Origin of the sequence: Frigoribacterium sp. Leaf415 (assembly GCF_001424645.1) — a bacterium.
In the GTDB taxonomy this organism is placed as follows: domain Bacteria; phylum Actinomycetota; class Actinomycetes; order Actinomycetales; family Microbacteriaceae; genus Frigoribacterium.
This window is the reverse complement of the sequence record NZ_LMQR01000003.1, coordinates 1-57,303: the sequence shown is the minus strand read 5'-3', so window position 1 is coordinate 57,303 and position 57,303 is coordinate 1. Positions and strand designations below refer to the sequence as shown.

The window sequence follows — 57,303 nt, the reverse complement described above, 5'->3', positions numbered from 1 at the left end:
CGTCGTCGGTCAGGATGTCGCCCGTCTCGAGGTAGCGCGCCGCACCGAGCGAGAAGGTCGTGACCTCGAACGTCGCGTCGTCGCCGGCCGCGACCTCGAGCACCTTGAGGGCCTCCGCGACCACCTCGGGGCCGATGCCGTCTCCGGGGATGGCGGCGAGTCTGACGGTGCGGGGCATGGTTCTCCTGGCGTCTCGGGGGGGCTCGCCACACTTTACCCGTGGGCAGGTGGGCCGCGCGGGCGCTGCGGCCGGCTCGGGCCACCCGTGCCGGGGTGGCCCGGACGGCCCGGGGCCTCAGTCGGCCGAGGAGGCGCGGCGGAGGGTCGTGAGGGCGACCACCACCGCGGCGACCATCACCAGTGCCCCGACCCCGGCCGTGGCGACGAGACCGTGGTCGAAGGCGTCGGTGGCGGCGTGCAGCAGGGGGCCCGCGAGCGACTCGGGCAGCCCGTCGGAGACCGCCACCGCGCCTCCCAGGGTCTCGCGGGCCGCCTCGCCCGCCTCGGTGGGCACGCCGGCGGGCACGACCAGGGCACCCCGGTAGATGGCCGTCAACATGCTGCCGAGCACGGCGGTTCCGAGGACGGCACCGACCTCGTAGGCGGTCTCGGACACCGCCGAGGCAGCCCCGGCCCGGTTCGCGGGCACGGCCGCGATGATCAGGTCGTTCGAGATCGTCTCGGCCGCGCCGACGCCCAGGCCGACGAAGGCGAAGGCCACGACGAACACGACCACGGGGGCCCCGGCGCCGGTGGCGAAGACCGCCGCGTAGGCGAGCGCGGCCGAGGCGAGGCCGATCGCGACGATGGTGCGCGGGCGGAGCCACCGGACGACCCGCACGACGCCGAGGCCCGCCAGGATCATCACCGCGAGACCGGGCACCAGCGTCAGCGCGGCCTGCAAGGGCCGCAGCCCCACGACGAGTTGCAGGTGCTGGGTCGTGAAGAACAGGAAGGCCACGAGCGCCACGACGGCGAGCAGGTTGACCAGGACCGATCCGGCGAACACCGGGTTCGTGAAGAGCCGCACGTCGAGCAGCGGACGCGGGCGGGCGAGCTGACGCCGGACGAACAGCCAGCCCGAGCCCACGCCGACCACCGCCAGGGCGGCGACGGGCCAGACGAAGCCGTCGGTCGCGAGCAGCTTGATCGCCGCGACGACCGGCGCCATGGCCGCGAGCGACAGCAGCACCGAGAACGGGTCGGCCGGCCCCGGCGCGGGATCGCGGCTCTCGGTGAGCAGCAGCGGGCCGGCGATCAGCAGGGGGACGAGCACGGGCACCGCGACGAGGAACACCGAGCCCCAGGCGAAGTGCTCGAGGAGCACGCCGCCGACGATCGGGCCCAGGGCCGATCCGGCGGCGAAGCCCGAGGCCCAGACGGCGATCGCGAGCCGGCGCTGCTCACGGTCGAGGAAGGTGCTGCGCAGCAGCGAGAGGGTCGCCGGCATGATCATCGCGCCGAAGAAGCCCAGCACGGCTCGTGCCGTGATGAGCTGCTCGGCGCTCGTGGAGAACGCGGCGAGCACCGAGACCACGGCGAATCCGCTCGCACCGGTGAGCAGCAGCTTGCGGCGGCCGAACCGGTCGCCCATCGACCCCATGGCCACGAGCAGGCCGGCGAGGACGAGCGAGTAGACGTCGACGATCCAGAGTTGGCCCGCGGCGCTCGGCTGCAGTGCGGTCGAGATCTCGGGCAGGGCGAAGCTCAGCACCGTGTTGTCGACCGAGACGAGCAGCACCGGCAGCATGAGCACGACCAACGCGGCCCACTGTCGTCGGCCGGCACGCGGCGGGACGCCGGTCGGGGTCGTGGCGGTGACGGTGGCGGGGCGGGTCATGGCGTTCTCTCGCGGTCGGTGGAGTGGTGGGTCGATCGACGGTGCGCGCACCGCCTAGCGGCGGCGGCCCGACGAGGGCAGGAGGCGCGGTGCCGACCGTCCGGACGGTACAGTTACACCGTCCAGACGGTACAGTAACAGAATGAGCCCTCGACCGTCAGCCCGGGAATCGATGCTCGACACGTTCGAGACGCTCGTCGTCGACGACGGCGAACGCGCCGCGACCTTCGATGCCGTGGCCGCCGCGGCCGGGGTCTCGAAAGGCGGCCTGCTCTACCACTTCCCCACGCGCGAGGCGCTGGTCGACGCCCTCGTCGACCGCCTCACCGCGCTGCTCGACGACGACGTCGCGGCGATGACCAGCGCGCCGGAGGGCGTCGTGGACTACTTCGTCCGCACCTCGTCACCCGCGGCCATCCCGGCCGACGACCCGCTCGACCGCTGCATCACCGCCGTCTCGAACCTCGCGTCGAGCGGACGCCACCCCCGGGCACTCGAGGCCCTCACCGCCATGCAGTCCCGCTGGCACCAGGTCGTCCTCGACGCCGTGGGCGACCCCGCGGTCGCCCGGGTGGTGTCGCTCGTCTCCGACGGGCTCTACTTCACGCCGCGGCCCTTCTCACCGGTGGACTCGGGCGGCGACCCGCGCCACGACACGTCGATCGACGACGTCATCGCCGTGCTGCAGCGGCTCGTGCCGCGACGCTGACCCGCGCCTCCTGCGGTCCGGTCAGACGGCGACGATGCAGGCGGGGCTGCCGAGGGTGAACAGGTCGACGGGGGCCCCGGGCAGACCGGTGGCCTCGTCGACGGGCAGCACCGAGACGGTGTCGGAACCCTGGTTGGCGCAATAGAGCAGGCCGTCGGCGATGGTGAAATGCCGCGGCCACTCGCCGCCGCACGGCACCTGACCGACCAGGCGGAGCCGCGAGGGCTCGCCGCCGTCGGACCCGCCCTCGGCGTCGACCGAGGTCTCGAGCACGCTGATCGTGTCGCGGCCGCGCGTGGCGACGTAGACCCTCGAGCCGTGGACGGCCAGGTGCGACGGGAGGTCTCCCCGCTCGTCCGGCTCGCCCTCGACGACCGCCACCGAGTACGGGATGACGAGGTCGTCACCCTGCCTCCGGACGACGTACAGACGGGCGTCGAGCTCGCCCACGACGAGCAGGTCGTCGCCGAGGAAGGCGAGGTGCCGCGGGCCCGAGCCGGCGGGCATCGGGTGCACGCCGACGATCGACGGTTCGAGCGTGACGACGTCGACGGCGACCTCGACCAGCCGGTCGGTGCCGAGGTCGCTGACCAGGTGGGTGCCCCACGGGGTCGCGACGATCTGGTGGGCGTGCGGCCCGCCCTGGCGGTCGGCGACCGGGCCGGAACCCGACGGGAGCGCGACGGTCGCCGTCACGCGTGCCGGGTCGGTCGCCTCGGAGCTGAGCACGCCGAAGGTGCCGCCGACGTAGTTCGCGACGAGCAGGGCGTTCGAGGCCGGGTCGTGGGCGATGTGGCAGGGCGAGGCACCGCCGGACGCCGCGACGCCGGCCTCGACCAGGCGGCCCGCGGCAATCGTGTACGACAGCACGCGGCCCTCGTTGGTCTCGGCGACCGCGTGCAGGGCTCCTTCGGTGACGACGAGGAACGACGGGTCGTCGGCCTCGACGACCTGCCCGGCCTGCCAGCGACCGTCGGCCCTCGACCGCTCGAGGACGGTGATGCCGAGGCCGTGGCCACCGCTGACCGCGGTGTACGAACCGACGTAGAGACGCTGGGGGCCGGACGGGCCGAGGTCGCTCATGCGCGGCCGGCGGTGGGGTCGTCGCCGGCGGCGATGCGCTCGTGGTGGTGGATCACCTCGGCGACGATGAAGTTCAGGAAGGACTCGGCGAAGGCCGGGTCGAGCCGGGCCTCTTCTGCCAGGCGACGCAGGCGCTGGATCTGCACGCGCTCACGTTCGGGATCGCTCGCCGGCATGCCCGCCGCCGCCTTGAGCAGGCCGACGGACTGCGTGTACTTGAACCGTTCGGCGAGCATGTGGACGAGGGCGGCGTCGATGTTGTCGATGCTCTGGCGGATGCCCGCGAGTTCGTCGATCGCGCCCTGGTCGGCCGAGCTGAGGGGGCTGTCCGCCCCGAGAGGACTGTCGAGTGCCATGCACCGACCCTATCGGCGAGCCCGACGACGGGGCCGCCGACGGACCGCCACGGACGAAGGAGGCGCGTCCCGCTCGCGCAGGACGCGCCTCCTTCACGGCCGGGTCGGCCCGGCCGGGATCAGTCGACCAGCGTCAGCGTGACCTCGACGTTGCCACGCGTGGCGTTCGAGTACGGGCACACGTGGTGGGCCGCATCGGCCAGCTCTTGACGACGCTCGGGCTCGACGTTCGGCGTGTAGATGTCGAGCTCGACCGCGAGGCCGAATCCGCCCTCGCCGTTTCCGCCGATGCCGACGCTCGCCGAGACCTCGGCGTCCTTCGTGTCGACGCCGAGCTTCTTGCCGGCGCCGTGCATGGCGCTGAGGAAGCAGGCCGCGAAGCCCGCCGCGAACAGCTGCTCGGGGTTGGTGCCCTCGCCGGAGCCACCGAGTTCTTTGGGGGGCCGCGTGTCGAAGTCGAGTCGGTCGTCTTCGCTGCGGACGTGGCCGTCACGACCCCCACCGGTGGCGTGGGCGATGGCGGTGTAGGCGATGTCGAGTGTCATGAGGAGAAGACCATACCTAGATTCTGGGAGTTGGCTCGGTGGCGGGTGAGTGTGGTAGCGCGGCTCAGCCGAGCAGGTCGTGCCGCTGCACGATGGCGTCACGGCCCGGGCCCACGCCGATCGCCGAGATGCGGGCGCCGCTCATCGCCTCGACGGCGAGCACGTAGTCCTGCGCGGCCTTCGGCAGGTCGTCGAAGTCGCGCGCCCCCGTGATGTCTTCGCTCCACCCCGGGAACTCTTCGTAGATCGGCGTCGCGTGGTGGAAGTCGCTCTGCGAGACGGGGACCTCGTCGTGCCGGACGCCGTCGACGTCGTAGGCCACGCAGACCGGGATCGTCTCGAGGCCGGTGAGCACGTCGAGCTTGGTCAGCACGAAGTCGGTCACGCCGTTGATCCGCGCCGTGTAGCGCGCGATCGGGGCGTCGTACCAGCCGCAGCGGCGAGGACGGCCGGTGGTCGTGCCGAACTCGAAGCCGTTTGCCCGGAGGAACTCGCCCGAGGCGTCGAAGAGCTCGGTCGGGAACGGCCCGGCGCCGACGCGGGTCGTGTACGCCTTGACGATGCCGATGACGCGCTCGATGCGGCCCGGCCCGATGCCCGAGCCGGTCGAGGCGCCTCCTGCGGTGGCGGACGACGAGGTGACGAACGGGTAGGTGCCGTGGTCGACGTCGAGCATGGTCGCCTGGCCCGCCTCGAAGAGGACGGTCTTGTCGGCCTCGAGCGCCTGGTGGATCTCGAGCGCCGTGTCGGCGACCATCGGCTTGAGCCGCTCGGCGTACGAGAGCAGCGACTCGACGACCTCGTCGACCTCGATCGCACGACGGTTGTAGATCTTGACGAGCAGGTGGTTCTTCTGGTCGAGGGCCGCCTCGACCTTCTGCCGCAGGATGCCCTCGTCGAAGATGTCCTGCACGCGGATGCCGACGCGGTTGATCTTGTCGGCGTAGGTCGGGCCGATGCCTCGACCGGTGGTGCCGATCTGGCGCTTGCCGAGGAAGCGCTCCGTCACCTTGTCGAGGGTGCGGTGGTAGTGCGTGATGACGTGCGCGTTGGCGCTGACCCGCAACCGGGAGACGTCGATGCCACGCGCGATCAGCGCGTCGAGCTCGTCGAAGAGCACCTCGATGTCGACGACGACGCCGTTGCCGATGACGGGCGTCACGCCGGGCGAGAGGATGCCCGAGGGCAGCAGGTGCAACGCGTACTTCTGGTCGCCGATCACCACGGTGTGGCCGGCGTTGTTGCCGCCGTTGAACTTGACGACGTAGTCGATGCGGCTCGACAACAGGTCGGTGGCCTTGCCCTTGCCCTCGTCGCCCCACTGGGCTCCGATGATCACCACTGCTGGCATGGGTTTCTCCTCACGTCGGGGGAACGCACCGGGTGAGGTGCACTTGAGTCTACCGACAGGCTCGTCCGGGCCGCCCGGACGGCCCGGGACCCGTCGCGGAGGCGCGGCGCGCGACCCGCGGGACACCGCCGGTGGCCATTTGTGGTCACGTACGACAAACTGTGCCCATGAGTCTCGTCGCCGGGGTCGACTCATCGACCCAGAGTTGCAAAGTCGTCGTCCGTGATCTCTCGACGGGCGAACTCGTCCGGCAGGGGTCGGCCGGGCATCCCCAGGGCACCGAGGTGCCCCCGGCGGCCTGGTGGGAGGCGCTGCTCGCGGCGATCGCGGACGCCGGCGGCCTCGACGACGTCGCCGCGCTCTCGGTCGCCGGTCAGCAGCACGGCCTCGTCGCCCTCGACGCCGAGGGACGCGTCGTCCGCGACGCCCTGCTCTGGAACGACACCCGCAGCGCCCCGGCCGCCCGCGACCTGATCGACGAGCTCGGGGCCGAGCAGTGGGCCCGACGCACGGGCTCCGTCCCCGTCGCGTCGTTCACCGCGACCAAGCTGCGCTGGCTGCGCGACGCCGAGCCCGAGAACGCCGCGCGGGTCGCCGCGGTGGCCCTGCCGCACGACTGGCTCACCTGGCGCCTCCTCGGTTTCGGTCCCGCCGACGAGAGCCCGCTCGGGCCGGACCTCGACGCCCTCGTCACCGACCGCTCGGACGCCAGCGGCACCTCGTACTGGAGCCCCACCGACGAGGCGTACGACCTCGAGCTGTTCGAGCACGCCTTCGGTCGCGGGGCACGCGAGGCCACCGGCTCCCCCGCGGACGACGCCGGGCGCGTCGTGCTGCCGCGGGTGCTGCAGGCCGACCAGGCGGCCGGGACGACGGTCGCGGACGGCCCGATCCCGGCCGGCATCGTGGTCGGCGCCGGCGCGGGCGACAACGCCGGGGCGGCCCTCGGCCTCGACGCCACGGTCGGCGACCTCGTCATCAGCATCGGCACGAGCGGGACGGCCTTCGCCGTCACCGACCGGCCCGTGACCGACCCCGGCGGCACGGTGGCCGGCTTCGCGGACGCCGCGGGTGGCTACCTCCCCCTGGTCGCCACGCTGAACGCGGCGCGGGTGCTGTCGTCGGTCGGCGGACTGCTCGGCGTCGACCACGACGAACTGGCCCGTCTGGCCCTCGCGGCCGAGCCCGGCGCCGGCGGGGTCACGCTGGTGCCCTACTTCGAGGGCGAACGCACCCCCGACCTGCCCGACGCCACGGCGACGCTCTCGGGCCTGACCCTGGCGAACTCCACCCGCGAGAACCTGGCCCGCGCCGCCGTCGAGGGCATGCTGTCGGCACTGTCCGACGGTGCCGCCGCCGTCCGCCGACAGGGCGTCCAGGCCACCCGCGTCCTCCTCATCGGCGGGGCCGCGCTCAACCCGGCCGTCCAGGCCGTCGCCCGCCAGGTGTTCGACCTGCCCGTCGTCGTGCCCGAGCCGGGCGAGTACGTCGCCGACGGCGCGGCACGACAGGCGGGCTGGGCCCTCTCGGGGACGCGACCGACCTGGACCCCGGCGACCAGCGCCTCCTTCGAGGCCGACCTGCGACCCGCCGTCGGCGAGCGCTACCGGGCCGCGCAGGGGCTGGGGTCGTTGCCCCGCCCGTGACCCCGGTGCGCCGGGCGCGGACGACAGCAGGAGGCGCGGGTGGCGCCGCCTAGGATCGGACCATGCCCAGCGACCCGGCCAGCACGCGCACCACCATGGCCGAGGACTACCTCAAGGTCATCTGGAAGGCCGAGGAGTGGGCCGAGGCAGGAGTCGGCGCCGGCATCTCGACCAACGAGATCGCCGCGACGCTCGGCGTGAGCGCGTCGACCGTCTCGGGCAACCTCCGCAAACTCGACCGCGACGGCTACCTCGACTACGAGCCCTACCGGCGCATCGCCCTGAGCGACGCGGGCCGTGCGATCGCCGTGTCGATGGTCCGGCGCCACCGGCTGATCGAGACGTACCTGGTCGAACGCCTGGGTTACGGCTGGGACGAGGTGCACGACGAGGCCGAGGTGCTCGAGCACGCCGTCAGCGATCGGCTGCTCGACCGGTTCGACGTCGAGCTCGGACACCCGACGGCCGACCCGCACGGCGACCCGATCCCCGCGGCCGACGGCACGGTCGTGCGGCCTGCCGCCCATCCGCTGGGCGACTTCGTCGAGGGCGAGTGCGGCTTCGTCGTGCGCGTCTCGGACGACGAACCCGAGCTGCTGCGCTACCTCAGCTCGCTCGACCTGCGGGTCGGCGCCCACGTGCGCGTCGGCGAGCGTCGCGACTACGCCGGCTCGCTGCAGGTCGTGCTGACCGACGCGCACGACCGGGCGGTCGGCAGCGTCGAACTGGCCGGCGTCGCCGCGGCGTCGGTGTGGGCGAACTCCGAGCCGCACACGCACGCCTGACGCGGGGGCGGGCGGCCCTGCGTGCCCGCCTGCCCGCCTGCCCGCCCGCCCGTCTGCCCGCTTGCCCGCTTGCCCGCCACGAGGTAAGCAACCCGCCACCCGATTGCGTGGCGGGTCGTTCACTTCGTGGCGGGTCGAACGCCGCGAGGACGACGTCAGGAGGCGCGGGTCACGGACGCAGGGTCGGCCAAGACGGCGGCGAAGGCCAGTTCGGCCGCTCCGATCGTCAGCCGGTCCACGCCGAGGGCGGCACGGGTGATCCGCACGTCGTCGCGGGCGCCGGGCAGGGACTGACCGCGGACCCGCTCGGCCAGGCGGCCGGGGTCGGCCGCGTGCAGCGATCCGAGGAAGCCGCCGAGCACGATCAGCGCCGGGTTGAACGAGTTCACGACGCCTCGCAGGGCCACGGCCAGGAAGTCGATCTGACGCCGCACCTCGACGGCCACGGGCGACCCGGGCTCGGCGCCGGCGAGCGCCGCGTCCAGCTGGTCGGCCTGACCCCGCTCCAGTCCGGTGACGGCGAGCAACCGGGCCTGACCGACCTCGGTCTCGAGGCACCCCACGGCGCCGCAGTGGCAGAGCTCGCCGACGGAGTTGACGAGGGTGTGCCCGATCTCGCCGGCAAAACCCCCCACGCCGGTCACCGGACTGCCACCGATGAGGACTCCCCCGCCGACACCACTCGCACCGCCGTTCAGGAACACGAGGTCGTCGACGCCCCGCCCGGCCCCGAAGCGGCCCTCGGCGATCGCACCGAGCGACGCGTCGTTGGCCGCGCGGGTCGGCAGGCCGGTCGCGGACGCCACGACGGCCGCGAACGGCTCGTCGATCCACCCGAGGTGCGGGGCGAGCCGCACGACTCCCCCGTCGGACCCGACCAGCCCGGGGACCGCGAGACCCACCCCGAGCACCCGCACGTCGGGAGACAGCGCGGTGGCCCGCAGCTCGGCGATCACCCGGGCGGCTAGCGCCGCCGCCTGGGGCGCGCTGGGCACGCCGTCGGTCTCGCGACGGACGCGGTGCTGCACGACGCCGTCGAGCCCGACCACCCCGACCGTGACGGCGTCGATCTCGGGGTTGACCGCGACGGCGACGACACGGGGGCTCGGCGCCACGACCGGGCTGGGACGCCCGACCCGGTTGGTCCCGACCGGGTCGGTCTCGACGACGAGCCCCAGGTCGACGAGTTCGCCCACGAGCGCCGCGATCGTCGAGCGGTTGAGCCCGGTCGCCTGGGTCAGGGCCGATCGCGACGTGGCCCCGTCTGTGTGGACGATGTGGAGCACCGTCGAGAGGTTGTCACGCCGGACCCGGTCGAACCGGGCACCGAGATCGGGAGCCGCCGCGGTCTCGCCGCCACCCTGCTGTGTCGTCACGCCCCCACCCATCCGTCGATCGAGGCTACCTCGACCTCGACGAGCGGCGCGTCGACGGGGTCGTGCCGCCCGTCACGGTGCCGCCCGCCGCCGCCCGGCGTCAGACCTCGTCGACCTGCCAGCCGGTGGCGGCGGTCTCGACCGACACCGCTCCTCCTGACCGCGTGACGACGAAGTCGGCGGACTCGCCGGTGGGCGTCGTCACCGTGAGCGAGCGGGTGCCGTCGCCCCCGGGGAACACCTTGAGCACGAGACCGTCGAGGTAGTCGTGGTCGGGGCGGTCGTCCCGCCCGCCGACCGGGATCACCGCCCCCTCGCGCACGTAGAGCGGCAGGCTCAGCACGTCGTGCCGCTCGGTGCGCCACGTGCCCGAGCCCGCGTCGACGACCTCACCGGTGAACCAGTTCGTCCAGCGTCCGGCCGGCAGGTAGACCTCGACGGTGCCGTCGGCCGAGAAGACCGGCGCGACGAGCAGGTCGTCGCCGAGCAGGTACTGCGTGTCCACGTGGGCGGCGCCCCGGTCGTCGGGGAAGGCCAGGGCCATGGGACGCATGACCGGCAGCCCCGAGCGCGACGACTCGAGACCGGCGGCGTACAGGTAGGGCATCAGCGACAGCTTCAGCTTCGTGAAGCGCCGGGTGACCTCGACCGCCTCGTCGTCGAACGCCCACGGCACCCGGTACGACGAGCTGCCGTGGAACCGGCTGTGGCTCGACAGCAGGCCGAAGGCCGTCCACCGCTTGTAGACCTCGGCGTCGGGAGTCCCTTCGAAACCGCCGATGTCGTGGCTCCAGAACGAGAAGCCGCTCATGGCCAGGGACAGGCCGCCGCGGAGGGTCTCGGCCATCGACTCGAAGGTCGACGTCGAGTCGCCACCCCAGTGCACGGGAAGCGCCTGACCGCCCGTCGTCGCCGAGCGGGCGAAGACGACGGCGTCGCCCTCGCCGCGCACCTCCTCGAGCACCTCGAAGACCGCCTGGTTGTAGAGCTGCGTGTACCAGTTGTGCATGCGCTCGGGGTCGGAGCCGTCGTGCCAGACGACGTCGGTGGGGATGCGCTCGCCGAAGTCGGTCTTGAAGGCGTCGACGCCCTGGGACTGCAGACGACGCAGGTGCCCCTGGAACCAGGCCGTCGCCTCGGGGTTCGTGAAGTCGACCAGGCCCATGCCGGCCTGCCAGAGGTCCCATTGCCAGACGCTGCCGTCGGGGTTCCGGACGAGGTAACCGGCTTCGGCCGCCTCGCGGAACAGCGCCGAGCGCTGACCGATGTACGGGTTGATCCAGACGCAGACGCGGAGGTCGCGCTCGTGCAGCCGGGCGAGCATGCCCTCGGGGTCGGGGAACACGCGGGGGTCCCACTCGAAGTCGCACCACCGGAACTCGCGCATCCAGAAGCAGTCGAAGTGGAACACGCTGACCGGCATGTCGCGGCGGGCCATCTCGTCGACGAAGCCCGTCACCGTCGCCTCGTCGTAGTCGGTCGTGAACGACGTCGACAGCCACAGGCCGTACGACCAGGCCGGCACGTGCGCCGGGCGCCCGGTCAGCCGCGTGTAGCGGTCGAGCACGTCGGCCGGGGTCGGGCCGGCGATCACCAGGTAGCGCAGGGTCTCGCCCGCCACCGAGAACTGCACCCGCTCGACCGACTCGGAGCCGATCTCGTACGACACGTGGCCCGGGTGGTCGACCAGGACGCCGTACCCGCGGTTCGTCACGTAGAACGGCACGTTCTTGTAGGCCTGCTCGCTCGACGTGCCGCCGTCGGCGTTCCAGACGTCGACCGTCTGGCCGTTCTTGACCAGCGGGCCGAACCGCTCGCCGAGGCCGTAGACGAGCTCGCCGACGCCGAGCGAGAGCTGTTGCGAGACGTAGCTCGGGGCGAGGACGCGCCCGGTGCCGGCCCGGGCGTTGCCGAGCATCGCCCCGTCGACCTGCGCGTCGGCGGCGACCCGGTGGTAGCCGACCGACTTGTGGCCCGAGCGGGTGAGCACGGTGTCGCCGTCGCGGAACGTCAGGTCGAACGGCGCACCGCGACCGACCGTGACGGTGAGGCGTCCCGAGGTCAGGGTCGCGCCTCCTTCGCTCGTCTCGACGACCCCCACGCCGGCCGGGCCGCCCTCGGAACCCACGAGGTCGAACCCGATCTCGTCTCGACCACCGGCGAAGTGCGTGACGTCGACGGCGATGACGCCCTCCATCGGCGAGCTCAGCGCGACGGTGAGCGTCGGGCGGTTGAGGGTGTCGCCCCGCGAGGCGATCACCTTGGTGGGCGCGGTGACCTCGATCGAGCGTCCGTCCGCCCGGGCCTCGACGTCGTAGGCCTCCTGCGCGAAGAGGGACTCGACCCCCGGGCGGATCTGCCAGAAACCGTCGGTGAACTTCATGTGGAGCCTTTCGGGGTGGAACGCGTCACTTGACCGCGCCGGCCGTGATGCCGCGGGTCAGGGTGCGCTGGAAGATCAGGAAGAAGACGAGCGTGGGGATCAACCCGAGCAGGGCCGACGCGCTCGTCGTGGTGACGTCCATCAGCCGGTCGCCCTGCAGGGCGGTGATGGCGACGGGAACCGTCTGGTTGCCGTTCGACACCAGGAAGGTGAGCGGGATGAGGAACTCGTTCCACGTCCAGATGAAGAAGAAGATCGCGAGCACCGAGAGGGTCGGCCGACTGATCGGCACGATGACCCGCCACAGGATCTGCCACCGGCTCGCCCCGTCGAGCGACGCGGCCTCGAGCACCTCTTTCGGGAACGTGCCGTAGACGCTCGAGAGCAGGTAGGTGCCGAAGGCGCTCTGGATCACCGTGAAGATGATGATGACCGCCCAGATGTTGTCGTAGAGGCCCACCTGCTTGAACATGAAGTACAGCGGGTAGAGCAGAGCCTCTTGGGGCAGCATGTTGGCCAGCAGGAACAGCACGATGATCCAGGTGCGACCGCGGACCCGGCCGATGCCGAGCGCGTAGGCGTTGAACACCGAGATGACCACGGCGAACAGGGCCACCAGCCCGGCGATCACGAAGCTGTTCCAGAGTTTGGTGGGTAACTCCACGCGGTTCCAGAAGTCGACGAGACCGTCGAAGTACAGCGACGTCGGCAGGCTGAGCGGCCCTCCGGTCGTGTAGTCGGCAGGCGACTTGAACGAGTTGACGAGGATCAACAGGAACGGCAGGGCGATCAGCACGCCGAAGGCGATCGCCGCGGCGAGGATCAGCCAGTCGGTGGCCGTCTTCTTGCGCCCCCGTTGCTTGGCCTTCGGGAGGCGCGGGCTGGGCACCGCGGGACGGATGCGGTCGTCTTTCACCGGCGGAACGACGGTCGTGGCCATCAGCGTTCCCTCTCTGCTCGTTCGACCCGGTTCTGTGCCCGGATGAAGAAGATCGTGATGACGACGATGACGAGCGTCAGCGCCGTCGCGATGGTCGCGCCGTAGCCGACCTGCTGGCTCTGGAAGAACTCGCTGTACGCGTAGTAGCTCGGCACGATCGTCGAGTCGCCGGGGCCGCCGCGGGTCAGGGCGTAGATCGGTCCGAACACCTTCAGCGCGGCGATCGTGCAGGTCAGCACGACGACGAAGATCTCGGGGCGGATGATGCTCACGGTGATCGCCCGGAACCGCTGGAACCAGCCGGCGCCGTCGAGTTCGGCGGCCTCGTACAGCTCGGGGTCGACCCGTTGCAGTGCGGCCATGAAGATGACGACGGGATAGCCGAGCTGCACCCACACCATCACCACCATGATGCTGAGCAGCGCCGTGTCGGGGCTGCCGAGCCAGTTGTGCTGCAGGGCGCCCAGCCCCACCGCGTCGAGGACGGTGTTGAGCGCGCCGTTCTCGGGTCGGAGTATCCAGCCGATGACGATCGCGGCGATCGCCACGGGCAGGATCTGCGGCAGGTAGTAGGTCGCCCGCAGGAACGACGCCAGACGGCCGCCGAACTTCCGGCCGATCAGGTCGAACAGCATCGCGGCGAGCAGGAGGCCCAGCACGGTGGGGACCACCACCATGGCGATGATGAGGAAGACGCTGTTGAGGAAGGACGTCCAGAAGCGGTCGTCGCTCATCAGCTCGCGCCAGTTGTCGAGCCCCGCCCAGGTCGGCGGGCGGATGCCCCGGTAGTCGGTGAAGCTGAGGTAGACGTTCCAGATCAGCGGGACCAGGATCACGACCGCGAACAGGACGAAGCCGGGGATCAGGTACAGCCAGAAGCCCGCGCGGCGGGCTCCGGGCAGGAGGCTCTCCTCCGGCGGGAGGGCCGACGACGTGCGTCGGCCCTCGCGACGGGGGCGCGCCTCCCTGGCACCGGGGCGGGTGTCGAGGGAGGTCACGGTCACTTCCCGGTGATGTCGTCGACGCCGCTCTGGTACTGGTCGCCCAGGGTGGTGAGCATCTCGTCCGGCGTGGCGGTGCCGTTGACGAGCTCCTGGGTGCCGGCGACCAGCTGGTCGTAGAAGGTCGGCGTGGGCCAGTCCGGGTAGAACGCCAGGCCGTCGCGGTCGAGCAGGGTGTTGAAGTTCGCGATCAGCTCCTGGCTCTTCGGGTCGGTGATGTCGGCCGGGTCGGCCTTGACCGGCACGCCGCCGTTGTTGCCGATGAGGTTCTGGATCTCGGGGCGCATCGTGATGTCGATGAACTCGTACGCGAGGTCCTTGTTGGCCGCGTTCTCGGGGACGACCCAGAGGTTGCCGCCCGACCCGGGTGCCATGTCGCTGCCGGGGAACAGGAACGTGCCCCAGTCGAAGGTCGCCTCGTCGGCGACCCGTCCGGCCCACCAGCTGCCGGAGACCATGATCGGCGCCCCGCCGCTCATGAAGGTCGTGCCCATGTCCTCGGCCTTGATGCCGGTGACGTCCTTCGAGATCCAGCCGTTGTCGACGTACTCCTTCAGCTTGTCGGCGGCGTAGGTCAGCTCCGGGCCCTGCCAGTCGACGTCGCCCTCGTAGAGCTGGTAGTCGTCGACGAACGAACGGTCGGCCTTCGAGAGGGCCAGCTGGTAGAACAACTGCCCGAGCGGGTACTCGCCACCGGCCTCGGCGAGCGGCGTGATGCCGGCGTCGGCGAAGGTCTGCAGGGCCGTCTCGAACTCGTCGTACGTCGTGGGCACCGCGATGCCCTGCTCGGCGAAGGCGTCCTTGTTGTAGAACACCTCGACGTACTCGCCGTAGTTCGGGATGCCGTACCAGCTGCCCGAGCCCATGACGCCCTTCTCGTCGTACTTCGAGGTCGTGGCGATCGACGGGGCGAGGTCGTCGTCCCAGCCGTACTCGTCGACGGCGTCGTCGAGGTTCGCGAGCAGCCCCTGGCTCGCGAGCAGGCCCGCCGTGGCGTTGCCCTTGTTGTACTCGAGGATGTCGGGTGCCTCGTTCGAGTTGAGCACCTGGCTCGCGGTCGAGCGGATCTGCTCGAAGCTCTTCTCCTCGAACTCGACCTTCGCACCGGTCTCTTCCTCGAAGGTGGCGATCGCCTGGTCCCAGGCGATGCCCATGGCGCTGGTCTCGCTCTCGAAGTGCCAGAGCTTCAGCACGTCGGGGTCGGACGACCCCGAGCTGCCTGCCGAGCATCCGGTCAGCAGCGCCGCGGTGGCCGCGAGGGCCGTCCCGACGGCGACGATGCGTCGTTTCTTCATGTGTCTACCTCCTCGTAGAGGCCCCGTGCTGATCGTCGAAGCGTTTCGACGATCAGCGTGGAGCGATGTGATCTGGCCGTCGGATGACGGTGGTGCGATGGTGCGGTGGTGCGGTCGGTAGGGGTTCAGGAGGCGCGGGCCGGCCCGGAGACCGAGCCCTTCGCCAGGTAGGTGGGCGCGATCAACTCGACGCCCGTGTCGAGACGACCGTCGATCCGCTCGAAGGCGGCCCCGACCGCCCGCGAGCACATCTCGTCGATCGGCAGCGGGATGGTGTCGAGGGCCGGCTCGAACTCGTCGGCGGGGTAGCTGGCACAGGCCGCCAGCACCGAGAGGTCGCGGGGGATCTCGAGCCCGAGGCGGCGGACGCGCTGGAGGACGGCCTCGGCGGTGGGCTCGCTGCAGTGCAGCACGAGCGCGGTCATGCCGGGCAGCCTCTCGCGGAGGTCGTCGAACGCCCGGACGGCCGACGCCCGCCCGAGGTCCGCCGCCACGGTCAGCGTCTCGACGCCGCGGCTGTCGGCCCGGCCCGCGAAGGCGTCGTCGAAACGTCGGATGAAGCCGGTGTCGCGCTCGCCGTAGGAGGCCGGGTGACCGATGACGCCGATGGTCCGGTGCCCGGCGTCGGCAAGACGGTCGACGCTCTCGGCGGCTGCGGCCGCGAAGTCGAGGTCGATGCAGGCGAGGTCGTCGACGCCCTGCGGGATGCCGATGAACCCGGCCGGCAGGTCGAGTTCGCGCACGAGGTCGACGCGCTCGTCGACGGTCGCGACGCCGATCGCGACGACGCCGTCGACGAGCGAGCTCGAGGCCACGCGCCGGATGCCGGACACCTCGTCGTCGGTGGCGAGGAGCAACACGTCGTAGTCCCGACGACGGGCCGCCTCGACGACGGCGGTGACGAACCGCATCTGGGTGGGCTGGTGGTTGTCGGGCCGGATCGGCGCGCTGAGCGCCAGGATGTTGGTCCGGGCACCGGCGAGCATGCGGGCTCCGGCATGCGGCCGGTAGCCGAGCCGCTCGACGGCGTCGGTGACCCGCTGCCGGGTCGACGCCGCGATCGACCGCTTGCCGGACAGGGCGTACGAGACCGTCGAGATCGACACACCGGCGGCCTGGGCCACGTCGTGGATCGTCGTCATGATGACCTCGCTGTCGATTGCCGAACGGGTGCGGAAGCGCTTCGACTGCCGCGGGTCGAGACACTACGTCAGCCGCGACGGGGCGCGCAAGTCTTTTGTGGGAGCCCGCGACAAATGGCCCCGACCTCTTCCGCGCCGACGAAAGACGGGATATGTTGAGGCTCACAACATTCGCGTCGGGGCGGGATCGCCCCACGCGACCGACCGCTCGACCCTGGAAGGGACACCGATGTCCACCACCCCCACCCGCGAAGACAAGTTCTCGTTCGGCCTCTGGACGATCGGCTACAACGGCTCGGACCCCTTCGGCGGCCCGACCCGCCCGCAGCTCGACGTCGTCGAGGCCGTCGAGAACCTCGACCGCCTCGGCGCCTACGGGCTGACCTTCCACGACGACGACCTGTTCGCCTTCGGCTCGACCGACGCCGAACGCCAGAAGCAGATCGACCGCCTGAAGGGCGCCCTCGACGCGACCGGGATCGTCGTGCCGATGGTCACCACGAACCTCTTCAGCGCCCCCGTCTTCAAGGACGGCGGCTTCACCTCGAACGACCGCGGCGTGCGACGTTTCGCCCTGCGCAAGGTGCTCCGCAACATCGACCTCGCCGCCGAGCTCGGCGCGAAGACCTTCGTCATGTGGGGTGGTCGCGAGGGCGCCGAGTACGACAGCGCGAAGGACGTGCAGGCCGCCCTCTCGCGCTACAAGGAGGGCGTCGACATGCTCTCGCAGTACGTGCTCGACAAGGGCTACGACCTGCGCTTCGCGATCGAGCCCAAGCCCAACGAGCCCCGCGGCGACATCCTGCTGCCGACCCTCGGTCACGCCATCGCGTTCATCGAGACGCTCGAGCACCCCGAGATGGCCGGCGTGAACCCCGAGGTCGGTCACGAGCAGATGGCCGGACTGAACTTCACGGCCGGCATCGCCCAGGCGCTCTACCAGGGCAAGCTCTTCCACATCGACCTCAACGGTCAGCGCGGCATCAAGTACGACCAGGACCTCGTGTTCGGCCACGGCGACCTCCAGAACGCCTTCTCGCTCGTCGACCTGCTCGAGCACGGCTCGCCCCAGGGCGGACCGACCTACGACGGCCCGCGTCACTTCGACTACAAGCCCTCGCGCACCGAGACGATCGACGGCGTGTGGGAGTCCGCGGCCGCCAACATGCGGATGTACCTGCTCCTCAAGGAGCGCGCGCAGGCCTTCCGCGCCGACCCCGAGGTGCAGGAGGCCCTGGCCGCCAGCCAGGTCGCCGAGCTCTCGGTGAACACCCTCGCCGACGGTGAAGGCTACGAGCAGCTGCTCGCCGACCGCGCCTCCTACGAGGACTTCGACGCCGACGCCCACTTCGGCGGACACGGGTACGGCTTCGTGCGGTTGCAGCAGCTCGCCCTCGAGCACCTGATGGGCGCTCGGGGCTAGAGCCCGGCGCGTCGGCGTTCGCATCGCGAGCGCCGACGCGCCCCGTCCGGTCGGGCGGCCGACCCGGCGGCACCAGCAGGGGGCAGGAATCCGGTATATTACGAGCATTGCTCTGAAGACCGGCCGAACGGATCGACCTCGATGACTGCCCGCCCCTTGCGCCCCCGCCGTTCGGCGACCGATCGACCGTCGGTCGCCGTCATCGGCACCCGCGGCTACCCCAGCTACTACGGCGGGTTCGAGACCGCGGTGCGCCGGATCGCCCCCGCCCTGGTCGACGCCGGCTGGGACGTCACGGTCTACGGTCGCGACGGGTCGACCCGCGACGACGACCCCGCCCGCGACCGTCGGGTCACCTCCCGCCTGACGAAGGGCGTCGAGAGCAAATCGCTCAGCACCCTGAGCTACGGCCTCACCGCCGTGCTGGACGCCCTCGTGCGCCGGCCCGACGCGGCCCTCGTCATGAACGTGGCCAACGGCTTCTGGCTGCCCTTGCTCAGGCTGCGCGGCATCCCCGTGCTGGTCAACGTCGACGGCATCGAGTGGGAGCGTGCCAAGTGGGGACGCGCGGCGAAGACGGTGTTCCGTCTCGGAGCAAAGGCCAGCGCGCGCTTCGCGAACGGGCTGATCTGCGACGCCCGCGAGATCGTCCGGCGCTGGCAGGCCGACTTCGGCGTGGACGGCCTGTTCATCCCCTACGGCGGCGACCCGGTCCGCGACCTGCCGGTCGAGCCGGGCCAGCGACACCGCGGGTACGCCCTGGTCGTCGCGCGCTTCGTCCCCGAGAACACCGTCGTCGAGTTCGTCGAGGCGGCCCGCTCGATCGCCGAGCGGCACGACGTGGTCATCGTCGGCTCGACCGGCTACGGCGGCGAACTCGACGAGCTCGTGCGCGGACTGGCCGAGGCGAACGACCGCGTGACCTGGCTCGGCCACGTCAGCGACGACGATCGTCTGCACGCCCTCTGGCAGCACGCCGGGGCCTACTTCCACGGCCACAGCGTCGGCGGCACGAACCCGGCGCTGGTGCAGGCCATGTTCGCGGGGGCGCCCGTCGTCGCGCGCGACACCGTCTACAACCGCGAGGTGCTCGACGGAGCCGGCACCCTCGTGGCGCCCGAGCCCGCCGCCATCGCCGCCGCCGTCACCGCGCTGCTCGACGATCCGGCCGAGCAGGAAAGCCTCAGCGCGGCGGCCCTTTCTCGTGCCGCGGACGCCTACACCTGGCAGTCCGTCTGCGACGCCTACGAGGAGGCGCTGCGAGCGACCCTGCCCCGCTCGCGCTGACCGACGATCCCCCGGCAAATAACTTGCACAAAGGTGTGCAAGATCGTACGATCGGGTCATGCCTGCCGCCGATGACCCCGTCCGCGCCACCCGTGCGCCACGCCGCGACGCCACCGCGAACCGCGACGCACTGATCTCCGCCGCGGCACTGCTTCTCAACCGCGACCCGTCCGTGCCGCTCGAGGCCATCGCCGCCGAGGCTGGCCTGTCCCGACGCTCGGTCTACGGCCACTTCGCCACGCGGGACGACCTCGTGCGCGAGGTCAGCCTGCGCGGTGCCGCCCGCATCGGCGTCGCCGCGAGACCGGCACCGATCGCGGACCCGGTCGTGCAACTCGCCTCCCTGGCCGCCCGACTCTGGGCCGAGGTCGAGCACGTGCGCGTCATGGCGCAGTTGACCGTGCGCGGCCCGATGGCCCACGAGGTCGGCGAGGCGCTCGCCCCGTTGCGGAAGACCGTCCGCGACGTCGTCCGTCGTGGCGTGGAATCCGGACGCATGCGCGACGACATCGCTCCCCACACGCTGGCCCACCTGGTGGAAGGCGCCGCCCTGTCCGTGCTCGACGAGGCCACGACGCAGCGGCTCAGCCGCTCCGAGGGCCACCGGCTCGTCATGCTGGCGGTGCTCGGCGTCGTCGGCCTCGACTGGCGCACCGCCGGCGACCTCGTCGCGACCGCCCCCGAACTCGCGCTCCCTCCCGAACCGGCGACCGGCGCCTCCTCGATGCCCCCGACCGGAGAACCCGCATGAGACTCGAACTGCACGACGTCGCGATCGGCGACGGCCCCGGCGCGGCACTCCCCCGGCTCGGCGCGGTCGCCGACCGCTGGGTCCCGGGCTTCGTCGCGGTCGAGACCGAGAACGCGCCCACCCTGGCGTCACTCGTCGCGGGAGGCCGCATGCGCCCCGAGACCGGACGGGTGACGATCGACGGTCGGGCGGACGACGCGGCGATCCGCGCCTCCTTCGCCCTCGTCGACACACCCACCGTCGCCGAACCGTTCGCGGCCCTCACGGTCGTCCAGGTCGCCCGCGAAGAGCTCGCCCTCGCCGGGCTCCGCGCCGACAAGGCCGCGGCTCGTCTGCTGCTCGCGGAGATCGGGCTGGGCGAGCACGAGCGGACCCGCCTGAGCGCCCTGCCCACCGAGCTGCGCGTCCGTCTCCTCTGCGAGTTGGCGGTGCTGCGTCCAGAGGTGCGAGGACTGATCGTGACCACCCCCGAACGTCACGGGGGCGACGTCGCCGCCTGGCTCTCGGTCGTCCACGACCTCGTCGGCCGCGACTACACCGTGTTGACCATCACCGGGTTCGCGGCCCTCGCGACGATCGAGTCGCTGCCCACGCCCGAGTTCGCCGCGGCCGGGACCGACGCCGTACCCGAGACCGACACCGCGCCTCCTTCCTCCCCCGACGACACCGCGGTCGCCACCACCCCCGACACCTCCGTCGAAAGCGACCAGCCGTGAAGATCTACGCCCTCGTCCGTTCCGAGCTGCAGCGCCTCACCGCCACCCCGCTCGCCCGCCTGGCACTCGTCGCGCTGATGACCGTGCCGCTGCTCTACGGCGGCCTGTACCTCTGGGCCAACCAGGACCCCTACGCCAAGCTCGACCAGATCCCGGCCGCCCTCGTGAACACCGACGCAGGGACCACGGTCGACGGCGAGACGGTGAACTACGGCGACGAGGTCACCGACCAGATCACCGACGGCGGCGACTTCGACTGGCACGTCGTCTCGGCCGCCCAGGCCGCGGCGGGCCTGCGCGACCAGACCTACGACTTCACCTTCACGATCCCGAAGGGCTTCAGCGACGACCTCACCTCGGCGAGCGGCGACGACCCGAAGCGGGCCCAGATCACCCTCGCGACGAGCGACGTCAACAGCTACCTCTCGTCCACGATCGCCGAGCAGGCGGCGAAGACCATCCGGGCCTCGGTCACCGAGAAGGTCGGCAAGGAGGCGGCGGGCCGCCTGCTGGTCGGCCTGGCCGACGTGCGCACGAACCTGGGCAGCGCGGTCGACGGGGCGAACCAGCTCGTCGCCGGCACCGGTTCGGCCGTCGCCGGCGCGAACCAGCTGGCCGACGGTGCGGCCGACGCGGCGACCGGGGCCCACACCCTCGCCGACGGGACGAGCCAGCTCAGCTCGGGGGCGTCCGCGCTGGACACGGGGCTTCAGACGCTGAAGACCCAGACGACGGACCTGCCCGCGCAGACCCAGACCCTGGCTGACGGTGCCGCCCAGGTGGCGGCCGGCAACGATGCCCTGGCCACCGGCGTGGCCGACGCTGCAACGACGAGCGCGACGGCCGCGGCCGGCCTGCCCGCCGCCCAGCAGCAGGCGCAGCAGCAGATCGCCGAAGCCCTGCGCCAGCAGGGTTACACCGACGAGCAGATCCAGCAGATCGCCGCGACCTTCGCCCCCGCGACCGAGTCGCTGACCACCGCCCTCCAGGACGCGAACACCCAGATCCAGGGGCTGAACACCCAGGTGGGGCAGCTCGCCACGGGTGCCGACCAGGTCTCGACCGGTGCCGCGACCCTGGCCGCCGCCACACCGGCCCTGACCCAGGGCATCTCGTCGGCCGCGACCGGCTCGTCGCAACTCGCCACGGGCGCGGCGAGCGCCGCCTCGGGCGCCTCGACCCTCGCGACCGGTCTCGACACCCTGAGCAGCGGGTCCACCTCGCTGCGCGACGGCGTCGTCAGCCTCGACACCGGCACCACCCAGCTCCGCGACGGACTGCAGAGCGGACTCGGCGAGATCCCCGCGAGCACCGACCGGACGCGCGACGACCAGGCGAGCGCCATCAGCGACCCGGTCGCGGTCAAGGACGCCGCCCTCACGAGTGCCGGCACCTACGGCGCCGGACTGGCACCGTTCTTCATCAGCCTCGCGGCCTGGATCGGCATGTACGCGCTGTTCCTGATCGTGAAGCCGATCTCGAAGCGGGCCATCACCGCCGTCAAGGCCCCCGTGCGCATCTCGCTGGCCGGCTGGCTGGCCCCGGTGGTGCTCGGCGTCGTGCAGATGGTCGCGCTCTACGTCATCGTCACGCAGGCGCTCGGCTTCGAGGTCGCCCACCCGCTCGGCATGATCGGGCTGATGGCCCTCGCCTCGGCGGCGTTCGCGGCGATCATCATGACGCTCAACGTCTGGCTCGGCAGCGTCGGGCAGTTCCTCGGCCTGGTGCTGATGGTCGTGCAGCTCGTCACGGCCGGCGGGACCTTCCCGTGGCAGACCCTGCCCGCCCCGCTCGCAGCCCTCCACTTCGTGCTGCCGATGAGCTACGCCACCGACGGCCTGCGCCAGGTGATGTACGGCGGCAGCTCGGCCGCGGCCTGGGGCGACGCCGGCGTGCTGGCGGCCTGGCTGCTCGGCGCGCTCGTGCTGACCTGGGTCGCGACCTCCCGCATGACACGGGCGCGCACGATGCGCGACCTGCGGCCCTCGCTGATCGGCTGAGACCGCCGCTTCCGCCGAGGACGCAGGAGGCGCGGGTCGCGTGACCCGCGCCTCCTGCGTCCTCGCGCGGTCGCGCCGCTAGTCGGTGCGGGTCTCGAGGGTGGGGAGCACGGCGGGGTCGGCGTCGTGCAGGAACGTCGTGAGGCGTTCGACCTCGTCGACCTCGCCGATGGCGGCCGCACCTCGCCGGAGGGCGAAGAGGGACCGCAGCACGCCCCGGTTGGGTTCGTGCGACCACGGCACGGGGCCCTGTCCGCGCCACCCCGCCTTCCGCAGCGCGTCGAGCCCGCGGTGGTAGCCGACGCGGGCATAGGCGTAGGCCTCGAGCTCGGCGCCGCGGGCGTCGGACTCGTCGCTGAGCAGTGCCCAGGCGAGCGACGACGTGGGGTGGGCGACGACGACCTCGGCCGTCGTCAGCGTCTCGAGGTCGGCGACGACGTCGGGTTCGGCGGGCAGGCGGGTCTCGGGCACGCCGAGCAGGTTCGTTGCGGTCATCCCCCCATCATCCCCGACGTCCGTCCCGGGGACCGTCGCGAGCCTGGTATAACTCGTTTCGTCGTGCAATACTGAGATATCACACACGGTCATCGGCCGTGTCGGGCGCCACGGTGCCCGCGAGCTCTCGACGAAAGACCACCGTGCCCACGACCCGACCGCGCCGCGCCGCCCTCGACTCCCCCGCCCTCCTGGCGTACCCGATGCACGGCCAGCGCAAGCTGCTCGACGAGGGCTACCGCACCCGGGACGGTCACCTGATCGAATGGCTCGGTCACGACCTCGCGGGCCGTGGCGGGGTCACCGTCGTCTCGAGGCCGGAGCCCCTCCTGACCTCGATCGCCCGCCGCCGCCCGATCGGGGCACCGGCCGTCGGCACCCGGTCGGTCGACCAGATCACGCTCCGGGCTCCCGACCCGCGCGACCGACGACGCTGGTGGGTCGCGTCCGCCCGCGCCTACCCCTCGTTGCCCTCGTCGGCGGCATCCGTGCCGGCCCTCGTCTGGAACCCCTTCGCCGCCGTCGCCCCGGTCGCGGCCAATCCCTTCGCCGGTCCCCGGCGGGTCGTCCTCGACCTGCTGGACGACTGGAGCCGGCACTACGCCTTCGAGAGCATCCGCGCCGAGGTCGACGAGGCCTACGCGGCCGCCTTCGCCCTCGCGGACGTCGTGACGGCCAACGGCGCGGGCACCGCCGACCTCGCCCGCCGACACGGACGCACCGACGTCGTCCTGCTGCCCAACGGCTGCGACCCGCACCGCTTCGACGGCACGAGCCGGGCGACCGGCCCGACCACCGTCGGGTACGTGGGCAAGATCGGGCGGAGGCTCGACCTCGCCGGCATCCTGGCGACCGTCGCCGCCCTGCCCCACGTGTCGTTCGTGTTCGCCGGCCCGGTGCTGGACGCCGAGTACGGGGTGCTGGCCGACTCGCCCAACGTCACCCTGCTGGGCGACGTGCACTACGACCGCGTGCCGGCCCTGCTGCAGACCTTCGACGTCGGCTGGGTGCCCCACCACGTCGGCGAGCGCGAGGTCGGCGGCGACGTCATCAAGACCTACGAGTACCGCGCGGCGGGTCTCCCCGTCCTCAGCACGGCCGTCTGCGGCATCGAGGCGCGCGGCCTGGACGGCGTGACGGTCGCCGACACCGCCGAGCACGCCTCGGTGCTCGCCGCACTCGCCGCAGGCTCCGACGGGCGGGTGCCCCGGCTCCCGGGTGCCATCCCTCCCGACGCCACGTGGCGGCAGAAGGCCGACGTCGTCCGCGACGCGCTCCGCCTGCCGGCCCGCCGACCGTCCTAGACCCGATCAGCCCCCGATCCGACACCACGCCGTTCAGCAGGGAAGAACTCCATGGAACTCAAGACCTTCATCACCGTCGTCCGGACGCGGTGGGTCCTCATCGTCGTCGTGACCCTGAGCGCCGTGCTGCTCGGGGCGACCGCGTCGCTCGCGACGGCGAAGTCGTACTCGTCGTCGACGCAGCTCTTCGTCTCGGTCTCGTCGATCGGCTCGTCGGACGCCGGCGACCTCGTCCAGGGCAGCAGCGCCGCGCAGGCCAAGGTGCGCTCGTACGTCTCCGTCGTCACGTCGGGTCGGGTGCTCGAACCCGTCATCGCCGATCTCGGGCTCGACACCACCCCCGCCGGGCTCGCCTCGAAGATCTCGGCCTTCAGTCCGGTGAACACGTCGCTGATCGACATCTCGGTCACCGACGGCGACCCCGCGCAGGCCGCACGACTCGCCGACGCCGTGGCCACGAGCTTCGAGAAGGTGGTCGAGGAGCAGCTCGAACAACCCGTGGGCGGCGGCAGCGGGCTGGTCACCGTCGAGTCCATCGACGCTCCCGTCGTGCCGACGAGCCCGGCCAACCCCAAGCCCGTCCTCTGGATCAGCCTGGCCCTCGGCCTGGGCATCCTGTCGGGCACGGCCCTGGCCCTCCTCCGCAACACCCTCGACACGCGCATCCGCAGCAAGGCCGACGTCGAGGGGGTGACGAACGCGCCGCTGCTCGGTGGCATCGGCTTCCACACAGAAGCCTCCTCGGCCCCCCTGGTCGTCAACAACGATCCGCGCAGCCCACTCGCCGAGTCCTACCGCGCCCTCCGCACCAATCTCCAGTTCGTCTCGTTCGAGGGACGCAGCCGGACCTTCATCGTCACGTCGGCCATGCCCGGCGAGGGCAAGTCGACGACGGCGGCGAACCTGGCCGTCTGCCTGGCCGAGACCGGTGCCTCGGTGCTGCTCGTCGACGCCGACCTGCGCCGGCCCCGCGTCGCCGAGGTCATGGGCCTCGAGGGCGCCGTCGGACTGACCGACCTGCTCGTCGGGCGGGCAGAACTCGTCGACGTCGTGCAGCCGTGGGGACGCCTGGGCCTCCACGTGCTGCCCTCGGGGACCGTTCCGCCGAACCCGAGCGAACTGCTCGGCTCGCTCGCCATGGCGAGCCTCGTCTCGACGGTCGAGGTCGACTACGACTTCGTCATCATCGACACCCCGCCCCTGCTGCCGGTGACCGACGCCGCCGTCCTCAGCCGCTGCGTGAGCGGCGTGATCGTCGCGACCGCCGCCCAGCGATCGTCGCGCCACCAGCTGAAGCAGGCCCTCGCCGCCGTCTCCGAGATCGGCAGCCGCACCCTGGGGGTCGTCCTCACGATGGCCCCGACGAAGGGCCTGGGTGCCTACGGGTACGGCGCCTACGGGGGTTACTACGGTTCGGTGACCGAGAACTCGGTCCCTGCCTCGACCGCGGCGGCCCGATGACCATCCCGCCCCTCGTGATGGTGTGCACCGGGAACATCTGCCGCTCACCGTTGGCCGCCGCACTCGTGCGCAGTGCCACGTCGGCGGCCGTCGAGAGCTTCGGGACGTCGGCCCTGGTGGGTGAACCGCCGCCCCGTCCCACCCTGAAGGCCGCCGAGTCCCTCGGGCTCGACCTGTCGGCCCATCGTGCCCGTCAGCTGACGGCCGACGTGGTGGGTCGCGCTCCCCTCGTCCTGGCCCTCGCCCGGGAACACCGCCGGGCCGTCGTGTCGTTGGTGCCGAGGGCGAACCGCACGACCTTCACCCTGCGGGAGTTCGCACGCCTGAGCCGTCTCGTCGATCCCCACGAGACGGCACGCGCGATCGCATCGACCCCGGACCCCGCCGAGCGTCTGGACCGGGTCGTCGCCCTCGCGGCGGCGCACCGCGGCTCCGGCGTCCTCGTCACGCCCGACGAGGACGACGTCGTCGACCCCTTCGGGCTCGGAGCCGACGTGTACGCGAAGTCGACCGCCCAGATCGTCGACGCGACGAACGACGTCCTCGCCTACCTCGGGCGAGCCCTGAGAGCCTGATTCCGCCCCGTCCGCCTCCGACCACGCGCCCCGACGACCTGGTCGTCGGGGCGCGTCGTCGTGGGCGAGGACGACCGCGCGGCCGGACGGTCCCGCGACGGGGACGGTCCCGCTCGCTCAGCGGGCTGCCGTGAGGGTGCCGCCGACGACGCCGGGCCGGTCCGACGCGTCGCCGAGGACGCGGTCGTCGCGACTCCGGTCGTCGCGACCCCGGTGCGACCCTGACGGGTGCGCCCCGGACGGGTCCAGCGCGGCTCGGTCGTCGCCGGGACGGTCCTGCAAGGCGCAGAAGGCCCACAAGATCGCGGACGTCGAGAACCAGACGAAGTAGTCGAACGAGAAGAGGGTGACGATCATGACGACGAGGACTGCCCGCCCCGTCCGGGAGGCGTGGACGAACCCGACGACGAGCGCCGCCACCAGCGAGACGATCCCGGCGATACCGAACGTGGCGAGCGTGGTCACGAGCTGGTTGTCCACGACCGTGAAGCCCTCCTGGGGCAGGAGGCCACGGGCGTACAACTCGGCCTCGCTTCCGAAGCCGCTGCCGGCCAATGCCTCGAGCGCGGGCCGCGCGAGGAGTCCGGGGACCGATCGGACCGCCCCCATCCGGTTCTCGTACGAGCCGGATGCCACGAGCGTCCCGACCGCGTCGACGATCTCGGACGCCAGGGCGGCGGCACCCGCGACCGCCCCGAGCACCGTCAGCACGATCTTCGCTGCCCGGGACCGCGCCTCGGAGGTCATCAGGACGTAGGTCACGGCGAGGAGGACGGCGGCGACGACGCTTCGGCTTCCCGACAGCAGGATGCCCGCCGACAGCACGAGGACGGCGAACGGCGGGAACCAGACGGGGAAGGTCCGCCGCGCGACGAGGACGAGGACCAGGCAGACCGCGAGGAACACGGCGTACGGGATGGGGTGGCCGAGGGTGCCCTCGACCCGGACGAGACCACCGGGCAGGATCTTGTTGTCGCTGACGAACGAGCGGCCCGTCGCGAGGACCTTGTACCCGAAGGGGATCGGACGATGGGTGACCGTGAGCTCCACGACTCCGACCACGACCTGCGCGAGGCCGAGGACGACGAGACCGCGGACGAACACGCGGAGGTCGCGGGGCGACGACGTCGACACGAGCCACGAGACCGCGACCCCGATCGCCGCGAGCTCGGCCATGAGGACGATCGTCGACGGGGCGAGCGCCAGCACGCAGACGATCGAGAAGGCGAAGAACGCGGTCGTCGCCAGTGTGGCCCGCGGGCGGCCGACGGACCACGAGCGGGGCGAGACGAGTGCCGCCACCGAGACTCCGGCCACGGCGGCCACGGCGGCGTGGCGGACGATGTCGGGCGCGGAACCCGACGTCGTCGAGATCAGGACGGCGAAGGCGACGACGAGCGCCGCGCCTCGTCGCCGGTCGGCCGGCAGGAGGAGCCCGCCGACGAATGCGACCAGGGCCGCCGCGGCGGCACCGGCGAGGACGACGATCATCGGGCGGCCCCCCCTCGAGCGTGCGGATCCGACGGACCGACCGGGGTGGGCTCGGCGGCGGGCTCGACGGCCGGCGCGGACGAGGCGCGGCGCGACCGCGCGAGGACGACGAGCTGGACGACGAACCCGACGGCCTCGGCCGACACGAGTGCCGACACGGCGCCCAGCGCGCCGTGGTGGGCGCCGAGCACGAGGACTCCCGGAACGCCGACGACCGCCGACGCGACGGACGCCGTCGTCGTCTGGGCGTGGCGCCCTGCACTGACCAGGGCGAGGCCGGCGCCACGAGACGCGCAGATGACGGCGATCAGCACGCCGCCCGCCAGGGCGAGGTCGGGCGACACCGGGACGGTGCCCGTGAAGAGGACGACGGCGACGGCCGGCATGGACAGCGCGAAACCGACGCCGACGACGAGGCCGAGCCCGGCGTTCAGCCCGAGGGAGACCAGGCTGCGACGGTGCGCGAGTTCGGCGGAGGGCACGCCCACCCACGTCTGCAGGCGGTCGGGAATCGCGGACACGACCTGCAGCCCCATGCGCAAGGGCCGGTCCACCGCGGCGAATCCGGCGACGGAACCGGGCGAGACGGCGCCCAGCAGGGCCACGGGCAGGGATTTGTAGGTCGTCGCCACGCCACGCCCGACCACGAGGACGAGTTGGGAGCGCACGACGGCCGGGACCGCGCGGAAGTCGTCCGCCCCGGGCAGACGGGCGCCCCCGAGACGGGGCGCCACGCCGAACGTGACGACGGCAGCGAGGACCATGCCGGCGCCATAGACCTCGAGCGGCGCACCGGCGGCGATCGCGACGGCCGAGACGAGCGAGGCCAGCACGCGCGGCGACGTCTCGGCGACGAGGACCAACAGCGGGCGCCCGAGGCCGATGAAGTACCAGGTCGGGCTGAGTGCGCCGAGCGCGACACCCACGGAGACGAGCGCGGCCGCCGGGCGGTGCTCGTCCACGACGGCGAGCGTCACGGCCGCCGCGACGGGCAGCAGGACGGCGGTGGCGACGAGCTTGCTGGCCGACGCCGTGGCGAAGAGCTCACCGGGTGGCCGGGTCGCCCGGGCGACGCGTTGCGGGCCCACGATGCTCCAGCCGAGTTCGGCGACGACCGCCGTGGCGATGCCGACGGACAGGCCGACGGCCACCGCCGCCCAGCCCGACGCCCCGTGGGTCGAGGTGACCGCGGGGATCACGGCCAGCGGGGCGGCCGCACCGAGGGCCGGCACGAGCAGGTGGAGGGCGAGACGGCCGACCTGCCGCCCGAATCCCCTCACGAGTGGACCCGCCGAGGGACGAGGGCCGACAGGTGGTCCGTGAACCGGTCGTACGATCTCTGCACCACCGACTCGAGGCGCTCGGCGACGTCGTGCGGCGACTCCGCCTGGTGGGCGAGCGGCGCCCCCACCAACGCGTCGGCGATCGAGGAGGCGCTGGCCGGCTCGGTCTGGACGAGCAGGCCCCCTGCCGCGCACCGGACGTCGTCGAGGGCGCTCGATCGCTGGGTGACGACGGTCCGACCGCACGCCAGCCCCTGCCAGACCTTGTTCGCCACGACGCCGCGAGCCTTGGCCGAGGAGCCGAAGACCCCCAGGACGACGTCGGCCCGGGCGATGTGGGCGAGGAGTTCGCCCTCGGGCACCGCGTCGACGAAGGTGCACCGGTCGGCGAGGCCCGCTCGACGGACCCGCGCCTCGACGGCCCGGCGGGCGGGACCGTCGCCGACGAGGACGACCTCGACCCGGCGACGGGCTCCGATCAGTGAGAGGGCGTCGACGACGAGATCGACGCCGTGGAGGGGGATGTACCCCCCGTAGTACAACACCCGGAGCGCGTCATGAGGCGGAGCGGGCGGTTGCCAGGTGGCCCAGGCCGGGGCACCGACCGCGAGGGGGACGACCGCCGCCGAGGGGCCGTGGCGCCGGACGATCTCGGCGGCCCGGGGCTCGGTGTCGATCAGGTAGAGATCCGCGCACCTCACGGCCGCGGCGTCGAGCACACGGAACCGGAGGGCCGCGGGCGATGCCGGGGAGACCCGCCGCCAGTCGTCGACCGCGGTCTCGTGGAGACCGACGAACCCGTCGACGACGAGAGCGGCACCCTGGAGACGGGCGACGAGCCACGCGAGCGGCGCGTGGCTGAGCCGGAACTCGGAGAGCAGGACGACGTCGGCGCGCCGGGCGCCCCGGACGAGCGAGCGGACGTCCTCGATCGCGCGACGCAGCCGACCCGCGGCACGCGACCGCGGGGCGACGACGACCGACGCGCCGAGCTGTCGTTCGAGGTGGGCCCGCACGCGGACGTTGCGGGGGTAGCCCGTGTCGTGCACCCCGTACTGGAGGACCCGGAGGGGACCCGCCCCCGGGCAAGGCGCTCGGGTCGGGCGACCGGACGGGCCGCTCATCGGGCGGCCGCCGTGATGCCGAGCCGGGACAGCCGGTCGACCACGGCGTCGACCGACGCACCGACGGACAGGAGCGAGGCGTTCGCGGCGACGTGGTCCGAGACCGTCCGGCGCAGCGCGCGGTCGGCGGTCAGGTCGCGGACGGCGGACAGCCACCGGTCGGGTTCGCCCACGGGCAGGACGAGTCGTCGTCGCAGGTCGGGGTCGGTCACGAGGAGGGGTGCGGCACCGTAGCTGTCACCCAGCAGGACGGGTACGCCCGCGGCGGCGGCCTCGACGGCGCTGCGGCCGAAGGCCTCGCGTGAGGCCGTCCCGACGAAGAGTCCGGCGTCGTCCCACAGCCTCGCCGGGTCGACCCACCCGGGCATGGTCACGCCGTCGGGCAAGGAGGCGCGGAGCCGGTCCTCGAGCGGGCCCTGCCCGTGCAGGCGGCCGGGGACGCCCGCCCGTGCCGCGAGCTCGACGAACGCCGCAGGCCGCTTGTCGACGTCGAACCGGGCCGCCCAGACGAGAGGCGCGGCCGCCTCGCCCCACGAGCTGCGGGCCGAGAAACGGATGCCGGCCGGGACGAGGTGGGGACGGCGCGCCCGCGCCACCTCGTCGGCGAGGACCGGCGTCGTCGCCCAGACGTCGTCGGCCCCGCGCAGGGCGCGACCCTCGACGAGGCGGAGGGCGACCCGACGGAGGCACGCCTGCTCGCCGGGAGCGGGCCACGGCAGTCCGCGGACCCACGCCACCCAGGGCGTGGACCCGTGACGCCGCAGCCGGGCGAGGGCGACGTCGCTCTGCGTGACGAGCGTGACGACCACGTCGGCGGCATCGGCCTCGGGGGCGCTCGTCACGAGACCGGCGACCTCGTCGACGACCGCGCGACCGTGCGCGTGGACCGTCACCTCGCGGACGCCGGGGGTGGTCGCGACCGTGCCGCGAGCCGTCGGGCGCAGCCCCACGACGGCTCGCCAGTCGAGCCCCCGGCCCCGCGCTTCGGCGACCAGGTCGTGGGTCGAGCGGTAGACCCCGCTGCGGGCCATCAACGGCGCCGCGACGAGCAGGACCCGGGGCGCCGAGCGGGAGCCGCCAGCGGCGGGGGACGGGGCGGACGACGGCACGGAGCACTCTCGCTTCTGTTCGGGAGACAGGAGGTGATCGACCCTCAAGCCGAACATCAAGAGTATAGGTGTGAAATATGAGTCAGGTCAACGATCGCCCGACTCGAGGGGTCAGAAGCGGTGACGCACGACCCACGAGTGCATCACCACGGCGGCGGCGGCCGCCGCGTTGATGCTGCGCGTCGAGCCGAATTGCGAGATCTCGAGCACGGCCTCGGCCGCCGCGAGCGCCTCGGGCGACAGGCCCGGCCCCTCCTGCCCGAAGACGAGGACGCAGCGCTCGGGCAGGTCGAACGTCTCGATCGGCACCGACCCCTCGACGTTGTCGACGGCGAGGACGGGGAGGCGCTGCTCACGCGCCCACGCCAGGAACGTCTCGACGTCCGGGTGGTGCAGCACGTGCTGGTACCGGTCGGTGACCATCGCCCCCCGCTTGTTCCACCGACGGCGACCGATGATGTGCACGGTGTCGGCCGCGAACGCGTTGGCGCTGCGCACGATCGACCCGATGTTCATGTCGTGCTGCCAGTTCTCGACGGCGACGTGGAAGCCGTGCCGATGGGCGTCGATGTCGGCGACCACGGCCTCCATCGTCCAGTACCGGTAGCGGTCGACCACGTTGCGGCGGTCGCCGTCGCGCAGCAACTCGGGGTCGAAGTGATCCCCGTCGGGCCAGGCCTCCTCGCCCCCCGGCCAGGGTCCGACACCGTGCGTCAGCTCGTCGTTCGGCGGGGTCGGGGACTCGTCCTGGGGCATCGGACCAGGGTAGGCGGTGAGAGGAGGCGACCCGCGCCTCCTCGTCGTCAGGGCACCTCGCTAAGGTGACCGCATGGGTGCACGCGAAGACGTCGAATGCTGGCTGACCGACATGGACGGCGTCCTCGTCCACGAGAACCACGCGCTGCCCGGGGCGGCCGAGCTGATCCAGCAGTGGCAGGACGAGGGCACGCCCTACCTGGTGCTGACCAACAACTCGATCTTCACGCCGCGCGACCTGGCGGCCCGGCTGCGCGCCTCGGGGCTGCACGTCCCCGAAGAGCGGATCTGGACGAGCGCCCTCGCCACGGCCGACTTCTGCCGCTCGCAGATGCCCGGCGGTTCGGCGTTCGTGATCGGCGAGGCGGGCATGACGACGGCCCTGCACGAGGCCGGCTTCATCATGACCGAGACGAATCCCGACTACGTCGTCGTGGGCGAGACCCGCAACTACTCGTTCGACTCGATCACCAAGGCCGTCCGCCTGATCCTCGGCGGGGCACGGTTCATCGTGACGAACCCCGACGCGACCGGGCCCAGCGCCGACGGCGTGCTGCCCGCGACGGGCGCCATCGCCGCGATGATCTCGAAGGCCACCAACAAAGAGCCCTACGTGGTCGGAAAGCCCAACCCGATGATGTTCCGCTCGGCGATGAACCGCATCGGCGCCCACAGCGAGAACACGGCGATGATCGGCGACCGGATGGACACCGACATCATGGCCGGCATCGAGGCCGGGCTGCACACCATCCTCGTGATGACCGGCATCAGCGATCAGGCCGAGATCGACCGCTACCCGTTCCGGCCGAACGAGATCCTGGCCGGGGTGCACGAGTTGGTGCGCAGCGAGCCGATCGAGTCCGACGTGGTGCCGTCCGAGGCCTAGGCCCTCAGGAGGCGCGGGCCGGGTCGCCCCGTCAGCCCGCGACGGCGACGAGGCTGGTCGTCAGGGGTTCGCCGCCGCTGCGGTTGACGAAGCACGAATAGGTGCGGTCGCCGGCCGCCCACGCGTCGGCGTCGGCCGGGAAGCTCGCGAGCAACTGCACGTCGGGGTAGGCCGCGGCGGCCTGCCGGTCGAGCGCGTCCGCGCCCGTGCAGAGCAGGTTCATCTGGCTCTGCAGCACGTCGGCACCCGGGTAGGCCGCGGCCGTGTCCCCGTCGAGGGTGCCCAGGCGGGTGAGCTGGGCGACGTGCGGCTGCGCACAGTCGGCGACCTCGTAGTCCTGCTGCCAGGCCGATTCGAACGCCGAGAAGCACTCGCCGCCCTGCAGGTCGGCGTAAGACTGCGTGCCTGCCGCGAGCGGCCCGGCCGGGGCGACCTCGGCGGCGGGCTCGACCGGCGCAGCCGTCACGGTCCGGGCCGCGGTCGGTGCCGCGGCGGCGGCCGACGCGTCGCTCGTCAGGTCGTCGGTGGAGGCGAAGAGCGATCGCGAGAGGAAGAAGAGCGCGACCAGCAGCAGCAGGATCACGAGCCCGGCACCCAAGGCGGCCAAGCCCTTGTGCGACCGGACCCACTCGGCCAGACCCGCCGTGCGGGGTGTCGTGGCGGGCCTCTCGTCCACCGGACGGGTCTGCGGCACGAACACGCCGGCTCCGCCGACCTCACGGCGCGGCCGCTCGCCCGTCAGGGCCGAGGTGGCGCTCATCGAGAGGCCGGGCAGCACCTGCGTGGCATCGACCCCGGGGTCGTCGACGTCGGCGCGCTCGTCGAGGGCGGAACGAGGAGGCGCGAACAGCGCGGTCGCGGTCGTCACCTCGGCCCCGTCGTCCAGGCCCTCGTCGTCGGCGTCGGCGTCGGCGTCTGGTTCCGGGTCGGTGCGGGACGACCGCTCGACGTCGGGCACGGGCCCGACCTCGGACGGCGGCACGTCGCCCGAGCCGGACAGCGACCAGGCGCCGGGGGCGTCGTCCGCGTTCGCCGCGTGCTCGGGCTCGTGCTCGCTCTCGGGACGTGCGCCCCGCGGCTCGACGGCCGCGGTGCCGGCACCCGACGGGACGACACCGAGGATCTCGGTGAAGGTGGGCTCGCGGTCCCCCCTCGAGCCGGAGTCGGCCGTGGGCTCCGGGACGGACGACGCCTCGGTCGTGGGAGACGGTGTCGGCGTCGGTTTCGGTGTGGAGGGCACCGCTGCGACGCCGGGGACACCGGGCTCGACCCCGCCACGGGAGGCCACCGCGGCGGCAGCGGCCGCAGCAGCTGCGGCCGCCTCGGCCAGGCGACGCTCGCGCCGCGTCATCTCGTGGTGCTCTTCGACCCACCACGGCGCCTCGACACCGCCTTCGCGGGAATCGGCGGCCGGCTCGGGCTCAGGCTCGACATCGGACGCCGGCCCGGGCTGGGGCTCGGGCTCGGGCTCTGCTCGGAACTTTGGCTGGGGCTCGGGCGTCTGCTCCGGCTCTGCTTGGAACTCCGGCTCAACGAGGCGCTCGGGCTCGACTTCGGCCTCGGGCGTCGGCTCTGGCTCTGCCGCTGCTTGGAACGTCGGCTCCGCTCGGCGCTCGGGCTCGGGCTCGGGCTCGGGCTCGGACTCGGGCTCGGGCTCGGGCTCGGGCTCGGGCTCGGGCTCGGGCTCGGGCAGAGCATCCCAGTCGAAGGTCGCGGGTTCGGCAGATTCGGCCCGGGGTGCCGAGATCAAGGCGGTGAAGGGCCCTGGCTCGTCGCTCACGCCGCTGCGCTCCTCGACATCGGCGGAATCCGACGCCGTACCGGCATCATCGGCGTCCTCGGCGACCCCGAGGGCGGGTCGCGGCGACTCGGGTTGCGGCGACTCGGGCTGCGCGGGCACGTCGGAAACGGGCACGGACGACGGAGGCGGCGGCGGCACGGACCCCGTCAGCGCTCCGAGGTCGAGGGCCTGCGGATGGCCTGAGGTCTTCGGCGGAGGCGTCCCGGCCGGGGACTCGGGCACCACGAACGGCAAGGGGGTCGGCGTCGGCGGCACCACGGACGAGTCCTGGGACGGCGGCTCGGCACCCGGGCCGACCGGGCGCTCGGCAGCGACGTCGTCGCGGGGGACCTCGACCGCTCGGGTGGCCGGCGGCAGGTCGAGGGCCTGGGTGGGGACGTCCTCGGGGGCGGTGTCGGGAAGACGACCCGCGCCTCCTGACGGGGTGTCGGTCGCGTCGTCGTCGTCGGCACCGTCGAACTGGGCGGCGAGCCAGTCGCTGGCGTCGTCGCGCCCGGCGTCGTCGCCGTCGTCGCCCCTGGGCCGGTCGTCGGTCACGGTGTCAACCCGAGGTCTTCCAGCCCGATCGCGGCGAAGTAGGGATAGCCCGCCGCCTCGATCACCTCGCGGGCCCCGGTGCTGCGGTCGACGACGACGGCGACGGCGGCGATCTCGGCTCCGACGGCCTCGAGGGCCTTGGCGGCGGCGAGGGGCGAACCGCCGGTCGTCGAGGTGTCCTCGAGCACGATGACGCGCTTGCCCTCGAGGTCGGGGCCCTCGACCTGCTTGCCGCGGCCGTGGTCCTTGGGCTCCTTGCGGACGACGAAGGCGTCGTAGTCCTTGCCGAGCGCCACGCCCTGGTGCAGCACGGCGGCGGCGATCGGGTCGGCGCCCATCGTCAGGCCACCGACCGCGAACACGTCGGGCACCTCGTCGATCAGGTCGACCATGACCCGGCCGATCAGGGGCGCGACGCGGTGGTCGAGGCTGACCTTGCGGAGGTCGATGTAGTACGTCGCCTTCTTGCCGCTGGTCAGCGTGAAGTCGCCATGGAAGACGGCCTCGGAGCCGATGTAGTCGATGAGCTGCGTGCGTGCGTCGGTCACGGTGACCCATGGTAGAGCAGGCGGGCTCCGAACGTCGGGGCGGGGCGGCGACGGCTCGACGCCCCGTCGGGCGACGGCGGCCGCCTCGGACCCCGCCGGTGCCGGGCCGGTACCGTGGTCGGCATGCGCGTCGCGACCTACAACGTCAACTCCGTCCGGGCTCGAGTGGGCAGGGTCGTCGACTGGCTCGTCCGTGAGGACGTCGACGTCGCGGGCCTGCAAGAGATCAAGTGCAAGCCCGAGCAGTTCCCCTACGACGCCTTCCGCGAGGCCGGCTACGAGGTCGAACTGCACGGGCTCAGCCAGTGGAACGGCGTCGCGTTCGTCAGCCGCCTGCCGATGGAGGACGTCGAGATCACCTTCCCGTCGCAGCCGGGCTTCGCCAAGGGCCAGGAAGGCCCCGACCAGCCCAAGGAGGCGCGGGCGATCGGCGTCACGGTCGAGGGCGTCCGCCTGTGGAGCCTCTACGTGCCCAACGGCCGCGAACTGGGCGACCCGCACTACGACTACAAGCTCGACTGGCTCTCGAAGCTCGCCGCCGAGACCGAGGCCTGGCTCGCCGCGCGCCCCGACCAGCCGTTGGCCCTGATGGGCGACTGGAACGTCGCACCGCTCGACACCGACGTGTGGGACATGTCGGTCTTCGAGGGCCACACCCACGTCAGCCAGCCCGAGCGCGACGCCTTCTTCCGTTTCGAGGAGGTCGGCCTGACCGACGTCGTCCGCTCGCGCCTGCCCGAGGGCTACACCTACTGGGACTACAAGCAGCTGCGCTTCCCCAAGAACGAGGGCATGCGCATCGACTTCATCCTGGGCTCGAAGGCCTTCGACGGCCTCGTGACGTCCGCGGCCATCCACCGCGACGAGCGCAAGGGCGACGCCCCGAGCGACCACGTCCCCGTGGTCGTCGACCTCGACCTCGAGACCGAGCTCGACGACGACCGCCCGATGATCTTCTGACGCCTGCGCGGCCTCACCCGGCCTCTCGACGCCAGGAGGCGCGGGTCAGGCGAGCAACGCCGCCACCAGCACCAGCACGGGAACCGAGAGGATGGTCGTCGCCAAGACCGTGTCTCGGGCGACGACGACCCCGGTCTGGTAGCGCTGGGCGTAGTTGAAGACGTTCTGGGCCGACGGCAGACCGGCCAGCACGACCGCCACGAAGAGCTCGTCGCGGTCGAAGTCGAAGACGAACGCCCCGAGCAGCCAGGCCGCGACCGGCATGACGACGAGCTTGAGGACGACGGCGACGACGATGTCGGCGCGCCCTTGCCCTGCCTGGAACGGCTTCGAGCCGTACAACGACATGCCGAACGACAGCAGGACGACCGGCACCGCGGCACCGCCCACCAACTCGAACGGCTCGCGGACGGCCTGGGGGATCTCGAGGCCGGTGACCGCCACGAGCACACCGAGGGCGGACCCGATCAGCAGGGGGTTCGTGAACGGTCGGGCGATGGTGCGCCCGAGGCTGCTGCCGCGGTTCGTCACGGTGTCCATGACGGCGAGCACGATCGGCGTGAGCACGAGCAGCTGGTAGAGCAGGACGGGGGCGACGAAGGTGGCACTGCCCAGCACGTAGGTCGCCACGGGCAGGCCGATGTTGTTCGCGTTGACGTAGGCGCCACCCATCGTCCCGATGGCCGTCTGCGCCGCACTGCGTCGGAGGACGAACTTCAGGACGACGACCGAGAGGACGGCGGCCAGGAGCGAGGCGAGCGCCGAGACCACCAACAACCGCGAGAACAGCACGTGGACGTCGGCCTGCGAGATGGTGGAGAACAGCAGGCAGGGCGTGAGGACGAAGAAGACGAGGCGCGAGAGCACCCGGTGGCCGGATTCTCCGAGCAGGTCGATGCGACCGACGACGTAGCCGGTCACGATGATCACGCCGATGATCGCGAACCCGATCAGCACTCCACCCATGGGTCCATCCTGTCGCACGCCCCGGGGGCCGGCGGGACGACCGGGTCAGGCCACGGGCACGCCGTCCCCCACCGGGGCGCCGATGCGTTCGAGCAGATGCGCCGCCTCGTCCTCGGCCTGGGCGTCGACGGCCCAGGTGACGACACCCGCCTCGCACGCGGCGACGGCGAACGCCTCGCCGGTCGGGAGCCCGCTGGCGCGGGCGAGGTCGTCGGCGAAACGCCTCGCCGCCTGGGCGACCGGGCGATCCGACGCGACGACGACGAGGGCACCGCGACGCAGGCCGTCCGCGAGGCTGTCGACCGCACGGTCGAGCTGTACCGCCGTCGGGGTGGCGGCGTCGACGGCCACCACGGCCCAGTCGAAGCCGACGACGTCGTCGATCGGGGTCGCCATCTCGCACGAGAGCACGACGACCTCGGCGTCGAGTGCCGCCGCCCGATCGGCGACGGGACGGATCACCGGGTACGGACCGGCGAGGACGAGCTTCGGGGCGTGGGCGAACAGCATGACGGGGCCTCTCGGGGTGGAAGGAGCGCCCGGCGGGTCCGACCGGGCGGGACATCGAGTCGACGATGCGTCACGTACTACTCTACGTGTGACATTTACATTGCACAAGACGTTGCGGCCGTCACCGTTCGGAACAGGCCCTGCACTCCCCTGCGCCCCCGCGCCTCCTGACACCCCGGGACCCGGCCGTCGGGCAGAATCGACGGGTGACGCGCCTCCACGATCCCTCGGTCCACACGTTCGCCAGCGACAACTACGCCGGAGCCCACCCCGAGGTGCTGCAGGCGATCGTCGACGCCGCCGGCGGCCACGTCGGCTCGTACGGCGCCGACCCGTACACGCAGCGGCTGGCCGAGGTCGTCGTCGAGACGTTCGGCGAGGGGGCGACCATCGACCCCGTGCTGACCGGCACCGGTGCGAACGTCGCGGCCCTCCAGGCCCTCACCCCGCGCTGGGCGGCCGTGATCTGCGCGACGACCGCGCACGTCTACACCGACGAGGGCGGCGCTCCCGAACGCCTGGGCGGCATCAAGCTGTTGACCGTGCCGACCCCCGACGGCAAGCTCACGCCCGAGCTGATCGACCGGCAGGCCTACGGCTGGGGCGACCAGCAGCGCCCTCAGCCCCTCGCGGTCACGATCACGCAGAGCACCGAGCTCGGCACGGTCTACACGCCCGACGAGATCCGGGCCGTGACCGACCACGCGCACACGCTCGGCATGCGGGTGCACCTCGACGGCGCGCGCCTGGCGAACGCCGCCGCCTCCCTCGGCGTCCCGCTCCGCGCTATCACGCGCGACGCCGGCGTCGACTCGGTCTCGTTCGGCGGCACGAAGAACGGCCTGGTGCTGGGCGAGTCGGTCGTGACCTTCTCCGAGGAAGCACGGGCCGGCTTGGTCTACCTGCGCAAGATGGACGCACAGTTGGCCTCGAAGATGCGCTTCGTCTCGGCACAGTTCCTGGCCATGCTCGAGGGCGACCTCTGGCTGCGGTCGGCGACGAGGGCCAACGCGATGGCCGCCCGTCTCGCCGACGGCTTGGCCACCCTGCCGGGCGTCGCTGTCACCCAGGCGGTCGACGCCAACGCCGTCTTCGTCGTCCTGCCGCCCGAGGCCGTGGAGCCCCTCCGCGCCGCGCACCACTTCTACGACTGGAACCGCGCCACGGGAGAGGTGCGACTCATGTGCTCGTTCGACACCACCGAGGCGCACGTCGACCGGTTCGTCGAGGACGCCCGCACGCTCGTCGGCTGAGGCCGGGTCCGCTCAGGCCAGGTCGGGTCAGGCCAGGTCGGGTCAGGCCAGGTCCGCTCCGGCCGGGTTCGCTCAGGCTCGGGCGGCCTCGACGAACGCACGGATCAGGTCGACGCTCTTCACGCCGCGCGACGACTCGACGCCCGAGCTGACGTCGACCCCGACGGCACCATGGGGTCGGAGTCCGGCCAGCAGCCCGGCGACGTTGTCCGAGGTGAGCCCGCCGGCCAGCAGCCACTCCCGGGCAGGCGGCGCCGACAGCAGCGGCCCGACGTCGAAGGTGGCGCCGGCACCGGGGTCGACCGCGTCGAGGAGCAGGGCGTCCTCTCGGAAGGCGACCCGCGCCTCCTCGGGTTCGGCCGCGTAGACGGCGGCGCTGACGGCACGGATCACCCGGAAGCCCGCCGCATGGGCGGCGGCGACGTCCGCCGGGGTCTCGTCGCCGTGCAGCTGGACGGTCGACACCGAGGAGGCGCGGGCCGACTCGAGCACCGTCTCGATGCCCTGCCCGCGGAACACGCCGACGGTCTCGACGCCCGCCGGCACGCGCGCCGCCAACGCGCGTGCACCCTCGGGATCGATCGTGCGCGGACTGCCGGCCGCGAAGACGAACCCCACGGCGTCGGCCCCGGCCTCGACGGCGGCGTCGACCGTCTCGGGCGTGGACAGGCCGCAGATCTTCACCCAGGTGCGCATGGTTCCAGTCTGCCGGGCTCAGGCGGGCAGGTCGTCCAGGTCGCCGGGCGTGGGCTCGCCGACGTCGTGCCGCACGACCGTCAGCCCCTCGCCCCCGTCGGCCACGTCGACCCGCACGGTGTCGCCGTCGGCGATCTCGCCCCCGAGCAGCGCCATCGCGAGCTTGTCGTCGATCTGACGCTGCATGAGGCGGCGCAACGGCCGGGCGCCGTAGATCGGGTCGTAGCCGCGGTCGGCGAGCCAGGCCCGCGCGTCGGGGGTGACGGCGAGCGCGAGGCGGCGATCGGTGAGCCGTCGTCCGAGGCGGTCGACGTAGAGCGACACGATCTGGCCGAGGTCGTCGGTGCTGAGGGTCGAGAACACGACGATGTCGTCGAGCCGGTTGACGAACTCGGGCTTGAACGCCTGGCGCACCAGGCCCTGCACCAGCTCTTCTTTCTCGGGGTCGCTGAGGCCGGGATCGGTGATGACCTGCGAGCCGAGGTTCGACGTCAGCACCAGGATCGTGTTGCGGAAGTCCACGGTTCGGCCCTGCCCGTCGGTCAGCCGGCCGTCGTCGAGCACCTGCAGCAGGACGTCGAAGACCTCGGGGTGGGCCTTCTCGACCTCGTCCATCAGCACGACGCTGTACGGGCGACGACGCACGGCCTCGGTCAGCTGACCACCGGCTTCGTAGCCCACGTACCCGGGAGGCGCGCCCACGAGGCGGGACACGCTGTGCTTCTCGCCGTACTCGCTCATGTCGATGCGGACGAGCGCCTTCTCGTCGTCGAAGAGGAAGTCGGCGAGGGCCTTGGCGAGCTCGGTCTTGCCCACCCCGGTGGGGCCGAGGAAGAGGAACGAACCGGTCGGGCGGTCGGGGTCGCTGATGCCCGCGCGGGTGCGCCGCACCGCTTCGCTGACGGCCTGGACGGCGGCCTTCTGACCGATGAGGCGCCTCCCGAGTTCGCTCTCGAGGTGCAGCAGCTTCTCGGTCTCGCCGCTGAGCAGACGACCGACCGGGATGCCGGTCCAGGCGGCGACGACCTCGGCGATGTCGGCGTCGGTGACCGAGTCGCTGACCAGCCGGTCGCCCGACTTCTCGAACGACTCGGCGTCGGCGAGGCGCTTCTCGATGTCGGGGATGCGCTCGTAGCTGATGCGCGCCGCATCTTCGTAGCGCCCCTCACGCAGGGCGCGGTCGGCGTCGATGCGGGCCTCGTTGAGGTCGCTGCGTAGCGTGCCGACGCCCTGCAGGGCGGCCTTCTCGGCCTGCCAGCGGGCGTCGAGGTCGTCGTAGGCGGCCTGCTGCTGGGCGATGGTCTCGCGCAGGGTGGCGAGGCGGGCCTGCGAGGCGTCGTCCGTCTCCTTCTTGAGGGCCAGCTCTTCGATCTGGAGGCGCACCAGGCCCCGGTAGAGCTGGTCCAGCTCGACGGGCGACGAGTCGATCTCCATCTTGAGGCGGGAACCCGCCTCGTCGACGAGGTCGATCGCCTTGTCGGGCAGCTGACGGCTGGGGATGTAGCGGTTGGACAAGGAGGCGGCGGCCACCAGGGCGCCGTCGGTGATCGTGACCCCGTGGTGCGCCTCGTACCGCTCCTTGAGCCCGCGGAGGATCGCGACGGTGTCCTCGACGCTGGGCTCGCCGACGTAGACCTGCTGGAAGCGGCGCTCGAGGGCTGCGTCCTTCTCGATGTACTGGCGGTACTCGTCGAGGGTGGTGGCGCCGATGAGGCGCAACTCGCCGCGGGCGAGCATCGGCTTGAGCATGTTCGAGGCGGCGACCGAGCCCTCGCCCCCACCGGCACCCATGAGGGTGTGCAGCTCGTCGATGAAGGTAATGACCTGGCCGTCGCTCTTGGTGATCTCTTTCAGCACGTCCTTCAGGCGCTCTTCGAACTCTCCGCGGTACTTGGCCCCGGCGACGAGGGCGGCGAGGTCGAGGCTGATCAGGCGTTTGTCTTTCAGGCTGTCGGCGACGTCCCCCTCGACGATGCGCTGGGCGAGGCCCTCGACGACGGCGGTCTTGCCGACGCCGGGCTCGCCGATCAGGACGGGGTTGTTCTTGGTGCGGCGGGTGAGCACCTGACTGATCCGCCGGATCTCGGCGTCGCGGCCGATGACGGGGTCGAGCTTGCCGCTGCGGGCGATGGCGGTGAGGTCGACGCCGTACTTCTCGAGCGCCGACTTCTGCTTCTCGTCGGAAGCCGGAGCGCCCTGCATGTTCGCCATGGATGTGCCTTTCTCGAAACTTGAGTGGAGCTGGCTCAAGTTTACGCCGACACGCCCGGATCGCAAGCCCTTGCACTCGTCATGTTGTGCATGCCTTGTTTTGTGTCTAACATTTCACCATCTGTTCGCCTGGCGATGCATCGCGTTGCCCAGACATGAAAGAACACCTCTCTCACATGAAGAAAACTCTCAAGCGCACCGGCGCGATCGGGCTCGCCGCAGCCACGATCGTCACCGGCCTCAGCTTCGGGCCTGCCGCCGTGGCGGCTCCGTCAATCAACTCGACCGCGACGCACGCCATCCCGTCCGGGACGAAGGTGAGCCTGGTGGGCGTTGATGCAAGCGGGAGCATCTATGCCGCGGAATCCGTCAACTCCCCCTTCCTCAAGCTCTATGCGTCCGTTCAGGAAGCGGTCGACAATTCGATGACCTACACGGCCACACGGTCCGGCGACTACTTCTCCTTGAAGGTCGACAACGGGGCCCAGAGGGGCATGTGTTTCTTCGAAGTGGTCGGCCAGAACTACGCGGGTAACGGGTCCGGGAATGCAGGTTGCTCGCGTGACAACGCGATGTGGACCCTGAACGCGAAAGAGCAGTTGGTCAACAAGTCCACTGGTCTTGCGATTTCCTCACCGACGAGTACCAGCCACCGCTACTTCTCCACGTCGGCATCATCCGACATCGCCTTCACCGAAATGGCCCCGAACCGTGTCGAGCCGTCGTACAACACGGCGGACGACACTGTCACGTTGAAGATCACCGGTGGTGAGAAGAACGCGGATGTGTTCCTGGAGGACATGGCCGGGGGCAACGCGGCGACGGGTCGCACCGATGCCAACGGTGACGCCACGATCACGATGTCGTCGCTGCTCAGTGCGGGTGAGACCGTGCGGCTGAAGTACGGGCAGGACGGCGCCTGGGAGACCGTGTCGACGGGACGGATCGCGGCGATCAGTGATCTGCAGGTCGTCCGTGGTGACGACGGCAAGACGACAGTCAGCGGCAAGGCGTCCGGTTCGGCCGGGGCGAACATCTACGTCAGCCCCGACCGCCTCTCGGGCAGCGCCGTGCAGAGCGAGAAGGCCAACACCGACAACACGTTCTCGTTCGTGCTCAACGACGCCGCGTCGGCCCTGCACACCGCGTACATCTACAACTGGGTGCACGGCGTCCGCACCGAGATCACGATCAACGGCTTCTCCGCGAAGGTCGACTCGACCGACATCCCGAACCGGACCGCTCAGATCTCGGGCACGGCCGTGCCGAACTCGTTCGTGCTGATCGGCACCGAGGTCCCCGAGCAGGTCCAGGCCGGCACCGACGGCACCTGGTCGTACCAGCTCACCGACCTCAAGCTCGGGTCGAACTCCGTCACCCTCGAGCAGTACGAGGGGACCGAGAAGACCGGCGAGACCACGATCGACGCCGAACTGAAGGTCGCCCCGGTGACCGGCGCGGCATCGTTCCCGGCCGATCTGGGTCAGGACGCGGTCCTGTCCGGCACCGCGCAGCCCGGCGCGACGATCGTGATCCGCGACGTCGACGGCAACGAGATCGCCCGCACCGACGCCCGCCTGGGCTCGGGCACCTGGTCGACCCCGATCACCGCCCCTGACGCCGGCGGCGACTACGACCTCCGCGTCCACCAAGAGATCGACGACGAAGCCACCGGCGAGATCATCGTCACCGTCACCTACGGCGCCGCGGTCGTGATCACCGCACCGGTCGAGGGCATGGCCCACGACGGTGGCCCGGTGACCCTGCGCGGCACCGGCGAGGTCGGCGCGCAGATCGCCGTCCGCGAACAGGGCCGCAGCACCGTCCTCGGCACCGCCCAGGTCCTCGCCAACGGCCAGTGGACCGTTCGCACCACGAACGTCGACGACCGCAAGCACGTCCTCGAGGCCACCCAGACCGGCAAGGGCAACAACACCACCATCTCGACGGTGACCCTCAACCCCGAGAACGGTGAACAGCCCCCCGTGATCGTCGCCCCGACGGTCGAGACCCCCGAAGCGGGTTCCACGGTCACGACCAGCCGCCCGGTCTTCTCCGGTCACGGCCAGGACGGCGCCACCGTCACGATCGGCTACGGACCAAACAGCATCATCGGGACCGGCACCGTCGTCGACGGCGAGTGGACCATCACCCCGAACCGCGGGCTCAGCCTCGGCACGAGCAACCTCGTCGTCACCCAGACGGCAGGCGACGACGTGCAGCAGATCACCCACACCATCAACCGCGTGGCCGCAGAACTGCCCCTGAGCGTCACGAGCCACGTGAACGACCAGTTCTACGAAGCGGGCGTGACCACGTTCCGCGGCACCGCGCCGATCGGCTCGACCGTGACCGCGAAGAACCAGTGGGGCACCCCCATGGGCGCCGCGATCGCCGCCGACGGCACCTGGGCCTTCAACCGCAACCTCGGCCCGACCACCGCCGGCTATCTCATCACCTTCACCGCCACACCCCAGGTGGGCACCCCCCAGGTCGTGACGCTGAAGCTGAACTACGAGAACGTCGTCGCGTTCCAGGTCACCAACCCGACGAACAACAGCACCTACACCGAGGGCACCACCACGTTCCGCGGCACCGCGGCACCCAACGCCGCGATCGCCGCCACGAACCAGTGGGGTACCCCCATGGGCACCGCGACCGCGAGCCTCCAGGGCGACTGGGCCTTCAACCGCTACCTCGGCCCCACCTCGGCCGGCTACGACATCACCTTCGTCGCCACCAAGAACGGCAACGTCCAGGAACAGACGATCCACCTCGATTACCGCGCGACCAACGTCCCCGTGGCCGTCACGAGCATCGCCGACGGTGACACCTACCGCCCCGGCATGAACGTCCTCAAGGGCACCGGCACCCCCGGCGCCACCGTGCGGGCCGTCAACGCCACGAACAACTGGAACGTGCCCATGGGCCAGGCCGAGGTCGACTCCGAAGGCAACTGGGCACTACCCGAACGCAACTGGGGCCCGGCCAACGACTACGCCATCAAGGTCACCCAGACGAACCCCGACAAGTCGACCACCGAGACCACGGTCAACGTCAAGGCACCCCGGTTCGCCCCACTCGTCCTGACCAGCCCCGCGGTCGGCGACACCTACGACAACGGAGTGGCCGCCACGTTCACCGGTACCGCCACCCCGTTCGCCACCGTCACCGTCAGCTCCGCCACGAGCTCCACGGTCTACCGCGAAGTCCAGGCCGACGCCCAGGGCAACTGGTCCTTCAGCCGCGCCTGGGGCCCCAGCCACAACTACACGCTGAACATCACCCAGAAGGCCCTCGACGGCCAGACCGGCGACCCCATCAACGGCTTCGCCTGGCACCACAGCGGCAACTAACACCACCCACACCACAGCACCACCCAGCCGGGGAGGCACCACACAGTGCCTCCCCGGCACCCCCACATCATCCGCCGGCCCCACCCCGAGCCGACGCCCCCGCACCGTCCCCTACCTCCCGAAGGGAACCACCATGCGCATCACCACCCTGCGAACAGCTGCCCTCGGCGTCGCGCTCGTCGCCGCCCTCGCCGGCTGCACCTCGAACGCCACCACGGAGGCCGAGGCGGAGGCCGAGACGACACCCCTCGCCGAGGTCACCCCCGAACCCGCCGTCACCGAGACCTGCGTCGACGGCAACGCCGTCGTCGTCCTCGACGGCGACACCCCCGAGGTCACCTTCACCGAGCCCTGCGACAGCGTCAACGTGGTGGGCAGCGACGGCACCGTCACCCTCGCCGACGTCAGCCACCTCGTGATCGAGGGCCAGGGTGTCACCGTCACGGCCGGTGCCGTGGGCACGGTCGACTTCGCCGGCGACGGCAACACCGTCAGCCACACCGGGGCCGCCCCGACCGTCAACGAGAACGGCACCACCGACAACACCGTCACCGCACGCTGATGGACGGCCTCCTCCGCCGGCGCGGGCCGGCCTCGGCTGCCCTGGTCGCGACCACGATGATCCTCTCGCTCGCAGCGTGCTCTCCCGCCGAGACCGACGCGACACCGAGCCCGACCACGAGCAGCACCGCCACCGCGGACGCCGCCCCCGTCGGCAGCTGCGACGACGGCTTCATGCTGGTCGACCTCGGGGCCACGGACGACGACGCTCCCCCGCTCGACACGAGCAGCTGCGACCTCGTCTCGATCGTCGGCTCGACCGGGACCGTCGTACTCGACGAGGTCGGCACGCTCGTCGTCGAAGGCTCCGACGTGACCGTCTCGGTGCAGGACGTCGACACCGTCCAACTCGCCGGCGACCGCAACACGGTCCACCACGCCGGCGAGGCCCCGGCCATCGACGACCAGGGCCAGGCCAACACCGTCACCGCCGCGGCCGAACCCGCCGCGGAGTGACCGGAAGGGCGGGTCCAGCCTCTGGCTGGACCCGCCCTTCCGTGCTCTGATGCCCCCGAACCGCACCACCCACCCTCCATCCCCGCCCCGGAGCACCCCATGACGACGACCTCGACCCTGATCAGCCTCGTGACAGCTGTCGCCCTCGGCGCGGGCCTCGCCGGCTGCACGAGCGCCTCCTCGACGAGCGACCCGGGCCCCTCCGCGACCACCACGTCGACCACCACCGCACCGCCACCAGGCGGCCCCTCCACCGCGGGCGGCGACTCGACGGCGACCGATCCCGCCGACGACACCTGCGTCGACGGCTTCGCCTGGATGACGTTCGGCGACGACGAACTCCGCACCAAAACCCTGCCTGACGGCTGCGACACCGTCATCGTCGACGGCAGCGACGCCGAGCTGACCCTCGGACCAACCCGGGTCGTGGTCGTCATGGGTGACCGCAACACCGTCGACGTGCCCCGCGTCGACCAGGTCGACGCGATGGGCGACGACAACACCATCCGACTCGAAGCCGACACCGACCCCGTGCTGAACACCGACGGCACGGGCAACGTCATCACCACCCGCTGACGCGAGGGACCGGGCCCCCTCCCCCGCACGAGCCGGCACCCTGGCGCCTGGCGCCCCCTCCCACCTCGACGGTGCATCATGAGCCGATGCTCGACCACGTCCTCGCCCGCCGCCTGCGCGACGCCGGGCTCCGCTGGCGCCCCCGCGCCGGAGACCGCTTCGTCATCGAGACCGCCGGATTCGACGGCGACGTCTTCACGCTCAGCGACATGACCATCGAGGCCCACGAGTACCCCACCGGCACCGTTCTCGGTTTCAACGGCACCACCGAGTGGGCCCTCGACTCGGTCGCCGCCGACGACGGTCTCTGGCTGCCCCGCGAGGACCAACTGCGCGAGCTGCTCGGCCCCGTCTTCCGAGGGCTGACCCGACACGTCGACACCGACGTCGACGCCGAGGTGCGCCCCGGCAGAAGCCGCGACGGTGGCGGCACCGCCTTCGAGGTGGTCACCCGGCCGACGGGGGCCGACACGGACCTCCGGCACCGCGCCTCCGTCGCCGAGGACGCCTACGCGCTCGCTCTGCTCGCCTACATCGACGCCTCCCTGCGCCTCGACGACGCCGAGGCCGACGCCCGCTGAGGGGGAACGCCGTGGTCAGCCCCGACGGACCGACCGCGTCACCGTGAAGCGCCGGTCACGGGCGACCTGGGTGGTCGGCCCCACGACGCGTTCGAGCACCGGCCGGTGGCCGAGGGGCGAGTTCCACACGCACCAGAGCTCGCCGCCCGGGCGCAGCAGACGGGCAGCCGCCTCGAACAGCTTGTGGGCGATGGCCGTGTGCACCGTCGCTCCGACGTGGAACGGCGGGTTCAGCAGCACGACGTCGGCCGAGGCCTCGGGCAACGACGACCCGGCGTCGTCGCGCGACACGGACACGCGGTCGGTCACCCCGGTCTCTTTCATCGTCGCCCGCGCGGACTCCACCGCCGCCCACGACTGGTCGGTCGCGACCACCCGCGCCCCCGGTCGCGCGAGGGCGAAGGAGGCGGCGAGCACTCCGGTGCCGCATCCCAGGTCGACGACGTCGCGAGCCTCGGCGTCCACACGGTCGAGGACGGCGAGCAGCGATCGGGTGCCGACGTCGATCGAGGTGCCCGCGAACGCCGCACCGTGGGCGACGACGACCACGTCGCCGTGACGCGAGGTGCGCGGCCAGCCGGGCGCGCCTCCTGGGGTCGGGGTCGTCGCGGTCAGCACCCGGGACTTCTGGCGGGACAGGCCGGCGGTCACCTCGCCGAAGTGGCGCGCCAGGACGTCGTTCATCGCGAGGGTCATGTGCTTGACGCGTCCCCCGGCGAGGACGCGAACGTCGGTGTGGGCGTACCGGGCGATCGACCCGGCGATCTCGTCGAGGGCGTCGAGCCCGCGCGGCAGTTGCAGCAGCACCGTCCGCGCACCGTCGAGCAGGCCCGCGTCGAGACCGTGGTTCGACCACGTCGTGCCGAGGCCGAGGCGTCCGGCGTTGGCGTCGAGCGCGCGTTCGCCCGAGAGGGCGTCCTGGTGCACGCGGACGTGGGCTCCCGGCAGCAGGGCCGCGACCCCGAGGGTCAGCGCGCCATAGCGGTCACCGATCACGGCGACGGCCTCGGGATGCGCGGCGAGCGTCTCGTCGGCGGTGTTGAGCAGCAGCCGGTCGGTGGCGTCGTGCGCGACGAGTTCGGGGGCCTCGATGTCGGGCCACCGGCGCAGCTGCTCGAAGTCGATCACCCGCCAACGCTAGTCGGCGCGACCGAGACGACACGACTGGCCGCTCACGTCGTGAAGTGATCGGCCAGTCGTGACGTCTCGGCGACGCACGTCAGCGCAGCGGCCGCCACACGACCACCGAGGTCTGCCGCGACGGGCGGGTGCCGTGTCGCAACGGCACGACACCGCTCTCGCCCGCGGCGAAGACCCGGGCTCCGGGGCGGTTGACCATCTCGTCGGCCAGGGCACGCTCGAGTTCGCGGACGCGCGACTGGAGCGCCGTCACCTGGTTCTCGAGCTCGAGAATGCGTTTGATGCCCTCGAGCGAGATGCCCTCGCCGCCGAGTCGGGCGATCTCGCGCAGCTGCACGACGTCGCGCATCGAGTAACGCCGCGACTTGCCCGCCGTGCGCTGCGGCACGACCAGCCCGAGCCGGTCGTACTGACGCAGCGTCTGCGCGTGCAGGCCCGAGAGCTCGGCGGCCGTCGCGATGGCGAAGAGGGGCGAGTGCTCGTCCATCGGCCACTGGGTGGGGTCCGGTCGGTCCATCTCGTCTCCTGTCTCGTCGCTCGTGACCTGCCGCCGAGGAGGCGCGGGTCGGGTCGGTCTCGTCAGGCCCGTGCGCGGGCGATCAGGTCGTCGCGCGGGTTCTCGGCCGGCAGCGCGGCCGCCAGGGCCTCGACGGCCTCGCGTGCCTTGTCGTTGAGGTGGGCGGGTACCGCGACCTGGACGGTGGCGAGCAGGTCGCCGACGCCGTCCTTCGCGTGCACGCCGCGCCCCTTGACGCGCAGCACGCGGCCCGAGGGCGTGCCCGGCGCGACGCGCAGTCGCACGGGGTCGCCGCCCAGGGTGGGCACCTCGATGGTCGCACCGAGGGTCGCCTCGGCGAAGGTCACCGGCACGTCGAGGCGCAGGTTCTTGCCGTCGAGCTCGAACACGGGGTGCTTGCGGACGGCGACGGTCAGCACCATGTCGCCGGCCTCGCCGCCGTCGGGGCTCTGTTCGCCCCGGCCGCGCAGCTTGATCTTCTGCCCGTCGTGCACGCCGGCAGGAATGCGCACCTTCATCGGTTTGCCGTTCGACGCCTGCAGCGTGATGGTCTCGCCGACGATGGCGGTCTGGAAGTCGAGGGTCGTCGTGGCCGTCATGTCGCGGCCCTTCTGCGGCCCGCCGAAGCCGCGGTAGCCGCCGCTCGTCTGACCGAAGCCGCCACCGCCGAACATGCCGCCGAAGATGTCGTCGAAGCCGCCGCCACCGCCACCCTGGCGGAACTGCGTGCGTTGACCGCCCTGGTTGAACATGCCGCCGAAGACGTCCTCGAAGCCGCCACCCGCGCCTCCAGGGCCACCGCTGCCGGCCGCGAAGCGGGCACCGCCGCCCATGGCCCGGACCTGGTCGTACTCGCGACGCTGCTCGGGATCGGAGAGCACCGAGTTCGCCTCGCTGATCTCTTTGAACTTCGCCTCGCTCGCGGCGTCGCCCGGGTTGGAGTCGGGGTGGTACTTGCGCGCGAGCTTGCGGTAGACCTTCTTCAGCTCGGCGGGCGTGACGTCTTTGGAGACACCGAGGACGGCGTAGAAGTCCTTGTCGAACCAGTCCTGACTCGCCATGCGGCACCTCCTTCCTTGACTGGAGGTCGCTGCCTGGCAGCGACCGGAAGAGAACGGGGGAGGCGGTGGGCACCTCGCCGAGGAGCCCACCGCCGGTCGCGACTCGCGTCGCAGGGGGTGGTGACGGTCGGCCCGGGGGCCGACCGTCACCGGGGTGCTACTGGGGGGTGTGCACCGCGACCTTGGCGGCGCGGATGACGCGGTCGCCGATCGTGTAGCCCGGCTCGATCACGTCGGCCACGGTGTTGACCGTGACGTCGGCGCTCGGCAGCTGGACCAGTGCGTCGTGCTTGCTGGGGTCGAACACGTCGCCCTTCGCGCCGATCTGCGTGAGGCCGAACTTGTCGAGCCCCCCACGGATCTTCTGCGCGATGACGGTCATCGGACCCTCGGCGAGGTCGCCGTGCTGCTCGGCACGGGCGAGGTCGTCGAGCGCCGGCAGCAGCGAGCGGATGACCTCGGCGACCACGGCCTCGCGGTTGGCTTCGCGGTCACGCTCGACGCGCCTCCGGAAGTTCACCAACTCGGCCTGAGCACGCAACATGTCCTGTCGCATGTCGGCCACCAGGTCGGCACTGGCCGCGTCGAGGATGGCCTCGTCGTCGGCGCTCAGCGTCTCGGCACCCTCGGGTGCCTCGGCCATCTGCTCGGCCGCGGCCTTGGCCCCGGCCGGGGCCTCGGCGTCGGCCGGGACCTCGACGTCGGGAGCCTCGGCGTCCACGAGCTCGTCGGGCTCGACGACGTCGGCCGTGCCACCGTCCTCGGACGGGGTCGCGGGACGCGGCTCGTCGTCGGGCGTTTTGTTCTCGTCAGTCATGCCGACCGCCTCTACTTCTTGTCTTTGTCGTCGTCGTCGTCCACGACCTCGGCGTCGACGATGTCCTCGTCGTCGCCCTGGGCCTGGCCGTCGGCGGGAGCGCCCTCGCCACCGGCAGCACCCGCGGCACCGGCCTGGTCGGCCTGGCTCTGCGAGTAGATCGCCTGGCCGAGCTTCTGCTGGCTCTCGTTGAGCTTGTCGAAGGCGGGCTTGATCGCGGACTCGTCGTCGCCGGCGAGGGCCGACTTCAGCGAGTCGACGTCGGCCTGGACCTCGGACTTGACGTCCGCGGGCAGCTTCTCGTCGTTCTCCTTGATCAGCTTCTCGATCGAGTAGACGAGCTGCTCGGCCGAGTTGCGGGTCTCGTTGGCCTCGCGACGCGCCTTGTCTTCGGCGGCGTTCTCTTCGGCCTCGCGGACCATGCGCTCGATGTCGTCCTTCGACAGCGACGAGCCGCCCGAGATGACCATCGACTGCTCTTTGCCGGTGCCCTTGTCCTTCGCGGACACGTGCACGATGCCGTTGGCGTCGATGTCGAACGTGACCTCGATCTGCGGCACGCCGCGGGGGGCCGGCGCGATGCCGGTCAGCTCGAAGGTGCCGAGGTTCTTGTTGTCGCGGGTGAACTCGCGCTCGCCCTGGAAGACCTGGATCGCGACGGACGGCTGGTTGTCGTCGGCCGTGGTGAAGGTCTCGCTGCGCTTGGTCGGGATGGCCGTGTTGCGCTCGATGAGCTTGGTCATCGCGCCACCCTTGGTCTCGATGCCGAGGCTGAGCGGGGTGACGTCGATGAGCAGGACGTCCTTGCGCTCGCCCTTCAGCACGCCGGCCTGCAGGGCGGCGCCCACGGCCACGACCTCGTCGGGGTTGACGCCCTTGTTGGGCTCCTGACCACCGGTGAGCTGCTTGACGACCTCGGTGACGGCCGGCATGCGGGTCGAGCCACCGACGAGCACGACGTGCGCGATGTCGCCCACCTTCACGCCCGCCTCTTTGATGACGTCGTTGAACGGCTTCTTGGTGCGGTCGAGAAGGTCGCTCGTCCACTGCTCGAACTGCGAACGCGAGATGGTCTCGTCGAGGTTGAGCGGGCCGTCGGCCGTCAGCGTGAGGTAGGGCAGCTGGATGCTGGTCGAGGTGCTCGACGACAGCTCTTTCTTGGCCTGCTCGGCAGCCTCTTTGAGGCGCTGCTTCGCGATCTTGTCGGTCGACAGGTCGACGCCGTGGGCGTCCTTGAACTTCTTGATGAGGTGCTCGACGATGCGGTTGTCCCAGTCGTCGCCACCGAGGCGGTTGTCGCCCGAGGTGCTGCGCACCTGGATCGTCGAGAAGTCTTCGTCCTTGCCCACTTCGAGCAGCGAGACGTCGAACGTTCCGCCACCGAGGTCGAAGACCAGGATGAGCTCGTCTTCCTTGCCCTTGTCGAGGCCGTAGGCGAGGGCGGCCGCGGTCGGCTCGTTGATGATGCGCAGGACGTTCAGACCCGCGATCTCGCCGGCCTCTTTCGTGGCCTGGCGCTCGGAGTCGTTGAAGTACGCCGGGACGGTGACGACCGCGTCGGTCACCTCTTCGCCCAGGTACTGCTCGGCGTCGCGCTTCAGCTTGCCGAGGATGCGCGCGCTGATCTCTTGCGGGGTGTACTTCTTGTCGTCGATCTCGACCTTCCAGTCGGTGCCGACGTGACGCTTGACCGACGCGATGGTGCGGTCGACGTTGGTGACGGCCTGGCGCTTGGCGGTCTCGCCGACCAGCACCTCGCCGTCCTTGGTGAACGCCACGACCGAGGGGGTCGTGCGCAGACCCTCGGCGTTCGCGATGACGGTGGGCTCGCCGCCCTCGAGGACGCTGACGACCGAGTTGGTGGTACCGAGGTCGATTCCTACTGCACGTGCCATGTGCTTTTCTCCTTCGTGGTGCGGTGTGACGAAAGCCTTGGGGGCCGGCCTTGAGTCGGCCTGGCTCAACTTTACTCACGCTGCCGTCGGCGTCAAGCTGTGAACCTGAAAGTTGAGCCAGAAAGGCTCAACTCTCGAACGGGGGTCGCCGAGTCAACCCCGGACGAGGAGGCGCGACCCCCGTCGGCCACGGACGCCCACTAGGTTGACCCCCATGACCGCAGCGCAGACGCTCGCCGACAGCACCCCGATCCCGCGCCGTCGCGTGGTCTCGTGGGCCCTCTGGGACTGGGGCTCGGCCGCCTTCAACGCCGTGGTCACCTCGTTCGTCTTCAGCACCTACCTGGCGAGCGGCGCGTTCGTCGACCCGGCGATCGTCGCGGCAGCCGGAGACGACACCCGCAACCCGGCGTTGGTGCTGGCGAAGGCCGAGAACGCGACGGTCATCTCGACGGCCCTGACGATCGCCGGCGTGCTCATCGCCCTGCTCGCGCCCGTGCTCGGCCAGCGCAGCGACGGTTCGGGCCGCCGCAAGCTCTGGCTGGCCGTCAACACCGGTCTGGTCGTGCTCGCGATGGCTGCGATGGTCTTCGTCGCCCCCGTGCCCGACCTTCTCGTCTTCGGCGCCGCCCTGCTGGCTGTCGGCAACCTCTTCTTCGAGTTCGCGAGCGTCAACTACAACGCGATGCTCGTGCAGGTCTCGACGCCGAAGACGATCGGCAAGGTGTCCGGATTCGGCTGGGGCCTCGGTTACGTCGGCGGCATCGTCCTGCTGCTGTTGCTGCTCGTCGCCTTCCTGCAGAGCTTCGGCGTCGAGGGACGCGGCGGTCTCCTCGGCGTCGCCACGGGAACGGCAGGAGGCGCGTGGGACGTCCGCCTCTCGATCGTCGTCGCCGCGGTGTGGTTCGCGATCTTCGCGGTGCCGGTGCTGCTGTCGGTGCCCGAGCTGCCCGCCACCGCCGCACGGGCCCGGGTGGGCTTGTGGCGCTCGTACCGCCTCCTGGGGTCGACGATCGCCAAGCTGTGGCGCACGAACAGGCAGGTGCTGCTGTTCTTGCTGGCCAGCGCGGTCTTCCGCGACGGCCTCGCCGCCGTGTTCACCTTCGGCGCCATCATCGCGGCGCAGGTGTTCGGCTTCTCGCCGAGCATGGTCATCTACTTCGCCGTCGGCGCCAACCTCGTCGCGGGGATCGGCACCTTCGTGGGCGGGTGGCTCGACGACCGACTCGGAGCGAAGACGATCATCGTGGGCTCGTTGGTCGGTCTCGTGATAGCCGCCTTCGCGGTGCTCGCCATCGGGACGGCGACGAACCTCTTCTGGGTGTTCGGGCTCGCGCTCGCCCTCTTCGTCGGACCGATCCAGTCGGCGAGCCGGTCGTTCCTCGCGCGCGTGACGCCGCCCGGGCGCGAGGGCGAGATCTTCGGCTTGTACGCCACGACCGGGCGCGCGGTGAGCTTCCTGGCCCCCGGACTGTTCACACTCTTCGTCTCGGCGACGGGCGACACCCGCTTCGGCATCGTCGGCATCGCGCTCGTCCTCCTGGCCGGCCTGCTGCTGATGATCCCGGTCAAGGCCACCCAGCGCGCCATCGACTGACGCATCGAGCCACCCAGGTCGGCGGTCACACCCCCGGCAGACAACTCGGACATTCCGATGTAGAATTTCAGATGGCCGCCCCGATCGGTCTTCCCTGTTCCCCATCCGGAAGAAGACATGACCAAGATCACCACCGGGCTGGCTACCGTCGGCCTCGCGACCCTCGCCCTCGGGGTCGCCGCCCCGGCCGCCGCGACGGCCGCCCCCTCCACCAGCGACCGCGCCGCCCCTGCGGCCGGCGCCGACCAGAGCCCCACAGCCGCACTCGCCCCCCCGAAGATCGCCTTCATCCAGCCCCAGGAGATCGAACCCAAGCTCTCCGTCGGAGGTGTTGCCCCTGGCGCCGAGTACGTCGGCATCGAGGTGATCGACGGCTCCTACAAAGGCATGGTCGGGGTCTTCAACGGTCGCTTCGCCGTCACCTTGGACGCCGGAGACGTCGGCAAGACGGTCATCATGAAGTCCTACGCCCCGCGAGCGGGAAGCGAGACCGTCGAGTTCGTCGTCGAGCCGATGTACGCCGAGGGCGAGAACGAGGCGCCCCCGACGCCCGTCATCCACGCCGTGAGCAGCTACGACGACGAGTACCTCGTCATCGAGGGCACGGTGACCCACCGCCCCGACCTGTTCCACAAGACCGACGTCTGGGCAGACGGCAACGGCTACGTGTGGGACTTCGCCGCCGAGAACGGCGCCTTCTCCCTCAAGGTGCCCGTGGCGCGAGCCGGCCAGATCATCAAGGTGACGGCTTACTACGGTTCTCACGCCAGCGAGACGGTCGAGGTCGAGCTCGTCCCCACCGAGCGCAACACCGCCTCGGACGTCCACCCGCTCGAGGTCGCATCACCCGCCGCGGGTGACGTCCTCGCGACTCCCGAGGCGACCTTCGCCGGGTCCGGCATCCCCAACTCGCAGATCGTCGTGACCCGCGACGAGAAGACGAACCGCGCCTCCTCGACGCTGTGCGAGACCCGCGTCACCTCGCAGGGCGACTGGAGCTGCACGTCGCCGACACTCCCCGCCGGGAGCTACGACACCGTCGTCACCGAGACGCCCACCTGGGCCACCGCCCCGAAGCAGACCGCGGGGACGGCGTTCTCCGTCGCCGACACCGCGCCCGATCCCGGATCGGAGACCTCCGACGGCCCCTCGACCCCCATCCTGTCGTCGGTGACCGAGGGCCCCGACGGCCGACTGACCGTCCGCACGATCATCCACGGGGCGGAACACGCCCGCATCGACGTCGGCGAGCACAGCGAGACCCGCCTCCGTGGCCAGCATGGCCGGTTCTCGTTCGTGGTCGACGGCTCGATGGCCGGGCAGACGGCGACCATCACCGGCCTGTGGCGCGGCAGCGAAGGCGACTCGCTCGACATCGATCTGACGCCGATCGAGGCCCCGGCCGGCTCGCCGCTCGCGGCCCCGTTGACGCACGGCGTCCTCGAGGAGTCGAACACCTTCTACGTGCAGGGCACCACCTCGTACTTCGCCGACGAGTACCTCGTGCCGACGGTGATCGCCCAGATCGACGGCGAGTTCGTCGCCGCGACCGAATCGACCTGGAACGGCGCGTACATCCTGCGCCTCCCGGCCTCGTTCGCCGGCCAGGACGTCGATCTGTACACTGTCCGGAACGACGAGCTGTCCGAGGCCACCACGATCACGGTCGGGGCGACCGAGAAGAACTCGGCTCCCGAGACGTTCCCCCTCGAGGTGACCTCGATCGCCGAGGGCGAGACCATCTCGACCGACACGACCTCGATCAGCGGCGAGGGCATCCCCGGGTCCCGCATCACGATCGCGACCGATCTGGCGCGTGCCGGCGAGGTCTGTGCCGCGGACGTCCTGGGTGAGGGCACCTGGACCTGCGAGCTGGAGGCACCCCTGACGACCGGCCAGCAGACCATGACGGTCACCGAGACGCCCTACTGGCGGACCCTCGCGCCGTTGACCTCGACTCGCTCGTTCACGGTCTCCGACGACTCCGACGACGAGGACCTGACCGACCTCACCGTCACCAGCCACACCGACGGTGGCCGCTACTCCACCGGTATCGCGACGTTCGCCGGCCGCGGCACGCCCGACGCCCGCCTGACCGCCGCCAACCAGTGGGGCACGCCCATGGGTTCGACCCGCGTGGACGAGGACGGC

At 71.5% G+C, this 57,303-nt stretch carries 50 protein-coding genes (1 of these 50 only partly in view); 21 read left to right on the top strand and 29 right to left on the bottom strand.

The window, feature by feature from the left end; all coding sequences use genetic code 11:
• On the bottom strand, positions 1-178 hold the 5' portion of the coding sequence (locus tag ASG28_RS15895) for a 3-isopropylmalate dehydrogenase (protein ID WP_055978277.1). It extends 908 nt beyond the left edge of the window; the window shows 178 of its 1,086 coding nt (coding positions 1-178); its start codon is at positions 176-178; its stop codon lies off the left edge, out of view.
• A 117-nt stretch (positions 179-295) separates the two neighbouring features.
• Entirely contained in the window at positions 296-1,840 is a 1,545-nt protein-coding gene (locus ASG28_RS15890) for an MFS transporter (RefSeq protein WP_055978275.1), read from the bottom strand.
• A gap of 142 nt (positions 1,841-1,982) precedes the next feature.
• On the opposite strand from ASG28_RS15890, the gene ASG28_RS15885 reads away from it, so the two are divergent.
• A complete protein-coding gene (locus ASG28_RS15885) occupies positions 1,983-2,549 on the top strand; it encodes a TetR/AcrR family transcriptional regulator (RefSeq protein ID WP_043593162.1) in 567 nt (188 codons plus the stop codon).
• Positions 2,550-2,570: 21 nt separating this feature from the next.
• Here ASG28_RS15885 and ASG28_RS15880 read toward each other — a convergent pair whose 3' ends face one another.
• From ASG28_RS15880 to ASG28_RS15865, 4 genes are all read right to left on the bottom strand, one after another.
• Positions 2,571-3,632: a lactonase family protein gene (locus ASG28_RS15880; RefSeq protein ID WP_055978273.1), complete on the bottom strand. Its 1,062-nt coding sequence runs from the start codon at positions 3,630-3,632 to the stop codon at positions 2,571-2,573.
• Positions 3,629-3,988, bottom strand: a complete 360-nt coding sequence (locus tag ASG28_RS15875) for a chorismate mutase (RefSeq protein ID WP_082452693.1) — start codon at positions 3,986-3,988, stop codon at positions 3,629-3,631. Before ASG28_RS15875 ends, ASG28_RS15880 begins: the two co-directional genes overlap by 4 nt.
• A gap of 119 nt (positions 3,989-4,107) precedes the next feature.
• Positions 4,108-4,533 (bottom strand): organic hydroperoxide resistance protein, encoded by a 426-nt coding sequence (locus ASG28_RS15870; protein WP_055978271.1) that lies wholly within the window; start codon positions 4,531-4,533, stop codon positions 4,108-4,110.
• Positions 4,534-4,597: 64 nt separating this feature from the next.
• Positions 4,598-5,884, bottom strand: a complete 1,287-nt coding sequence (locus tag ASG28_RS15865; protein WP_055978268.1) for an adenylosuccinate synthase — start codon at positions 5,882-5,884, stop codon at positions 4,598-4,600.
• Between the two features lie 167 nt (positions 5,885-6,051).
• Between ASG28_RS15865 and ASG28_RS15860 the strand changes: the two genes are divergently transcribed.
• Both ASG28_RS15860 and ASG28_RS15855 read left to right on the top strand, forming a co-directional pair.
• Positions 6,052-7,530, top strand: coding sequence for a xylulokinase (locus tag ASG28_RS15860; RefSeq protein WP_055978266.1), 1,479 nt, complete (start codon positions 6,052-6,054; stop codon positions 7,528-7,530).
• Positions 7,531-7,592: 62 nt separating this feature from the next.
• Positions 7,593-8,315 (top strand): metal-dependent transcriptional regulator, encoded by a 723-nt coding sequence (locus ASG28_RS15855; RefSeq protein WP_055978265.1) that lies wholly within the window; start codon positions 7,593-7,595, stop codon positions 8,313-8,315.
• A 155-nt stretch (positions 8,316-8,470) separates the two neighbouring features.
• Here ASG28_RS15855 and ASG28_RS15850 read toward each other — a convergent pair whose 3' ends face one another.
• The 6 genes from ASG28_RS15850 to ASG28_RS15825 all read right to left on the bottom strand — a co-directional run bounded on the left by ASG28_RS15850 (position 8,471) and on the right by ASG28_RS15825 (position 16,452).
• Entirely contained in the window at positions 8,471-9,691 is a 1,221-nt protein-coding gene (locus ASG28_RS15850) for an ROK family protein (protein ID WP_055978289.1), read from the bottom strand.
• Positions 9,692-9,791: 100 nt separating this feature from the next.
• A complete protein-coding gene (gene yicI, locus ASG28_RS15845; protein WP_055978264.1) occupies positions 9,792-12,074 on the bottom strand; it encodes an alpha-xylosidase in 2,283 nt (760 codons plus the stop codon).
• Positions 12,075-12,099: 25 nt separating this feature from the next.
• Positions 12,100-13,014, bottom strand: coding sequence for a carbohydrate ABC transporter permease (locus ASG28_RS15840; RefSeq protein WP_055978263.1), 915 nt, complete (start codon positions 13,012-13,014; stop codon positions 12,100-12,102).
• Positions 13,014-14,012 (bottom strand): carbohydrate ABC transporter permease, encoded by a 999-nt coding sequence (locus ASG28_RS15835; protein ID WP_082454854.1) that lies wholly within the window; start codon positions 14,010-14,012, stop codon positions 13,014-13,016. The genes ASG28_RS15840 and ASG28_RS15835 overlap by 1 nt, the downstream gene beginning before the upstream one ends.
• A gap of 2 nt (positions 14,013-14,014) precedes the next feature.
• Complete coding sequence (locus tag ASG28_RS15830) at positions 14,015-15,310, bottom strand: ABC transporter substrate-binding protein (RefSeq protein ID WP_055978261.1); 1,296 nt, start codon at positions 15,308-15,310, stop codon at positions 14,015-14,017.
• Positions 15,311-15,435: 125 nt separating this feature from the next.
• A complete protein-coding gene (locus ASG28_RS15825) occupies positions 15,436-16,452 on the bottom strand; it encodes a LacI family DNA-binding transcriptional regulator (RefSeq protein WP_055978259.1) in 1,017 nt (338 codons plus the stop codon).
• A gap of 229 nt (positions 16,453-16,681) precedes the next feature.
• On the opposite strand from ASG28_RS15825, the gene xylA reads away from it, so the two are divergent.
• The 5 genes from xylA to ASG28_RS15800 all read left to right on the top strand — a co-directional run bounded on the left by xylA (position 16,682) and on the right by ASG28_RS15800 (position 22,629).
• Positions 16,682-17,875, top strand: coding sequence for a xylose isomerase (gene xylA, locus ASG28_RS15820; RefSeq protein WP_055978258.1), 1,194 nt, complete (start codon positions 16,682-16,684; stop codon positions 17,873-17,875).
• Between the two features lie 141 nt (positions 17,876-18,016).
• Positions 18,017-19,162 (top strand): glycosyltransferase, encoded by a 1,146-nt coding sequence (locus ASG28_RS15815; protein WP_055978255.1) that lies wholly within the window; start codon positions 18,017-18,019, stop codon positions 19,160-19,162.
• A 58-nt stretch (positions 19,163-19,220) separates the two neighbouring features.
• Complete coding sequence (locus tag ASG28_RS15810; protein WP_055978254.1) at positions 19,221-19,913, top strand: TetR/AcrR family transcriptional regulator; 693 nt, start codon at positions 19,221-19,223, stop codon at positions 19,911-19,913.
• Positions 19,910-20,629: a hypothetical protein gene (locus ASG28_RS16620; protein ID WP_055978252.1), complete on the top strand. Its 720-nt coding sequence runs from the start codon at positions 19,910-19,912 to the stop codon at positions 20,627-20,629. The genes ASG28_RS15810 and ASG28_RS16620 overlap by 4 nt, the downstream gene beginning before the upstream one ends.
• A complete protein-coding gene (locus ASG28_RS15800; RefSeq protein WP_055978250.1) occupies positions 20,626-22,629 on the top strand; it encodes a YhgE/Pip family protein in 2,004 nt (667 codons plus the stop codon). Before ASG28_RS16620 ends, ASG28_RS15800 begins: the two co-directional genes overlap by 4 nt.
• A gap of 78 nt (positions 22,630-22,707) precedes the next feature.
• On the opposite strand, the gene ASG28_RS15795 is transcribed toward ASG28_RS15800, so the two are convergent.
• Positions 22,708-23,124: a DUF3151 domain-containing protein gene (locus ASG28_RS15795; RefSeq protein ID WP_055978249.1), complete on the bottom strand. Its 417-nt coding sequence runs from the start codon at positions 23,122-23,124 to the stop codon at positions 22,708-22,710.
• Positions 23,125-23,267: 143 nt separating this feature from the next.
• Between ASG28_RS15795 and ASG28_RS15790 the strand changes: the two genes are divergently transcribed.
• Genes ASG28_RS15790 through ASG28_RS15780 form a run of 3 tightly spaced genes read left to right on the top strand, consistent with a single transcriptional unit; the run spans position 23,268 to position 26,464 of the window.
• Positions 23,268-24,428 (top strand): glycosyltransferase, encoded by a 1,161-nt coding sequence (locus ASG28_RS15790; protein ID WP_157485816.1) that lies wholly within the window; start codon positions 23,268-23,270, stop codon positions 24,426-24,428.
• Between the two features lie 51 nt (positions 24,429-24,479).
• Positions 24,480-25,889 (top strand): polysaccharide biosynthesis tyrosine autokinase, encoded by a 1,410-nt coding sequence (locus ASG28_RS15785; protein ID WP_055978247.1) that lies wholly within the window; start codon positions 24,480-24,482, stop codon positions 25,887-25,889.
• Positions 25,886-26,464 (top strand): arsenate reductase/protein-tyrosine-phosphatase family protein, encoded by a 579-nt coding sequence (locus tag ASG28_RS15780; RefSeq protein WP_055978245.1) that lies wholly within the window; start codon positions 25,886-25,888, stop codon positions 26,462-26,464. The genes ASG28_RS15785 and ASG28_RS15780 overlap by 4 nt, the downstream gene beginning before the upstream one ends.
• Before the next feature lie 117 nt (positions 26,465-26,581).
• On the opposite strand, the gene ASG28_RS15775 is transcribed toward ASG28_RS15780, so the two are convergent.
• The 5 genes from ASG28_RS15775 to ASG28_RS15755 form a co-directional block, all read right to left on the bottom strand.
• A complete protein-coding gene (locus ASG28_RS15775) occupies positions 26,582-27,955 on the bottom strand; it encodes an O-antigen ligase family protein (RefSeq protein ID WP_055978244.1) in 1,374 nt (457 codons plus the stop codon).
• On the bottom strand, positions 27,952-29,235 hold the full coding sequence (locus ASG28_RS15770) for a hypothetical protein (RefSeq protein WP_055978243.1): 1,284 nt from the start codon (positions 29,233-29,235) through the stop codon (positions 27,952-27,954). The genes ASG28_RS15775 and ASG28_RS15770 overlap by 4 nt, the downstream gene beginning before the upstream one ends.
• Positions 29,232-30,287 (bottom strand): glycosyltransferase, encoded by a 1,056-nt coding sequence (locus tag ASG28_RS15765; protein ID WP_055978241.1) that lies wholly within the window; start codon positions 30,285-30,287, stop codon positions 29,232-29,234. The genes ASG28_RS15770 and ASG28_RS15765 overlap by 4 nt, the downstream gene beginning before the upstream one ends.
• A 71-nt stretch (positions 30,288-30,358) precedes the next feature.
• On the bottom strand, positions 30,359-31,471 hold the full coding sequence (locus ASG28_RS15760; RefSeq protein ID WP_162235712.1) for a glycosyltransferase: 1,113 nt from the start codon (positions 31,469-31,471) through the stop codon (positions 30,359-30,361).
• Between the two features lie 111 nt (positions 31,472-31,582).
• Positions 31,583-32,227, bottom strand: coding sequence for a TrmH family RNA methyltransferase (locus tag ASG28_RS15755; protein WP_055978236.1), 645 nt, complete (start codon positions 32,225-32,227; stop codon positions 31,583-31,585).
• A 73-nt stretch (positions 32,228-32,300) separates the two neighbouring features.
• Here ASG28_RS15755 and ASG28_RS15750 point away from each other — a divergent pair, with 73 nt between their 5' ends.
• Complete coding sequence (locus tag ASG28_RS15750; RefSeq protein ID WP_055978234.1) at positions 32,301-33,113, top strand: HAD-IIA family hydrolase; 813 nt, start codon at positions 32,301-32,303, stop codon at positions 33,111-33,113.
• A 31-nt stretch (positions 33,114-33,144) separates the two neighbouring features.
• On the opposite strand, the gene ASG28_RS16805 is transcribed toward ASG28_RS15750, so the two are convergent.
• Together ASG28_RS16805 and pyrE are read right to left on the bottom strand one after the other, a co-directional pair.
• Positions 33,145-35,451 (bottom strand): septum formation family protein, encoded by a 2,307-nt coding sequence (locus tag ASG28_RS16805; protein ID WP_055978232.1) that lies wholly within the window; start codon positions 35,449-35,451, stop codon positions 33,145-33,147.
• Entirely contained in the window at positions 35,448-35,999 is a 552-nt protein-coding gene (gene pyrE / locus ASG28_RS15740) for an orotate phosphoribosyltransferase (protein ID WP_055978230.1), read from the bottom strand. Before pyrE ends, ASG28_RS16805 begins: the two co-directional genes overlap by 4 nt.
• Positions 36,000-36,122: 123 nt before the next feature.
• Between pyrE and ASG28_RS15735 the strand changes: the two genes are divergently transcribed.
• Entirely contained in the window at positions 36,123-36,959 is an 837-nt protein-coding gene (locus tag ASG28_RS15735) for an exodeoxyribonuclease III (protein WP_055978282.1), read from the top strand.
• A 45-nt stretch (positions 36,960-37,004) separates the two neighbouring features.
• Here the strand turns inward: ASG28_RS15735 and ASG28_RS15730 are convergent, their stop codons facing one another.
• The gene (locus ASG28_RS15730) at positions 37,005-37,925 is read right to left on the bottom strand and encodes an AEC family transporter (protein ID WP_055978228.1); all 921 of its coding nucleotides are present in this window, start codon (positions 37,923-37,925) and stop codon (positions 37,005-37,007) included.
• A gap of 45 nt (positions 37,926-37,970) precedes the next feature.
• Positions 37,971-38,435, bottom strand: a complete 465-nt coding sequence (locus ASG28_RS15725) for a hypothetical protein (RefSeq protein ID WP_055978226.1) — start codon at positions 38,433-38,435, stop codon at positions 37,971-37,973.
• 206 nt (positions 38,436-38,641) lie between these two features.
• Here ASG28_RS15725 and ASG28_RS15720 point away from each other — a divergent pair, with 206 nt between their 5' ends.
• Positions 38,642-39,688 (top strand): threonine aldolase family protein, encoded by a 1,047-nt coding sequence (locus tag ASG28_RS15720; protein ID WP_055978224.1) that lies wholly within the window; start codon positions 38,642-38,644, stop codon positions 39,686-39,688.
• 72 nt (positions 39,689-39,760) lie between these two features.
• Here the strand turns inward: ASG28_RS15720 and ASG28_RS15715 are convergent, their stop codons facing one another.
• A complete protein-coding gene (locus ASG28_RS15715) occupies positions 39,761-40,384 on the bottom strand; it encodes a phosphoribosylanthranilate isomerase (protein WP_055978222.1) in 624 nt (207 codons plus the stop codon).
• A gap of 18 nt (positions 40,385-40,402) precedes the next feature.
• Positions 40,403-42,595 carry an ATP-dependent Clp protease ATP-binding subunit gene (locus tag ASG28_RS15710; protein ID WP_082454831.1) on the bottom strand — a complete coding sequence of 731 codons (2,193 nt, stop codon included), beginning with the start codon at positions 42,593-42,595 and terminating at the stop codon, positions 40,403-40,405.
• A gap of 176 nt (positions 42,596-42,771) precedes the next feature.
• Here ASG28_RS15710 and ASG28_RS15700 point away from each other — a divergent pair, with 176 nt between their 5' ends.
• From ASG28_RS15700 to ASG28_RS15680, 5 genes are all read left to right on the top strand, one after another.
• Positions 42,772-45,951: a hypothetical protein gene (locus ASG28_RS15700; protein WP_157485819.1), complete on the top strand. Its 3,180-nt coding sequence runs from the start codon at positions 42,772-42,774 to the stop codon at positions 45,949-45,951.
• Positions 45,952-46,084: 133 nt separating this feature from the next.
• A complete protein-coding gene (locus ASG28_RS15695) occupies positions 46,085-46,513 on the top strand; it encodes a hypothetical protein (protein ID WP_055978215.1) in 429 nt (142 codons plus the stop codon).
• Positions 46,513-46,968: a DUF3060 domain-containing protein gene (locus ASG28_RS15690; RefSeq protein ID WP_055978213.1), complete on the top strand. Its 456-nt coding sequence runs from the start codon at positions 46,513-46,515 to the stop codon at positions 46,966-46,968. Before ASG28_RS15695 ends, ASG28_RS15690 begins: the two co-directional genes overlap by 1 nt.
• Before the next feature lie 99 nt (positions 46,969-47,067).
• Entirely contained in the window at positions 47,068-47,544 is a 477-nt protein-coding gene (locus tag ASG28_RS15685; protein WP_055978211.1) for a DUF3060 domain-containing protein, read from the top strand.
• Positions 47,545-47,630: 86 nt separating this feature from the next.
• Positions 47,631-48,125, top strand: coding sequence for a hypothetical protein (locus ASG28_RS15680; RefSeq protein WP_055978208.1), 495 nt, complete (start codon positions 47,631-47,633; stop codon positions 48,123-48,125).
• Positions 48,126-48,140: 15 nt separating this feature from the next.
• Here the strand turns inward: ASG28_RS15680 and ASG28_RS15675 are convergent, their stop codons facing one another.
• The 5 genes from ASG28_RS15675 to dnaK all read right to left on the bottom strand — a co-directional run bounded on the left by ASG28_RS15675 (position 48,141) and on the right by dnaK (position 53,555).
• Entirely contained in the window at positions 48,141-49,253 is a 1,113-nt protein-coding gene (locus tag ASG28_RS15675) for a class I SAM-dependent methyltransferase (RefSeq protein WP_055978206.1), read from the bottom strand.
• Between the two features lie 91 nt (positions 49,254-49,344).
• On the bottom strand, positions 49,345-49,752 hold the full coding sequence (locus ASG28_RS15670) for a heat shock protein transcriptional repressor HspR (protein ID WP_043597756.1): 408 nt from the start codon (positions 49,750-49,752) through the stop codon (positions 49,345-49,347).
• A gap of 92 nt (positions 49,753-49,844) precedes the next feature.
• Positions 49,845-50,843 (bottom strand): DnaJ C-terminal domain-containing protein, encoded by a 999-nt coding sequence (locus ASG28_RS15665; RefSeq protein ID WP_055978204.1) that lies wholly within the window; start codon positions 50,841-50,843, stop codon positions 49,845-49,847.
• Positions 50,844-51,000: 157 nt separating this feature from the next.
• Complete coding sequence (locus ASG28_RS15660) at positions 51,001-51,660, bottom strand: nucleotide exchange factor GrpE (protein ID WP_235477958.1); 660 nt, start codon at positions 51,658-51,660, stop codon at positions 51,001-51,003.
• 11 nt (positions 51,661-51,671) lie between these two features.
• A complete protein-coding gene (gene dnaK / locus ASG28_RS15655) occupies positions 51,672-53,555 on the bottom strand; it encodes a molecular chaperone DnaK (RefSeq protein ID WP_055978202.1) in 1,884 nt (627 codons plus the stop codon).
• Between the two features lie 214 nt (positions 53,556-53,769).
• Here dnaK and ASG28_RS15650 point away from each other — a divergent pair, with 214 nt between their 5' ends.
• A complete protein-coding gene (locus ASG28_RS15650) occupies positions 53,770-55,152 on the top strand; it encodes an MFS transporter (RefSeq protein WP_055978200.1) in 1,383 nt (460 codons plus the stop codon).
• A 117-nt stretch (positions 55,153-55,269) separates the two neighbouring features.
• The coding region (locus tag ASG28_RS15645; protein ID WP_055978198.1) for a hypothetical protein at positions 55,270-57,303 on the top strand (2,034 nt) is incomplete at its 3' end.

What these genes read in the sequence shown, in the direction of transcription:
- ASG28_RS15815 (WP_055978255.1), top strand. Translation starts at nt 18,017, where the DNA reads ATGACTGCCCGCCCCTTGCGCCCCCGCCGTTCGGCGACCGATCGACCG.
- ASG28_RS15870 (WP_055978271.1), bottom strand. Translation starts at nt 4,533, where the DNA reads ATGACACTCGACATCGCCTACACCGCCATCGCCCACGCCACCGGTGGG.
- ASG28_RS15810 (WP_055978254.1), top strand. Translation starts at nt 19,221, where the DNA reads ATGCCTGCCGCCGATGACCCCGTCCGCGCCACCCGTGCGCCACGCCGC.
- ASG28_RS15715 (WP_055978222.1), bottom strand. Translation starts at nt 40,384, where the DNA reads ATGCGCACCTGGGTGAAGATCTGCGGCCTGTCCACGCCCGAGACGGTC.
- ASG28_RS15830 (WP_055978261.1), bottom strand. Translation starts at nt 15,310, where the DNA reads ATGAAGAAACGACGCATCGTCGCCGTCGGGACGGCCCTCGCGGCCACC.
- dnaK (WP_055978202.1), bottom strand. Translation starts at nt 53,555, where the DNA reads ATGGCACGTGCAGTAGGAATCGACCTCGGTACCACCAACTCGGTCGTC.
- ASG28_RS15780 (WP_055978245.1), top strand. Translation starts at nt 25,886, where the DNA reads ATGACCATCCCGCCCCTCGTGATGGTGTGCACCGGGAACATCTGCCGC.
- ASG28_RS15650 (WP_055978200.1), top strand. Translation starts at nt 53,770, where the DNA reads ATGACCGCAGCGCAGACGCTCGCCGACAGCACCCCGATCCCGCGCCGT.
- ASG28_RS15785 (WP_055978247.1), top strand. Translation starts at nt 24,480, where the DNA reads ATGGAACTCAAGACCTTCATCACCGTCGTCCGGACGCGGTGGGTCCTC.
- ASG28_RS15750 (WP_055978234.1), top strand. Translation starts at nt 32,301, where the DNA reads ATGGGTGCACGCGAAGACGTCGAATGCTGGCTGACCGACATGGACGGC.
- ASG28_RS15685 (WP_055978211.1), top strand. Translation starts at nt 47,068, where the DNA reads ATGACGACGACCTCGACCCTGATCAGCCTCGTGACAGCTGTCGCCCTC.
- ASG28_RS15885 (WP_043593162.1), top strand. Translation starts at nt 1,983, where the DNA reads ATGAGCCCTCGACCGTCAGCCCGGGAATCGATGCTCGACACGTTCGAG.
- ASG28_RS15725 (WP_055978226.1), bottom strand. Translation starts at nt 38,435, where the DNA reads ATGCTGTTCGCCCACGCCCCGAAGCTCGTCCTCGCCGGTCCGTACCCG.
- ASG28_RS15855 (WP_055978265.1), top strand. Translation starts at nt 7,593, where the DNA reads ATGCCCAGCGACCCGGCCAGCACGCGCACCACCATGGCCGAGGACTAC.
- ASG28_RS15875 (WP_082452693.1), bottom strand. Translation starts at nt 3,988, where the DNA reads ATGGCACTCGACAGTCCTCTCGGGGCGGACAGCCCCCTCAGCTCGGCC.
- yicI (WP_055978264.1), bottom strand. Translation starts at nt 12,074, where the DNA reads ATGAAGTTCACCGACGGTTTCTGGCAGATCCGCCCGGGGGTCGAGTCC.
- ASG28_RS15825 (WP_055978259.1), bottom strand. Translation starts at nt 16,452, where the DNA reads ATGACGACGATCCACGACGTGGCCCAGGCCGCCGGTGTGTCGATCTCG.
- ASG28_RS15840 (WP_055978263.1), bottom strand. Translation starts at nt 13,014, where the DNA reads ATGGCCACGACCGTCGTTCCGCCGGTGAAAGACGACCGCATCCGTCCC.
- ASG28_RS15670 (WP_043597756.1), bottom strand. Translation starts at nt 49,752, where the DNA reads ATGGACGAGCACTCGCCCCTCTTCGCCATCGCGACGGCCGCCGAGCTC.
- ASG28_RS15710 (WP_082454831.1), bottom strand. Translation starts at nt 42,595, where the DNA reads ATGGCGAACATGCAGGGCGCTCCGGCTTCCGACGAGAAGCAGAAGTCG.
- ASG28_RS15890 (WP_055978275.1), bottom strand. Translation starts at nt 1,840, where the DNA reads ATGACCCGCCCCGCCACCGTCACCGCCACGACCCCGACCGGCGTCCCG.
- ASG28_RS15775 (WP_055978244.1), bottom strand. Translation starts at nt 27,955, where the DNA reads ATGATCGTCGTCCTCGCCGGTGCCGCCGCGGCGGCCCTGGTCGCATTC.
- ASG28_RS15680 (WP_055978208.1), top strand. Translation starts at nt 47,631, where the DNA reads ATGCTCGACCACGTCCTCGCCCGCCGCCTGCGCGACGCCGGGCTCCGC.
- ASG28_RS15695 (WP_055978215.1), top strand. Translation starts at nt 46,085, where the DNA reads ATGCGCATCACCACCCTGCGAACAGCTGCCCTCGGCGTCGCGCTCGTC.
- ASG28_RS16620 (WP_055978252.1), top strand. Translation starts at nt 19,910, where the DNA reads ATGAGACTCGAACTGCACGACGTCGCGATCGGCGACGGCCCCGGCGCG.
- ASG28_RS15735 (WP_055978282.1), top strand. Translation starts at nt 36,123, where the DNA reads ATGCGCGTCGCGACCTACAACGTCAACTCCGTCCGGGCTCGAGTGGGC.
- ASG28_RS15880 (WP_055978273.1), bottom strand. Translation starts at nt 3,632, where the DNA reads ATGAGCGACCTCGGCCCGTCCGGCCCCCAGCGTCTCTACGTCGGTTCG.
- ASG28_RS15755 (WP_055978236.1), bottom strand. Translation starts at nt 32,227, where the DNA reads ATGCCCCAGGACGAGTCCCCGACCCCGCCGAACGACGAGCTGACGCAC.
- ASG28_RS15700 (WP_157485819.1), top strand. Translation starts at nt 42,772, where the DNA reads ATGAAGAAAACTCTCAAGCGCACCGGCGCGATCGGGCTCGCCGCAGCC.
- ASG28_RS15860 (WP_055978266.1), top strand. Translation starts at nt 6,052, where the DNA reads ATGAGTCTCGTCGCCGGGGTCGACTCATCGACCCAGAGTTGCAAAGTC.
- xylA (WP_055978258.1), top strand. Translation starts at nt 16,682, where the DNA reads ATGTCCACCACCCCCACCCGCGAAGACAAGTTCTCGTTCGGCCTCTGG.
- ASG28_RS15795 (WP_055978249.1), bottom strand. Translation starts at nt 23,124, where the DNA reads ATGACCGCAACGAACCTGCTCGGCGTGCCCGAGACCCGCCTGCCCGCC.
- ASG28_RS15660 (WP_235477958.1), bottom strand. Translation starts at nt 51,660, where the DNA reads ATGACTGACGAGAACAAAACGCCCGACGACGAGCCGCGTCCCGCGACC.
- ASG28_RS15690 (WP_055978213.1), top strand. Translation starts at nt 46,513, where the DNA reads ATGGACGGCCTCCTCCGCCGGCGCGGGCCGGCCTCGGCTGCCCTGGTC.
- ASG28_RS15865 (WP_055978268.1), bottom strand. Translation starts at nt 5,884, where the DNA reads ATGCCAGCAGTGGTGATCATCGGAGCCCAGTGGGGCGACGAGGGCAAG.
- ASG28_RS15665 (WP_055978204.1), bottom strand. Translation starts at nt 50,843, where the DNA reads ATGGCGAGTCAGGACTGGTTCGACAAGGACTTCTACGCCGTCCTCGGT.
- ASG28_RS15730 (WP_055978228.1), bottom strand. Translation starts at nt 37,925, where the DNA reads ATGGGTGGAGTGCTGATCGGGTTCGCGATCATCGGCGTGATCATCGTG.